Source organism: Modicisalibacter ilicicola DSM 19980 (genome assembly GCF_900128925.1).
Lineage (GTDB): Bacteria > Pseudomonadota > Gammaproteobacteria > Pseudomonadales > Halomonadaceae > Modicisalibacter > Modicisalibacter ilicicola.
Genome location: NZ_FQUJ01000003.1, coordinates 379002 through 428156, shown reverse-complemented (window position 1 = coordinate 428156; position 49155 = coordinate 379002). Strand labels below are relative to the sequence as shown.

General features: G+C 64.9%; 49 protein-coding genes (1 of these 49 cut by a window edge). 33 read left to right on the top strand and 16 right to left on the bottom strand.

The genetic code is table 11. The annotated features are described in order from the left end of the window. Nucleotides 1-461: 461 nt before the first annotated feature. From BUA41_RS04565 to rimI, 5 genes are all read left to right on the top strand, one after another. Entirely contained in the window at nucleotides 462-848 is a 387-nt protein-coding gene (locus tag BUA41_RS04565) for a hypothetical protein (protein WP_072820135.1), read from the top strand. A gap of 51 nt (nucleotides 849-899) precedes the next feature. Next, nucleotides 900-2282 (top strand): MFS transporter, encoded by a 1383-nt coding sequence (locus tag BUA41_RS04560; protein ID WP_072820133.1) that lies wholly within the window; start codon nucleotides 900-902, stop codon nucleotides 2280-2282. A 144-nt stretch (nucleotides 2283-2426) separates the two neighbouring features. Next, nucleotides 2427-2738, top strand: coding sequence for a BolA family protein (locus BUA41_RS04555; RefSeq protein WP_072820130.1), 312 nt, complete (start codon nucleotides 2427-2429; stop codon nucleotides 2736-2738). Next, on the top strand, nucleotides 2735-3574 hold the full coding sequence (locus BUA41_RS04550; RefSeq protein WP_084671138.1) for a hypothetical protein: 840 nt from the start codon (nucleotides 2735-2737) through the stop codon (nucleotides 3572-3574). The genes BUA41_RS04555 and BUA41_RS04550 overlap by 4 nt, the downstream gene beginning before the upstream one ends. Next, nucleotides 3558-4025, top strand: a complete 468-nt coding sequence (gene rimI / locus BUA41_RS04545) for a ribosomal protein S18-alanine N-acetyltransferase (protein ID WP_072820128.1) — start codon at nucleotides 3558-3560, stop codon at nucleotides 4023-4025. The genes BUA41_RS04550 and rimI overlap by 17 nt, the downstream gene beginning before the upstream one ends. A 38-nt stretch (nucleotides 4026-4063) precedes the next feature. Here the strand turns inward: rimI and BUA41_RS04540 are convergent, their stop codons facing one another. Further along, on the bottom strand, nucleotides 4064-4273 hold the full coding sequence (locus tag BUA41_RS04540) for a cell division protein ZapB (protein ID WP_072820126.1): 210 nt from the start codon (nucleotides 4271-4273) through the stop codon (nucleotides 4064-4066). An 89-nt stretch (nucleotides 4274-4362) separates the two neighbouring features. Next, nucleotides 4363-5061, bottom strand: coding sequence for a 16S rRNA (guanine(966)-N(2))-methyltransferase RsmD (gene rsmD / locus BUA41_RS04535; protein WP_371829236.1), 699 nt, complete (start codon nucleotides 5059-5061; stop codon nucleotides 4363-4365). Nucleotides 5062-5091: 30 nt separating this feature from the next. Here rsmD and ftsY point away from each other — a divergent pair, with 30 nt between their 5' ends. The 4 genes from ftsY (at nucleotide 5092) to rpoH (ending at nucleotide 9202) form a co-directional block, all read left to right on the top strand. Further along, entirely contained in the window at nucleotides 5092-6540 is a 1449-nt protein-coding gene (gene ftsY / locus BUA41_RS04530) for a signal recognition particle-docking protein FtsY (RefSeq protein ID WP_072820122.1), read from the top strand. After that, nucleotides 6537-7217 (top strand): cell division ATP-binding protein FtsE, encoded by a 681-nt coding sequence (ftsE, locus tag BUA41_RS04525; protein WP_072820120.1) that lies wholly within the window; start codon nucleotides 6537-6539, stop codon nucleotides 7215-7217. The genes ftsY and ftsE overlap by 4 nt, the downstream gene beginning before the upstream one ends. Beyond that, nucleotides 7214-8212 carry a permease-like cell division protein FtsX gene (ftsX, locus tag BUA41_RS04520; RefSeq protein ID WP_072820118.1) on the top strand — a complete coding sequence of 333 codons (999 nt, stop codon included), beginning with the start codon at nucleotides 7214-7216 and terminating at the stop codon, nucleotides 8210-8212. Before ftsE ends, ftsX begins: the two co-directional genes overlap by 4 nt. Before the next feature lie 123 nt (nucleotides 8213-8335). Beyond that, entirely contained in the window at nucleotides 8336-9202 is an 867-nt protein-coding gene (rpoH, locus tag BUA41_RS04515; RefSeq protein WP_072820116.1) for an RNA polymerase sigma factor RpoH, read from the top strand. Between the two features lie 168 nt (nucleotides 9203-9370). Here rpoH and slmA read toward each other — a convergent pair whose 3' ends face one another. The 6 genes from slmA to BUA41_RS04485 form a co-directional block, all read right to left on the bottom strand. After that, nucleotides 9371-10015: a nucleoid occlusion factor SlmA gene (slmA, locus tag BUA41_RS04510; protein ID WP_072820114.1), complete on the bottom strand. Its 645-nt coding sequence runs from the start codon at nucleotides 10013-10015 to the stop codon at nucleotides 9371-9373. 41 nt (nucleotides 10016-10056) lie between these two features. Beyond that, nucleotides 10057-10971 (bottom strand): acetylglutamate kinase, encoded by a 915-nt coding sequence (gene argB / locus BUA41_RS04505; protein WP_072820112.1) that lies wholly within the window; start codon nucleotides 10969-10971, stop codon nucleotides 10057-10059. A gap of 75 nt (nucleotides 10972-11046) precedes the next feature. Then, nucleotides 11047-12429 carry a phosphomannomutase/phosphoglucomutase gene (locus tag BUA41_RS04500; RefSeq protein WP_072820111.1) on the bottom strand — a complete coding sequence of 461 codons (1383 nt, stop codon included), beginning with the start codon at nucleotides 12427-12429 and terminating at the stop codon, nucleotides 11047-11049. Between the two features lie 46 nt (nucleotides 12430-12475). Continuing rightward, complete coding sequence (dut, locus tag BUA41_RS04495) at nucleotides 12476-12958, bottom strand: dUTP diphosphatase (protein ID WP_072820110.1); 483 nt, start codon at nucleotides 12956-12958, stop codon at nucleotides 12476-12478. Next, a complete protein-coding gene (gene coaBC, locus BUA41_RS04490) occupies nucleotides 12955-14340 on the bottom strand; it encodes a bifunctional phosphopantothenoylcysteine decarboxylase/phosphopantothenate--cysteine ligase CoaBC (protein ID WP_072820109.1) in 1386 nt (461 codons plus the stop codon). Before coaBC ends, dut begins: the two co-directional genes overlap by 4 nt. A 41-nt stretch (nucleotides 14341-14381) precedes the next feature. After that, the gene (locus BUA41_RS04485) at nucleotides 14382-15719 is read right to left on the bottom strand and encodes an outer membrane protein assembly factor BamB family protein (protein WP_072820107.1); all 1338 of its coding nucleotides are present in this window, start codon (nucleotides 15717-15719) and stop codon (nucleotides 14382-14384) included. 159 nt (nucleotides 15720-15878) lie between these two features. Here BUA41_RS04485 and radC point away from each other — a divergent pair, with 159 nt between their 5' ends. The 10 genes from radC (at nucleotide 15879) to BUA41_RS04435 (ending at nucleotide 25343) form a co-directional block, all read left to right on the top strand. After that, nucleotides 15879-16553 (top strand): RadC family protein, encoded by a 675-nt coding sequence (gene radC / locus BUA41_RS04480; protein WP_072820105.1) that lies wholly within the window; start codon nucleotides 15879-15881, stop codon nucleotides 16551-16553. A gap of 203 nt (nucleotides 16554-16756) precedes the next feature. After that, on the top strand, nucleotides 16757-16993 hold the full coding sequence (gene rpmB, locus BUA41_RS04475; protein ID WP_072820104.1) for a 50S ribosomal protein L28: 237 nt from the start codon (nucleotides 16757-16759) through the stop codon (nucleotides 16991-16993). A gap of 29 nt (nucleotides 16994-17022) precedes the next feature. Next, a complete protein-coding gene (gene rpmG, locus BUA41_RS04470) occupies nucleotides 17023-17178 on the top strand; it encodes a 50S ribosomal protein L33 (RefSeq protein ID WP_072820103.1) in 156 nt (51 codons plus the stop codon). A gap of 75 nt (nucleotides 17179-17253) precedes the next feature. Further along, nucleotides 17254-18084 carry a bifunctional DNA-formamidopyrimidine glycosylase/DNA-(apurinic or apyrimidinic site) lyase gene (gene mutM, locus BUA41_RS04465; RefSeq protein ID WP_072820101.1) on the top strand — a complete coding sequence of 277 codons (831 nt, stop codon included), beginning with the start codon at nucleotides 17254-17256 and terminating at the stop codon, nucleotides 18082-18084. Nucleotides 18085-18170: 86 nt separating this feature from the next. Beyond that, the gene (locus BUA41_RS04460) at nucleotides 18171-19361 is read left to right on the top strand and encodes a class I SAM-dependent rRNA methyltransferase (protein ID WP_072820100.1); all 1191 of its coding nucleotides are present in this window, start codon (nucleotides 18171-18173) and stop codon (nucleotides 19359-19361) included. 2 nt (nucleotides 19362-19363) lie between these two features. Then, nucleotides 19364-19681 carry a putative signal transducing protein gene (locus BUA41_RS04455; RefSeq protein ID WP_340641242.1) on the top strand — a complete coding sequence of 106 codons (318 nt, stop codon included), beginning with the start codon at nucleotides 19364-19366 and terminating at the stop codon, nucleotides 19679-19681. A 203-nt stretch (nucleotides 19682-19884) separates the two neighbouring features. Further along, on the top strand, nucleotides 19885-21000 hold the full coding sequence (gene ald, locus BUA41_RS04450) for an alanine dehydrogenase (protein WP_072820098.1): 1116 nt from the start codon (nucleotides 19885-19887) through the stop codon (nucleotides 20998-21000). A 108-nt stretch (nucleotides 21001-21108) separates the two neighbouring features. Beyond that, nucleotides 21109-22122, top strand: a complete 1014-nt coding sequence (locus BUA41_RS04445; protein WP_072820096.1) for a tryptophan--tRNA ligase — start codon at nucleotides 21109-21111, stop codon at nucleotides 22120-22122. 136 nt (nucleotides 22123-22258) lie between these two features. Then, nucleotides 22259-23467, top strand: a complete 1209-nt coding sequence (locus tag BUA41_RS04440) for a YeeE/YedE family protein (protein ID WP_072820095.1) — start codon at nucleotides 22259-22261, stop codon at nucleotides 23465-23467. A gap of 196 nt (nucleotides 23468-23663) precedes the next feature. After that, nucleotides 23664-25343 carry an NAD-dependent malic enzyme gene (locus tag BUA41_RS04435; protein ID WP_072820094.1) on the top strand — a complete coding sequence of 560 codons (1680 nt, stop codon included), beginning with the start codon at nucleotides 23664-23666 and terminating at the stop codon, nucleotides 25341-25343. Between the two features lie 98 nt (nucleotides 25344-25441). Here the strand turns inward: BUA41_RS04435 and acnA are convergent, their stop codons facing one another. Next, on the bottom strand, nucleotides 25442-28195 hold the full coding sequence (gene acnA / locus BUA41_RS04430; RefSeq protein WP_072820093.1) for an aconitate hydratase AcnA: 2754 nt from the start codon (nucleotides 28193-28195) through the stop codon (nucleotides 25442-25444). Nucleotides 28196-28491: 296 nt separating this feature from the next. Here acnA and BUA41_RS04425 point away from each other — a divergent pair, with 296 nt between their 5' ends. From BUA41_RS04425 to trxB, 3 genes are all read left to right on the top strand, one after another. Then, nucleotides 28492-28701 carry a CPXCG motif-containing cysteine-rich protein gene (locus BUA41_RS04425; protein WP_072820091.1) on the top strand — a complete coding sequence of 70 codons (210 nt, stop codon included), beginning with the start codon at nucleotides 28492-28494 and terminating at the stop codon, nucleotides 28699-28701. A 169-nt stretch (nucleotides 28702-28870) separates the two neighbouring features. Then, entirely contained in the window at nucleotides 28871-29473 is a 603-nt protein-coding gene (locus BUA41_RS04420) for a peroxiredoxin (RefSeq protein ID WP_072820089.1), read from the top strand. Nucleotides 29474-29596: 123 nt separating this feature from the next. Then, entirely contained in the window at nucleotides 29597-30550 is a 954-nt protein-coding gene (gene trxB, locus BUA41_RS04415) for a thioredoxin-disulfide reductase (protein WP_072820087.1), read from the top strand. A 9-nt stretch (nucleotides 30551-30559) separates the two neighbouring features. Here trxB and BUA41_RS04410 read toward each other — a convergent pair whose 3' ends face one another. Continuing rightward, on the bottom strand, nucleotides 30560-30811 hold the full coding sequence (locus BUA41_RS04410) for a SlyX family protein (protein WP_072820181.1): 252 nt from the start codon (nucleotides 30809-30811) through the stop codon (nucleotides 30560-30562). Between the two features lie 122 nt (nucleotides 30812-30933). Between BUA41_RS04410 and BUA41_RS19570 the strand changes: the two genes are divergently transcribed. Further along, a complete protein-coding gene (locus BUA41_RS19570; protein WP_072820085.1) occupies nucleotides 30934-31398 on the top strand; it encodes a cold-shock protein in 465 nt (154 codons plus the stop codon). Between the two features lie 236 nt (nucleotides 31399-31634). Here BUA41_RS19570 and BUA41_RS04400 read toward each other — a convergent pair whose 3' ends face one another. The 6 genes from BUA41_RS04400 to map are packed head-to-tail and all read right to left on the bottom strand — an operon-like array spanning nucleotide 31635 to nucleotide 38167. Further along, the gene (locus tag BUA41_RS04400) at nucleotides 31635-32021 is read right to left on the bottom strand and encodes a hypothetical protein (RefSeq protein WP_072820083.1); all 387 of its coding nucleotides are present in this window, start codon (nucleotides 32019-32021) and stop codon (nucleotides 31635-31637) included. Nucleotides 32022-32029: 8 nt separating this feature from the next. After that, nucleotides 32030-33196, bottom strand: coding sequence for a succinyl-diaminopimelate desuccinylase (gene dapE, locus BUA41_RS04395; protein ID WP_072820081.1), 1167 nt, complete (start codon nucleotides 33194-33196; stop codon nucleotides 32030-32032). Nucleotides 33197-33247: 51 nt separating this feature from the next. Next, nucleotides 33248-34273 carry a 2,3,4,5-tetrahydropyridine-2,6-dicarboxylate N-succinyltransferase gene (dapD, locus tag BUA41_RS04390; protein WP_072820079.1) on the bottom strand — a complete coding sequence of 342 codons (1026 nt, stop codon included), beginning with the start codon at nucleotides 34271-34273 and terminating at the stop codon, nucleotides 33248-33250. A 26-nt stretch (nucleotides 34274-34299) separates the two neighbouring features. Continuing rightward, nucleotides 34300-34653 carry a Spx/MgsR family RNA polymerase-binding regulatory protein gene (locus tag BUA41_RS04385; protein WP_340641241.1) on the bottom strand — a complete coding sequence of 118 codons (354 nt, stop codon included), beginning with the start codon at nucleotides 34651-34653 and terminating at the stop codon, nucleotides 34300-34302. A 36-nt stretch (nucleotides 34654-34689) separates the two neighbouring features. Beyond that, a complete protein-coding gene (locus BUA41_RS04380; protein WP_072820074.1) occupies nucleotides 34690-37365 on the bottom strand; it encodes a [protein-PII] uridylyltransferase in 2676 nt (891 codons plus the stop codon). Nucleotides 37366-37375: 10 nt separating this feature from the next. Next, nucleotides 37376-38167, bottom strand: a complete 792-nt coding sequence (map, locus tag BUA41_RS04375) for a type I methionyl aminopeptidase (protein ID WP_072820072.1) — start codon at nucleotides 38165-38167, stop codon at nucleotides 37376-37378. 302 nt (nucleotides 38168-38469) lie between these two features. On the opposite strand from map, the gene rpsB reads away from it, so the two are divergent. The 10 genes from rpsB to lpxD form a co-directional block, all read left to right on the top strand. After that, complete coding sequence (gene rpsB, locus BUA41_RS04370) at nucleotides 38470-39201, top strand: 30S ribosomal protein S2 (RefSeq protein WP_072820070.1); 732 nt, start codon at nucleotides 38470-38472, stop codon at nucleotides 39199-39201. Nucleotides 39202-39337: 136 nt separating this feature from the next. After that, nucleotides 39338-40207 carry a translation elongation factor Ts gene (tsf, locus tag BUA41_RS04365; RefSeq protein ID WP_072820068.1) on the top strand — a complete coding sequence of 290 codons (870 nt, stop codon included), beginning with the start codon at nucleotides 39338-39340 and terminating at the stop codon, nucleotides 40205-40207. Nucleotides 40208-40316: 109 nt separating this feature from the next. Further along, nucleotides 40317-41048 carry a UMP kinase gene (gene pyrH / locus BUA41_RS04360; protein WP_072820066.1) on the top strand — a complete coding sequence of 244 codons (732 nt, stop codon included), beginning with the start codon at nucleotides 40317-40319 and terminating at the stop codon, nucleotides 41046-41048. Between the two features lie 4 nt (nucleotides 41049-41052). Continuing rightward, nucleotides 41053-41610 carry a ribosome recycling factor gene (gene frr, locus BUA41_RS04355; protein ID WP_072820064.1) on the top strand — a complete coding sequence of 186 codons (558 nt, stop codon included), beginning with the start codon at nucleotides 41053-41055 and terminating at the stop codon, nucleotides 41608-41610. Nucleotides 41611-41664: 54 nt separating this feature from the next. Beyond that, on the top strand, nucleotides 41665-42408 hold the full coding sequence (gene uppS, locus BUA41_RS04350; protein ID WP_072820062.1) for a polyprenyl diphosphate synthase: 744 nt from the start codon (nucleotides 41665-41667) through the stop codon (nucleotides 42406-42408). Then, nucleotides 42401-43198 (top strand): phosphatidate cytidylyltransferase, encoded by a 798-nt coding sequence (locus tag BUA41_RS04345; RefSeq protein ID WP_072820060.1) that lies wholly within the window; start codon nucleotides 42401-42403, stop codon nucleotides 43196-43198. The genes uppS and BUA41_RS04345 overlap by 8 nt, the downstream gene beginning before the upstream one ends. 7 nt (nucleotides 43199-43205) lie before the next feature. Beyond that, a complete protein-coding gene (gene ispC, locus BUA41_RS04340) occupies nucleotides 43206-44405 on the top strand; it encodes a 1-deoxy-D-xylulose-5-phosphate reductoisomerase (protein WP_245791842.1) in 1200 nt (399 codons plus the stop codon). A 12-nt stretch (nucleotides 44406-44417) separates the two neighbouring features. Continuing rightward, a complete protein-coding gene (gene rseP / locus BUA41_RS04335; RefSeq protein WP_072820056.1) occupies nucleotides 44418-45770 on the top strand; it encodes a sigma E protease regulator RseP in 1353 nt (450 codons plus the stop codon). Nucleotides 45771-45919: 149 nt separating this feature from the next. Further along, complete coding sequence (bamA, locus tag BUA41_RS04330; RefSeq protein ID WP_139249049.1) at nucleotides 45920-48253, top strand: outer membrane protein assembly factor BamA; 2334 nt, start codon at nucleotides 45920-45922, stop codon at nucleotides 48251-48253. 196 nt (nucleotides 48254-48449) lie between these two features. Further along, a protein-coding gene (lpxD, locus tag BUA41_RS04325) for a UDP-3-O-(3-hydroxymyristoyl)glucosamine N-acyltransferase (RefSeq protein ID WP_072820054.1) crosses the window boundary here: on the top strand, nucleotides 48450-49155 show its 5' portion. 338 nt of this gene lie beyond the right edge of the window; the window shows 706 of its 1044 coding nt (coding positions 1-706); the start codon lies at nucleotides 48450-48452; its stop codon lies beyond the right edge, outside the window.

The following is a 49155-nucleotide window of genomic DNA, read 5'->3' as shown; positions in this document are numbered from 1 at the left end:
GTTGGGGAAAGCCTTGGTCTTGACCTTGCCCTTGTCCAGGTCGCGGACCCACAGGCAGTCGAGTTTCTGCTTGCTGACGTCAATGCCGATATGTGCCATCTCGTTGTCTTGCCTTGTTTCGTACAGCCTCTCTCGTCGATGCGAGGGGCGTTGGATACCGTTCAAACTATTGAGATCAAGGTGCCTGGAGGGGCCTATCTACGGATCAGGGTCTGTGCCCATCAGGAGCTCGACGGGTTACCCTCCAGACCAGTGAGGCGGTGGTAGCTAATCACCCCCTCTCGAGAGACACAAGGAGCTCGCTTTAGCGAGCTCCTACGAAAACCAGCGGTTTTGTCTATTGAAATATATTCTTCTCGTGTGGTCGCTCTGGCGAGGCGGTTAATATTGGTAAGTGATGCGTCTTGCGCCCATAATGAGCGGCGTTTCGATGTCGAGGCGCGCATGTCGAGGAGAGTCCGATGAAACTGCTCAACCGCTCAGCCCTGAGCATCAAGCCGACCCAGGCGTTCGTCGACTGGATCAACTCACTGGAACCCACGGTCGGTGACGATGATCTGACCCTCGACGATATCGATCGCGAAAGCACCGTCTACCTGATTCCCGAGATGGACAGCCCCGAAGCGCTTTCTGCCTTCGTTCGCGAACGCCATACCGAGATCTTCGAGAGCGAGCTGCGGGCCTGGGAAGAAGACGAGCGCCAGTGGCCCGAGACCCACGACTGGTCGCTGTTCCAGCGTTTCCTCAGGGTCGAGTACAGTTTCCTGGCCATCGACCTGGATGATGAAACGCCGCTGGAGATCGCCGAAGTGGACGATGAGCTGTTGCTGGACAACGACCCGGACTAGTTCTCCCCCTGACTCTGCCCGGTGCCCTCAGGTCGCCGGGCTTCTCATGCCATGAGCCGACTCTTCGAAACCCGTCCCGGGGATGATGGCCTGCCTGGCCCGCAGCGCCGCATCGCCGTCATCGTGCTGATCTTCGGCACCCTGATGGCGGTCATCGATGCCACCATGATCAATATCGCCCTGCCATCGATCGCCCGCGATCTCAAGGTCGGCGCGTCCCGGGTGGTATGGATCACCAATCTTTATCAGCTGGTGGGTGCGATGAGCCTGATCGCCTTCGCCGCCCTGAGCGAACTCGTCACCCGCCGTCTGCTCTACATCGCCGGGCTGGCGATGTTCGCCCTGGCCTCCCTGGGGTGTGCCCTGGCCCGGGACCTGGAATGGCTGCTGATGTGGCGTGCCCTGCAGGGGCTAGGCGCCGCGGCGATGCTGAGCATCGGGCCGTCGCTCTACCGTTCGATCTTTCCCTCGCGCCTGCTGGGCAGTGCGCTGGGGATCAGTGCCATGGTCGTGGCCTTCGGCTATGCCTCGGGCCCCTCCCTGGGCGGAGTGGTACTGGCGATCGCCGACTGGCCCTGGCTGTTCGCCCTCAATGTTCCGGTGGGCGTCGTGGTAGGTCTGCTGGCCTGGCGGGCACTTCCTCGGGAGGAGCGCCGCAGCGGCGGTTTCGATCTGCTCGGCGCCTTGTTGTCCGCCGTTGCCCTGGGGGCGCTGGTGGTGGCCATGGATGGCGTGGGACATGGCGCCGGTACCCTGCAGCTATTCGGGCTCTTGCTGCTTGGCGGCGGCAGCGGCTGGGCCTTCGTGCTGCGCCAGCGCCGGGTCACCCACCCCCTGTTGCCGCTGTCGATCTTCGCCGAGGTGCGCTTTTCGATGGCCGCCGTGGTGTCGGGGCTGGCGTTCGTCGCCCAGGGACTGGCCTTCGTCTGTCTCTCCTTCCTCTATCAGAACGTCATGGGCTACACCCCCCTGGAAACGGCCTGGCTGTTCACCCCCTGGCCGCTGGTGATCATGATGGTCGCGCCACTGGCCGGGCGTATCGCCGATCGTGTCGAGCCGGCCATGCTGGCCTCGCTCGGGCTGGGCATTCTGCTGCTGGGGCTCGTGTCGTTGGCGTTGCTCGAGGCCAACGCGGCGGTGATCGATATCCTCTGGCGCACCGCCTTGTGCGGTCTCGGTTTCGGGCTGTTCCAGTCGCCCAACAATCGCGAGTTCATGGCCAGTGTTCCCAGGACGTTCAGCGCCAGCGCCTCGGGCGTGCTCTCCACGGTACGCACCTTCGGTCAGTCCCTGGGAGTGGCGCTGGTCGGGCTGGTGCTCGCCTGGCCTCAGGGCAATGTACAGGCAGCCCTGTGGCTCGGCAGCGCCGCCGGCCTGTCGGCGCTGCTGGTCAGCCTCGGGCGGCTTCGTCTGCGACCGACATCCCAGACATAGGGAAGCCGGGGGTTTCCATCGCCGCAGGGCGTGCTGAAAGGTTACAATCGTCATTTGCCCTGGATGTCGCCGAATGCAGCGCCGCACTTTCGCGGTCAGGCATTCGTCGACCGCAGGAGTCGATCGCACAGGAGAGTGTTTGCCATGAGTATCCAGGCACGTATCGAAGAGAAGTTGCAGGCCCTCGAACCCGACCATCTCGAGGTCGAGAACGAGAGCCACATGCACAATGTGCCGCCCAACTCCGAGACGCACTTCAAGGTGACCCTGGCCTCGTCGCGCTTCGAGGGGCTGATGCCCGTCAAGCGCCATCAGCAGGTCTACGCGCTTCTCGCCGAGGAACTGACGGGGCCGGTGCATGCCCTGGCCTTGCACCTCTATACCCCGCAGGAGTGGACCGCCCGGGAGGGGGGCAGCCCCGATTCGCCTAATTGCCGCGGCGGTGGACGCCAGTGATCGGCGAACCGCAGCGTTCGCAATATCTCGATGCCATGGGCTTGACCGCCTGGGTCAGCCGCTATCGCCTGCCCAATGCGGCACCGACCCGGGAGTGTGAATGGCTCGAGCCGGAGGAGGCGCCGAACCGGCCGCCAGGGGAGCGCCTTCAGGAGTTGCTCGGAGAGCCTCGGGAGCCCCCAGCGTCGCCGGCCACGTCGTCGCCGGCGACACCCTCGCGTCATGCCCGGCGAGCCCGGGCGCTGCTGGGAGACGAGCCCGAGGTCGCGGCTCCCGAGGCGCGGGCACCCGCTGAGGGTGAACCGTCCGGTGTGCCGGTGCCTGCCGAGACGAAGACGACTCCCCGGGACTCCTTGCGCTTCTCGTTGCAGATTGCCGCCCTGGACGGTCGCTGGCTGGTGATGTTGCCGGCGGGACAGGCGCCGACGCCAGAGGCCCGGCGGTTGTTGGCGAACCTGCTGCAGGCAGCCCGCATCGAGCCCGGCGGCGCCCCCGATTTTCAGGCCTTCGACTGGCCGATGATGGAAGGATTGCCTGTCGAGGCCCCGCTGGAGGAGGCGCGGGACGGGCTTCGCGCCTTCGTCGACGGGCGGCGCCGGCGCGGCTGGCGCCCCGAGCGCTTGATGCTCTTCGGCCAGCACGACACCCTGGCCCCCGTGCTCGACCTGCAGGACGGCCACTGCCGCCTGCTGGATATCCCGGGTTGGCAAGGGCCATCGCTCGGGACGCTGGCCCGCTCCGCCGAGGCCAAGCGTGAACTGTGGCCGTGGTTGCTCGAATGGCGACATGCCTGGCACCAGGCTGCAGGGGGCGAGGGGGATGACGCCGAGGCTTGAGCCCTTGACCTCGGAGTGGCTGGCCCGGGTCGTGGCGCTCGAACAGGCCGGCCAGGCGATGCCCTGGTCGGGCGACCAGCTGCAGAACGTGTTCGAGGACGAGCGAGCCCATCCGTGGGGTGCCTGGCAGAGAGACTGCCTGGTCGGTTACGCCGTGCTCTACCGGTTGCCCTTCGAGGCCGAGTTGCAAACCCTTGTCGTGGCTGCCGAGGCACGACGCTGCGGGGTGGCCAGGGCACTGGTCGAGCGGTTGGTCGAGGAAGCGACGCGCTGGGAAAGCGAGCGCCTGCTGCTCGAGGTCGGGGCATCGAACCGGGCAGCCCTGGGGCTCTACGAAAAGCTGGGATTCAGGCGGGATGGAAGGCGGCGCGATTACTACCGCGACCCCAGCGGGCAGTACCAGGATGCGGTGTTGATGTCCCTGTTGCTACCCGCCGGCCGAGTGGCGTGACCACCCGCCGGCGCCCGTGAAGCAACAGGAAGCTCGGCTCAGGAGAAGCTGGTTTCGCTGCTTTCCGCGCTCTCCAGCTCACGGAATTTTTCCAGCAGGCCATTCAGTCGCCGCTCCCACTCCTGGTGCTCCTGCTTGAGGCGGGCATTTTCTTCCCGCAGCTCTTCGCTTTCCATCCTCAGCATCTCGAGCGATTCGACCGCGTCGGTGACCTTCTGCTCCAGCTGGTTGAAGAGTTCGATGCTCATCCTGTTCTCCTGAAATCTTGCTGTTCGCTGACTGTTCTTGGCGTGTCTAGGGGGTATCGTGCCAGCCGTCAGCCTACGCCGCAGCAGTACTATCGGCAAGCGTCTCCTGGCGTCGACGCGGCCCGCCGATACAGGCGGCCGTGACTGTCCCCCGCCGCGACTTCGCGGTGCAGCCTCCAGTTCACCGGAACCTCCAGTGCCAGGCTCGCTTCGGTCTCCACATAGACCCAGGCCTCGGTCTCGAGCCAGCCTCGCTGCTCGAGCAGGGCACAGGCCTTCGTCGTCAGGTCTCGGCGAAAGGGTGGGTCGAGGAAAACGACATCCCAAGGGGTCGGGGGACCGTTCAGGAACGCGAGGGCGTCGAGGGGCAGGACGCGGCCCTCTGCCTGCAGGGTCTCGAGGTTGCGCTCGATGCTGCGTGCCACCGCGCCGTCGGCTTCGACGAAGCAGGCTTCCCGGGCACCTCGGGAGAGTGCTTCCAGTCCCAGGGCGCCGGTACCGGCGAACAGGTCGAGTGCGCGGCGATCGGCCAGCTCGCCTGCCAGCCAGTTGAACAGCGTCTCGCGCACGCGATCGGGGGTCGGGCGCAGCCCCGGGCTGTCGGGTACCGGCAGCAGCCGGCGCCGGAAGCGCCCGCCGATGATGCGCAGCTTGCCGCCTCCCTTGCCGCGGGGCCTGGCGGGAGAACGAGGAACGGAACGGGAAGAAGGATGGCGTCGACTCATGTCCGGCGGATTGTACGGCGGGCTTGTCCACAGTGATAGTGCACAGTGATAGGATATCGCCATCGCTCATCTTTCAACTGACAGAATTTGCCCATGTTCGGTTTTTTCAAGCGCAAGAAGAAGCAGGAATCCGACCAGCAGGACGCGCTGGAATCCCAGACGGTCGAGGCCGAGGGGCAGGAATCCGAGGAAGAGGCCGCTGCCCGGGAGGCAGTGCACGAACACGATCCCGAGACCCAGCAGACCACCACCTACCGCCCCGATGAGGTGGAGCGCGAGGCTGCCCGGGAAGCGCTCGACGACGATGGGCTGATCCCGGGTGATGCGCAGAGCGCCCTGGGTGAGGTGCCCTTGGAAACGCCTCGCGAGACGTTGGCCCATGAGGCGCCGCGCCCCGATGAGATGGAGCCGGCGCCGAGCGCGCCTGCCGCCGAGCCGGGGCAGGAGACAAAGGTCGAGGTGCTGGCCCAGGCAGCCGATGAGGCTCAGGAAGAGGTGCGCGAGCAGGCTGGAAGCGAGACACCTGACGACATGCCTCCTCCCGCCGAGCCGGAGGCCGGCGCGCCCAAGGCGCCGGCCCAGGACAAGCCCCGAGCCGAGAAGAAGGGCTGGTTCGCCCGCATCAGGGCGGGACTGGGCAAGACCCGGGCCAACCTGACAGATGGTCTCGCCGACCTGTTCCTGGGCAAGAAGCAGATCGACGACGAGCTGATGGAGGATCTCGAGACCCAGTTGCTGATGGCCGATGTGGGCGTCGAGGCGACCACCGAGATCATCGACAATCTCTCCGCCCGGGTATCCCGCAAGGAGCTCAAGGACCCTGAGGCGCTGTATCGCGCCTTGCAGGATGAACTGACCGAATTGCTGGCACCGGTGGCCAAGCCCTTGGCGCTGCCGCCGAAGGGGAAGGGGCCCTTCGTGATCCTGGTGGTCGGCGTCAACGGGGTGGGCAAGACCACCACCATCGGCAAGCTGACCAAGCGCTTCCAGGCCGACGGACGCAGCGTGATGCTGGCAGCCGGCGACACCTTCCGGGCCGCGGCGGTGGAGCAGCTGAAGGTGTGGGGCGAACGCAACCAGGTACCGGTGGTGGCTCAGCATACCGGTGCCGATAGTGCCTCGGTGATCTACGACGCCCTGGCTGCGGCCAAGGCGCGCGGGGTCGATGTGCTGATCGCCGACACGGCGGGTCGCCTGCACAACAAGCGTCACCTGATGGAAGAGCTCAAGAAGGTGCGTCGGGTGATGGCGAAGCTGGACGAGACCGCGCCCCAGGAGGTGATGCTGGTGCTCGATGCCGGTACCGGGCAGAATGCGCTGTCCCAGGCCAGCACCTTTGATGAGGCGATCCCGGTGACGGGAATCACCCTGACCAAGCTCGATGGCACGGCCAAGGGCGGCATCATCTTCGCCCTGGCCAAGCAGCGCCAGACGCCGATCCGCTTCATCGGCGTGGGCGAGACCCTGGACGATCTGCGCCCCTTCGCGGCGGACGAATTCGTGGGTGCGCTCTTCTCCCGTGACGGCGAGAGCGCTGGATGATCCGTTTCGAGCATGTCGGCAAGCGCTACGGAGGTCGTTTCGAGGCACTTGCCAACATCGACTTCAGTATCCGGCGCGGCGAGATGGTCTTTCTCACTGGCCATTCCGGGGCCGGCAAGAGCTCGCTGCTGCGTCTGCTCATGCGACTCGAGCGCCCCTCGCGAGGCCGGATACTGGTTGCCGGGCACGATATCGACCGCCTGCACAGCAGCCAGATTCCCTTCTATCGCCGTCAGATCGGTGTGGTCTTCCAGAATCACCAGTTGCTGTTCGATCGCGACGTGTTCGCCAACGTGGCCTTGCCGCTGCAGATCCAGGGGGTCGAACCCCACGAGGCCGCCCGGCGGGTGCGGGCGGCTCTGGACAAGGTCGGCCTGCTGCATCGCGAGAAGGCCTTGCCCATCGAGCTCTCTGGCGGCGAGCAGCAGCGCATCGGCATCGCCCGCGCCGTGGTCAACAAGCCGGCACTACTGCTTGCCGACGAACCTACCGGCAACCTGGACCCGCAGCTTTCCGCCGATATCATGCGTCTGTTCGAGGATTTCAACCGCATCGGCACCACGATCATGATCGCCAGCCATGACCTGGCCCTGATCGCGCGGCTGCATCATCGGGTGCTGAGGCTGCGTGAAGGGCGCCTGATCGGTGACGAGAACAGCGTCGAGGAGATGTCATGAGCGCTGCTGATCCGCATCGGTCGCAGCCCCGCCAGACAGGGTCGCAGCATGGGGCGCGGAGCCGTCGCACGCGGTTCGGCAGCCGCGTCAGGGCTTGGGGACGTCATCATGGCGCCATGGCGCGAGACAGCGCGCATCGGCTGATCCGTCGCCCGCTAGGCAGCCTGGTGACCATGCTGGCGATCGGCATCGCCCTGGTGCTGCCCAGCGCGCTGTGGCTGATCCTGGACAGTGCCCGGCTATTGGAGACGGAGCTCGACGAGAGCGCGAGCCTGACGGTCTATCTCGAGGCCACCGTGGGGGAGCGTGAGGCCATGACGGTGGCAAATACGCTGCGCGAGCATCCCGAGGTGGCCGGTGTGCGGTTGGTGACGGCGGCGGAGGGCATGGCCGAATTCCAGCAGGCCCTGGGCCTCGACGATGCCCTGGCACGGCTGGAGGAGAATCCGTTGCCGGCCAGTGTGGTCGTCTCGCCCCTTGAGACGTCCCCCGAGGCCGTGCGGGATCTCGCCGCGCAACTCGAGGGGGTTGCCGGTATCGACGAGGTTCGTCTCGATCTGGCCTGGCTGGAGCGCTTGAGTCGCCTGGCCGAGCTGGGGCAGCGTCTGACCCTGGCCCTGGGGGTGCTGTTCGGCTTCGGTGTGCTGCTGATCGTCGGCAACACCATTCGCCTGTCCGTCGAGAGTCGCCGCCAGGAGATCGAGGTGATTACCCTGATCGGTGCGACCCATGCCTTCGTGCGGCGACCCTTCCTCTACAGCGGCGCCTGGTATGGTCTGGGCGGTGGACTGCTGGCCTGGTTGTTACTAGGGTTAGGGGGGCAGTGGCTGTCCGTGCCGGTTCAGGCGCTGGCACAGAGCTACGGCGCTCATTTCGCCGTGCCGAGGCTTGGCCTGCAGGGCTCAACAGTGTTGCTGTTTTCGAGTACACTATTGGGCTGGTTGGGTGGCTGGATAGCCGTCAATCGTCATCTGAAGGAAATACGACCTCGCTAGAATGCGCTGGAACTTTCCCTGTACAGCAAGGTCGAAGCCATCGGACAGGGTTGTTAGGGGTCTAACGATCTTTTCGGTAAATCCTGCGGTTTACCCCTTTGAGGCAACATGGAGACATCCTGCATGAGCACCAGTCTTCAGCCTATTGGCCAGCTTTCGCCGGGCCAGGATCTGAACGGCTACATCCAGGCAGTCAACGGCATTGCCGTGCTGACCGCCGAGGAAGAACGCGAGCTGGCCTTTCGCCTGCACGAACACAACGACCTGGAGGCCGCGCGCCGCCTGGTCATGTCGCATCTGCGCTTCGTGGTACATATTGCCCGTAGCTACTCGGGTTACGGTCTGCCCCAGGCCGACCTGATCCAGGAAGGCAACGTCGGGCTCATGAAGGCGGTCAAGCGTTTCGACCCCCACCAGGGCGTACGGCTGGTCTCCTTCGCGGTGCACTGGATCAAGGCCGAGATCCATGAGTTCGTGCTGCGCAACTGGCGCATCGTCAAGATCGCGACCACCAAGGCCCAGCGCAAGCTGTTCTTCAACCTGCGCAGCGCCAAGAAGCGCCTGGCCTGGCTCAACGGCGACGAAGTCGACGCCATCGCCAAGGACCTGAACGTGAAGCCCGAGGTGGTGCGCGAGATGGAGGGCCGGTTATCGGCCTTCGATGCCGGCTTCGATGCCTCCCCGGCCGAGGAAGAGGAACAGGGTTACCAGGCACCGGTGCACTATCTCGACGACGAGCGCTACGATCCGGCGGTGCAACTCGAGGACAACGACTGGGAGGAGGACTCCACCCGGCGCCTGCAGACCGCACTGGCGAGCCTGGACGAGCGTTCTCGGGATATCCTGCGCAGCCGCTGGCTGACCGAGAACAAGGCCACGCTGCACGAGCTGGCCGACGCCTATGGCGTTTCCGCCGAGCGCATTCGCCAGCTCGAGAAGAACGCCATGAAGAAGATTCGCCAGCAACTGGGGGATTCCCTGGTCGCCTGATACGTCATCGCGCTTGCCAACCATCAAAAGCGCCCCCGGTTCCGAACCGACCGGGGGCGCTTTTTTGGTTCATCGCAGATCAGCGTGACACCACGAATCCGCCGGAAAGGTTGTCGCAGGAGCGCAGCCATTCACGGCAATCCATGAAGAACCTCTTTTCTGGTCGGCTCACATGGCCCGAGGCGTGTGCTGGCGCCGGGAGGGCACGGTCGCCACGGGGACCATCAGGTCCCGGGTCATCAGTTGCCACTGCTCATCCCAGTTCAGGGTGGGCAGTCGCTTGAAGTCGCTGCGCACATACTGGCCGATGCGGCCTTCGGCGGCGGCCAGCAGCAGATTGGCGGCGGAGGAGGCGGGAAGTGCGGTGCGCAATCCTTCGCGTATCTCGGCCTCGCGGAGGATCTGCTTGAGCTGGGTTTCCAGGCGCTCGAACAACTGGTTCATGCGTACCCGAAGCCGTGCGGTCTCGCCGGTCAGGGCGTCGCCGCCGAGCAGTCGGCACAGGCCGGGGTTCTTCTCGGCAAAGCCCAGCAGCAGCTTGAGAACATGCTGGCAGCGCGGCAGGGCGTCGGGGGTTTCGTCGAGGATGAGGCGGATACGTTCGAACAGGCTCTCCTCGATGAATTCGATCAGCCCTTCGAACATGCGTGCCTTGCTGGGAAAGTGGCGGTACAGTGCGGCTTCGGAAACGCCGACCTGGCGGGCCAGTGAGGCGGTCGTGATGCGTTTTCCGCTGTCTTCCTCGAGCATCAGCGCCAGCGCCTGGAGAATCTGGTCCCGGCGGCTCTGCTTGGTGGTGGTTGCCTGCGTCATAGTGTTCTTCTAATAATGTCTTGCGGTTTGATGAAGACCGATCATGCGACCGACGGAGTGGCATCGTCGCTGATCAGCGTTCCCACCCCGGCATTGGTGAAGATTTCCAGCAGTGTCGCATGGGGGACTCGGCCATCGATGATGTGCGAGCTGACCACGCCGTGCTTGACGGCCTCCAGGGCGCAGCGAATCTTGGGCAGCATGCCGCCATGGATGGTGCCATCGGCGATCAGACCGTCCACCTGCGCCGTCGACAGGCCGGTGAGGACCTCGCCCTCGGCATTCATCAGGCCGGCGACATTGGTCAGCAGCATCAGCTTTTCGGCGTGCAGCGCCTCGGCGACCTTGCCGGCCACCAGGTCGGCATTGATGTTGTAGCTGCGCCCCCGGTCATCCACGCCGATCGGGGCGATCACCGGGATGAAATCCCGCGCGGTAAGCATCTCGATCAGCTCCGTGGAGACCTGCTCGACCTCGCCGACATGGCCGATGTCGATGATCTCGGGTGCGGTCATTTCCGGACTCTGGTGGCTCACCTTGAGCTGGCGCGCGCGGATCAGGCCGCTGTCCTTGCCGGTCAGGCCGATCGCCTTGCCGCCGCACTGGTTGATCAGGTTGACGATGCTCTTGTTGACCAGGCCGCCCAGCACCATCTCCACCACGTCCATGGTCTCGGCATCGGTCACCCGCATGCCGTTGACGAAACGTGACTCGATCTTGAGCTTGGCCAGCAGGTCGCCGATCTGCGGGCCGCCGCCATGCACCACCACCGGATTGATGCCGACCTCCTTCATCAGCACCATGTCTCGGGCGAAGGAGTCGACCAGCGTCTCCTCGGTCATGGCGTTGCCGCCGTACTTGACCACCACGGTCTTGCCGGAGAAACGCTGGATGTAGGGCAGTGCCTCGGACAGGACCTCGACCACCTGGCGCGGGTCACGCGGATGTGGGCTCATCGATGCACAGTTCTCCTTGGGGGTAAGCATCGCCGGCCCGGCAAGGACCGGCAAGAAGCACATGGGTCAGCGGGCTCAGAAAGGGATATCGGCCTCGGGCGCGACCTGCTTGAGGGCATCCCGGAAGCTGGCCTGGATACGCTCCAGCGCTTCCTGGTTCTTGCCCTCGAAACGCAGCACCAGCATCGGCGTGGTATTGGAGGCGCGACACAGCCCCCAGCCGTCCGGGTAGTCGACGCGGATGCCGTCCAGGGTAGTCTTGACGCCATCGTCGCCGAAGTCACCCTCCTTGGCCAGTCGATCGACGATGGCGAACTTGTTGTCGTCGGTCACCTTGACGTTGAGCTCCGGGGTGCCCAGATCCTGGGGGAAGCGATTGAAGAAGGTATCGGCATCGTCATCCTGCCTGGAGAGGATTTCCAGCAGGCGCGCCGCGCCGTAGATGCCGTCGTCGAAGCCGTACCAGCGCTCCTGGAAGAAGATGTGACCGCTCATCTCCCCGGCCAGCTGGGCGCCGGTCTCCTTCATGCGCGCCTTGATCAGCGAATGGCCGGTGCGCCACATCTCCGGGGTGCCGCCGGCGTTCTCGATCACCTGAGCCAGGTTGCCGGTGCACTTGACGTCGAAGATCACCTTGGCGCCGGGGTTGCGGCTCAGCATGTCCTCGGCGAAGGCCATCATCAGCCGATCGGGATAGATCACCTCGCCCTTCGGTGTGACCACGCCCAGGCGATCGCCGTCCCCGTCGAAGGCCAGGCCGATGTCGGCACCGGTTTCCTCGACGGTGCGAATGACGTCCTCGAGGTTCTCGAGCTTGCCCGGGTCCGGGTGGTGGTTGGGAAAGGTGCCGTCGATCTCGTCGAACAGCCGTACCGTGTCGACGCCGAGGCGCTCGATCAGCTTGGGTGCCAGTTCGCCGGCCACGCCATTGCCGCAATCGACCACTGCCTTGACCGGCCGCTCGAGGGAGATGTCGCCGAGGATGCGCTCGAGATAGTCGTTCCGCACGTCTTCTTCACGGACCGTGCCCTGGCCGCTTTTCAGGTCGTCCTTGTCGATGCGCTCGTAGAGGGCGGTGATGGCATCGCCGGAGAGCGTCACGCCCCCCAGCACGATCTTGAAGCCATTGTAGTCCGGTGGATTGTGACTGCCGGTGACCATGACCCCGGAAGCGGTGCCGTCGAGGACATGGGTGGCGAAGTAGAGCACCGGCGTCGGCACCATGCCGATGTCGATGACGTCGCGTCCGGCGGCGGTGAGCCCCCGGGCCAGGGCATCCTTCAGCTTGGGCCCCGACAGCCGGCCATCCCGGGCCACCACCACCGTGGATTCGCCGCGAGCGGCGGCTTCGCTGCCGATGGCGCGGCCGATCAGCTCGACGCTCTCCTCGGTCAGGGTGTCGTCGACGATGCCGCGAATGTCGTAGGCACGAAAGATGGAAGGGGTTATCTGGGTCATGAAGCTCTCCTTGCTTGGGTGAATGGGGCTCTTTTCAGAGGCGTTCTCAGTGGCGCCCCGAGTGGCCGAACCCTCCGGCGCCGCGTCGGCTGACGGTGAAATCCTCGACCACCTCGAGTTCTGCCTGGACCACGGGAACGAGGACGTACTGGGCCAGGCGTTCGCCGGGCTCGAGGACGAACGGCACCCGCCCGCGGTTCCATACCGAGACCATCAGTTCGCCTTGGTAATCGGAGTCGATCAGCCCGACCAGGTTGCCCAGCACGATGCCGTGCTTGTGCCCCAGCCCCGAGCGCGGCAGGATCATGCCGGCAAGTGTCGGGTCGGCGATGTGCACGGCCAGTCCGGTGCGTACCAGCTCGCAATCCCCCGGTGCGAGCTCCAGCGGGGCATCGAGCAGGGCGCGCAGGTCCATGCCGGCACTGCCCTGAGTGGCGTAATGCGGCAGCGGATAGTCGTGTACGCGTTCGTCGAGGATTCTCACGGCGAGCCGGGGGCCGCGAGCGGGCGAAGGGGCGTGATCGGTCATTGCTTGGCCTGTGGTGGCATGGAGGAGGATGAGGACCCTTGGCGGGCATGAAGGCGTTTCAGTGCCGTCTCGATGATCGTGGCGGCCAGGGCGCCCTTGCTCTGGGGTGGCAACTCGAGCCGACCCGGGGGGGTGCCCTCCGTCTCGCGCCAGAGCACCAGGGCGGCATTGTCCTCGGCGCCGAACCCCAGGCCTGCCTGGCCGACATCGTTGGCCACGACCATGTCGAGGTTCTTGCGGTTCAGCTTGTCCTGAGCGTAGCGTTCGAGCTCCCGGGTCTCGGCGGCAAATCCCACCATGAAGGGACGCGCCTTGCCGGCGGTGTTCTTGGCGATCGTGGCGATGATGTCGGGATTCTTGACCAGTCGCAGGGTCAGGGCGTCGTCGCCGGCGGTCTTCTTGATCTTGTGTTCGGCGACCTGTTCGGCCCGGTAGTCGGCCACCGCCGCACAGCCGATGAAGAGGTCGCTGTCCACGGCGGCTTCTTGGGCGGCCTCGAGCATCCCGACGGCGGACTCGACATCGATGCGCTCGACCCCGGCCGGCGTCTCGAGCGCCACCGGGCCGCTGATCAGCCGCACGCGAGCGCCCCGTTCCGCGGCCGCCTTGGCCAGCGCGAAGCCCATCTTCCCGGAGCTGTGGTTGGAAAGATAGCGCACCGGGTCCAGGGGTTCCCGCGTCGGGCCGGCGGTGATGGTGACGACCATGCCGTGGGCATCGGCGGCATCACTCGTGTGGGTATCCGATACGGGAGCGGTATCGAACGGCACAGCAGGAGCGGTTCCGGGCGACTTGAACCCCAACAGCTCATTCACGATGGTTTCGGGCTCGAGCATACGCCCGGGGCCTACATCGCCGCAGGCCTGGTCGCCGGCGTCCGGGCCCAGCAGGCGCCAGCCATGAGCCTCCAGGCGCCGGGCATTGTCCTGGGTCGCGGGGTGTCGCCACATGGCCTGGTTCATGGCGGGTGCCATCACGCGTTCGGCCTCGCTGGCCAGGCACAGGGTGGTCAGCAGGTCGTCGGCATGGCCATGGGCCAGTCGCGCCATCAGGTCGGCGGTGGCCGGGGCGATCAGGATCAGCTCGGCCCAGCGGGCCAGCTCGATGTGCCCCATGCCGGCTTCCGCCTCGGGGTCGAGCAGCGAGGTGCGTACCGGCTCACCGGTCAGAGCCTGCAGGGTCAACGGCGTGATGAACGCCTGGGCGCCCTCGGTCATGACCACGCGCACCTCGGCGCCGGCCTTCTTCAGAAGCCGGGCCAGATGCGCGCTCTTGTAGGCGGCGATACCGGCGCTGATGCCAAGCAGAATGCGCTTTCCAGTCAAGGGTGATCTTCCCGTGGCGACATGGGTGACTATTCCGAAACAGTGGTCGACCACCATACCATTTCACGCTCGATTTTGCGTAGCACGGGCGTGACCGGTCACTCGCGACACTCCAGCATCTTCAGCGGCACGGCATGGACGAACCGGTCCTGGCTGCCGACGAAGACGGTACGGTTGACGACGACCGGGCCACCGGGGGCGAGGGCGGCGTTCTGGCTGTTGCTGGTCGAGCCACCGACCTTCAGCTTGCCGACGGGGCGGCCGCTGTCGCAGACCGGCACCTGGCCTTTTTCGGCATCCAGCAGATGCAGGAAGCCGGCCGTGTCGCCGAACACCACCTTGCCGTCGATGATGGCGGGGGCGCCCTTGATCTTGGCGCCCACCGGGTACTCCCAGCGACGCTCGCCGCTTTCCAGGTCGTAGGCGAAGAACGACCAGGTGTAGGGGCTGCCCACATAGACGCCGTCCCCGGCGATCGTCGGAGCCCCGGAGGTATTGTTGTCCTGGTGAGGGCCGCTGCCGAGCAGGTCGCTCCACAACAACTCGCCGGAAGCCGCGTCGAGGGCATAGATGAAGTGGAAGTAGCCGCGGTGACTTGCATGACGGCGCTTTTGCGCCTCGTCAAGCAGGCTGGCATTCATCATGCCGGTGATCACCACCACTCCGTCCTCCGATACCGCCGGCGGCACGTCGGTGAAGGTGGCGTCCTCGTCGAAGGTCCAGAGGATCTCCTGGCGTTCCAGGTCCACGGCAACCACCGAGTTGAGCGCGCCCACGTAGAGCACGCCGTCTCGAATCGCCGGAGACGACATGCTCACCCAGCCCGGCAGGTCGAGCGACCAGAGGCGCTCGCCGCTGGCCGGGGCCAGGGCGACGAGCCTGCCGCCCCCGGTCACTATGTAGAGGGCGTCTTTCCAGAGGGCCGGCGTGGGCATGACTTCGCCCCGGGTAGGATGTTTCCAGAGGGTTTCGCCGTTCTCGGGGTTCACGGCCATGACGCCGCTCTCGCCGGTGCCGCGCACCTCGGCACTCTGGAAGGCGCGGTTGCCGTAGCCGACGAAGATACGGCCGTCGGCCTGGATCATGTCCGAGTGAATCCAGTTGGGCGCGTGGCGAAACCAGGGGTGGTCATCATCCCAGGCCACCTTGCCGTCGGGTAGATCGAAACGGAACATGCCGCCGGTGGCGTGATTGCCGATGTAGAGAGCATCGCCGACCACCACCGGCGTGGCCCGCACCTGGTCGCCGGTGCGAAAGGTCATGCGCGGCAACGGAGTGGCGCCATTGTCGAAGACGGCGTTGTTGGTGGCATTCAGACGATATTGCGTCCATCGGGACGGGCCGAAGCCCTCTTTCTCGGCTTTCTCGGTGGCCAGAACCGGCGTCGCCAGTAGGCAGCCCGCAATGAGCAGTGAAAACAAGGAGAGTCGTGTCATGAGCTTGTCTCTAGGGTCGGGTTGACTCCGGCCCCTGCGTAACCCAGCAGTTTAGCCCAAGAATCCGTTTAAAGAGCGAGATACCGCCACGTTGACGAATACCTATAATCGCCGTCGCAATCATCGCTGAACAAGAAGAAGCCAACGTGGGGAGATGGGATGTCGATTCGCCATTGGCCCGAGGGTGAGCGCCCCCGGGAAAAACTGTTGTCCCTGGGCTCGGCGGCATTGTCGGATGCGGAATTGCTGGCGATCTTCCTGCGCGTCGGGGTGAAGGGCCGTTCGGCGGTGGATCTGGCGCGAGACCTGCTGAGCGGTTTCGGTGGCCTGCGGCAGCTGCTGGAAGCCGACAAGGCCCGATTCTGTGCCGAGCATGGCCTGGGCGAGGCCAAGTTCGTGCAGCTCCAGGCGGTGCTCGAGCTGTCACGGCGTCATCTCGCCTGCCAGCTCGAGCGTGGTGGGGCATTGACCTCGCCTGCGCTGGTACGCGCCTTCCTGGTTTCCAAGATGCGCCATCTCGGCCACGAGGAGTTCGCCGCCCTGTTCCTCGATACCCAGCACCGGGTGATTCGCTTCGAATCGCTGTTTCGCGGCACCCTGGACAGCGCCTCGGTCTACCCTCGGGAGGTGGCGCGGCGCGCCCTGGAACTCGGCGCCGGCGCGGTGATTTTCGCCCACAATCACCCTTCCGGCGTGGCGGAACCCAGCGACGCGGATCGGCGCATCACTCGGCGCCTGAGCGAGGCACTTGCGCTGTTCGAGATTCGCGTGCTGGATCATTTCGTCGTCGGTGACGGGGAGGTGGTGTCCTTCGCCGAGCGCAGTTGGTTGTAGGTGATGGACTGGTTGCGCTCGGCCCTAGTATGTTGGTGTGGTGTTCCTGATAGCAGGTTCTTGCCGCTTCGGCGCTGTTCTGGTATAAAGTGCACCCTTTGAATTCTTGGGTTAATTAAGGGGCGGAAGGCGGTCGCTGCCATTCTCTCTTCCGGTTTGCCCGACAGGTTTTGAACAACTCGCCCAGCGGTTGGAGGCTTTCAATGTCCAAAGTATGTCAGGTTACCGGCAAGCGCCCGGTGACTGGTAACAACGTATCTCACTCCCAGCGCAAGACGCGTCGCCGTTTCGTGCCCAATCTGCACACCCACCGTTTCTGGGTGGAGTCCGAGAAGCGCTTCGTCAAGCTGCGCGTCTCCTCCAAGGGTATGCGTATCATCGACAAGAAGGGCATCGAAGAGGTGCTCGGCGATATCCGCAAGCGCGGCGATCGTATCTAGTTCAAGCATCATCCAGGAGGAAGTGAGTCATGCGTGACAAGATCAGAATGGTGTCCAGCGCCGGTACCGGCCACTTCTACACCACCGACAAGAACAAGCGGAACACCCCCGACAAGCTCGAATTCAAGAAATTCGATCCCGTGGTCCGCAAGCACGTGATGTACAAGGAAGCCAAGATCAAGTAATTCGATCCCAAGCTTGCCCGACAAGACCCGGCCACGCCGGGTCTTTGCGTATCTGGCCATCCGCTGGAGCCTTCCATGCCCGAGCTTCCCGAAGTCGAGACGACCCGCCGCGGCATCGCTCCCTACATCGAAGGGCGCGAGATCCGTGAGGTCCTCGTGCGCGAGCGGCGCCTGCGCACGCCGGTGCCCGACGATCTGGCCGACAGCCTGATCGGTCGGCGAATCGGCGAGCTGGGGCGCCGGGCCAAGTACCTGCTGGTGCCCGTCGCCGATGCTCGGGGGCGGGAGCGTTCGCTGATCTGGCATCTCGGCATGTCCGGCAGTCTGCGCATCGCCCGCCTTGGCGACCTGCCGAAGAAGCACGATCATGTCGACGTGGTTGTCGATGACGGCACCATCCTGCGCTATCACGACCCGCGCCGCTTCGGTTTCGTCGATTGGCTGCGAGGTGGTCTCGCCGAGGACCCTCGTCTCAGGCGTCTCGGCCCGGAACCCCTGTCGCCGGAGTTTCATGGTAAGCGTCTTTTCGCGCTTTCCCGGGGGCGCCGACTGGCGGTCAAGCCCTTCCTGATGGACAACGCGGTCGTCGTCGGCGTGGGCAACATCTACGCCAGCGAGGCGCTCTTCCTGGCGGGGATCGATCCGCGCCGGGCGGCAGGGCGCGTTTCCTGGGAGCGCCACGAGCGCCTTGCCCTGGCGGTACGCGAGGTGCTTGCCGCCGCCATCACCCAGGGCGGAACCACGCTGCGGGATTTCGTCAGCGGTGTCGGTGAGCCGGGCTATTTCGCCCAGCGTCTCAATGTCTACGGGCGCGCGGGCCAGTCCTGTCGCCGCTGTGGCGGCGAACTGCGCCTGGTGACCCTTGGCCAGCGGGCCAGCGTGTTCTGTCCGGCCTGCCAACGATAGCCCTGGTAAGCGAAGCCCCTGGCCTCTTATTGTCATCCGGGTGCGCTAGAATGCGTATTCGACCTCATTGTCTGATGGAGCCCTCCGTGTCCGAACGCCTGCGCCTCAAGAAGAATGCCGATCGCCGCCTCAAGGCCGGCCATCTCTGGCTCTATTCCAACGAGATCGACACCGAGGTGACGCCTCTGAAGGGCATCGAGCCCGGCGCCCAGGCCGTGGTTGAAGCAGCCAATGGCAAGCCGATGGGGGTCGCCTACGTCAACCCGCACTCACTGATCTGTGCCCGTATCGTCTCCCGGGACGCCAACCTGCGCCTCGACCGTTCCTTGCTGGTGCACCGCTTCAATCAGGCGCTGGGATTGCGCAATCGCTTGTTCGCCAAGCCGTTCTACCGGCTGGTCTACGGCGAGGGCGATCTGCTGCCGGGCCTGATCGTCGATCGCTTCGACGATGTGCTGGTGGTCCAGCTCAATACTCTGGGCATGGAGCGGCTGGGCGGCGAGGTAATCGCGGCCCTCGACAAGGTGTTCTCCCCCCGGGCGATCGTGTTCAAGAACGACTCCTCGGGGCGTCGCCTGGAACAACTCGAACGCCAGGTGGAGGTGGTTCAGGGCGAGCTGCCGGAGCAGGTGCTGCTGGAAGAGAACGGCGTGCGCTTCGTCGTGCCGGTGATCAAGGGGCAGAAGACCGGCTGGTTCTTCGATCATCGCGCCAATCGGGCCTGGCTCAACAATCTGGTCGCGGGCAAGCGGGTGCTCGATGTGTTCAGCTATGTCGGGGGCTGGGGGGTACAAGCCGCCGCTCACGGGGCCAGCGAAGTGCTTTGCGTGGACAGCTCCGCCGAGGCGCTGGAGCAGGTCGCCGAGAACGCCGCCCTGAATGGCCTTGCCGAGCAGGTGTCGGTGGGCGAGGCAGATGCCTTCGAGGCGCTGGCGGCGCTCAAGGCCGAGGGCGAGCAGTTCGATGTGGTGGTTCTCGATCCGCCGGCGTTCATCAGGAAGCGCAAGGACATCGCCAACGGGGAGCGTGCCTACTCGCGTCTCAACCGGGAGGCGATGCGCCTGCTGGGTCGCGACGGCCTGTTGCTGAGCGCCTCCTGCTCCATGCATCTGGCGCCGGAGCGTCTGGTCGAATGCGTGCGTGGTGCGGTGCGCCATCAGGACCGTCACGGTCAGGTGATCTATCAGGGCGGTCAGGGCCCGGACCACCCGGTACACCCCGCCATTCCCGAGACGGCCTATCTGAAGGCCTTGGGCGTGCGAGTCTTCCGAGATTGACCGTGGCCTACGTGCGAGTCTTTCGGCACAGCAACACCTTGCTGGTCGGCCATGTGCGCAACCTGCTGGAGAGCGCCGGCATCCCCTGCGAACTGCACAACATGACCCTCGGGGGCGGCGCCGGCGAGCTGCCCCTGGGGGAGTGCGAGCCCGAGGTCTGGGTGGCCGTCCACAACCGCGCTCGTGCCGAGGGGCTGATCAATGAAGCCCTCGACGGCCCACGGGAGCCGACCCAGGCATGGTGCTGCCCCCACTGCGGGGAGCGTCTCGAGGGAGTATTCGATACCTGCTGGCGCTGCGCGGCGAATCGACCAGACTGATTCTTGCGTCTGGCATGGCGGCATGGCGGCATGGGGCGATAATATTTATTCCTATGCCCCTCGTAACCGAGTTTTTTGTCGGAAAGCGATGTTTTTGTAGCGCAAGACTCCGTTTTTCTTGCGTGTATTTATCGTGATCCACTCTTTGTGCTGTACTTGCCGGGTCAAAAGCCTTACCAACAATGTTAGAGGCAGGAGGTGCCATGAAGATCGCCGTCCCCAAGGAAATCAAGAATCACGAATATCGCGTCGCTCTGACGCCCACCGGCGTGCGCGAACTGGTCGAGCGTGGCCACCGGGTCATCGTGCAGGCCTCGGCTGGCGAGGGTTCGGGCTTTCCCGATACAGACTACCAGGCGGCGGGTGCCTCCCTCGAAGCGGACGTGGAGAAGGTCTGGAGCGAGGCCGAACTGATCCTCAAGGTCAAGGAGCCGCAAAGCGAGGAGGTCGCGCGTCTCGGTGAAGGCCAGACCCTGTTCACCTACCTGCACCTGGCCGCCGAGGAAAAGCTGACCAAGGGCCTGATGGCCTCCGGCGCCACCTGCATCGCTTACGAGACCATCACCGATGACCACGGCGGCCTGCCGCTGCTGGCGCCGATGAGTCGCGTCGCCGGGCGCATGGCCGTGCAGGCCGGTGCGCACAGCCTGGAGAAGGCCCAGGGCGGTGCCGGTGTCCTGCTGCCCGGGGTGCCCGGGGTGGCGCCGGCCAAGGTGACCGTGATCGGCGGTGGCGTGGTCGGCGAGAATGCCGCCCGCATGGCGCTGGGTCTGGGGGCCGAGGTGACGGTGCTGGACAAGTCCCTGCCGCGCCTGGAAGCGCTCGATCATCGCTATCAGGGCCGCCTGCGCACCGTCTATTCCACCGCCGATGCGCTGGACGAAGCGATTCGCGACTCCGACCTGATCATCGGCGCGGTGCTGGTGCCGGGTGCCGCGGCTCCCAAGCTGATCACCCGCAAGCAGCTCTCCGACATGCGTCCCGGCAGCGTGCTGGTGGACGTAGCCATCGACCAGGGCGGCTGTTTCGAGACCAGCAAGGCCACCACCCATGCCGAACCCACCTATGTGGTGGACGACGTGGTGCACTACTGCGTGGCCAACATGCCCGGCGCGGTGGCACGCACCTCGACCCAGGCATTGACCAACGCCACCATGCCGTTCGTCATCGCCCTGGCCGACAAGGGGTGGCAGCAGGCGCTGGCCGAGGACAAGCACTTCCTGGGGGGGCTCAACGTGCATGCCGGCCAGGTGACCCATCCCGCCGTCGCCGAGGCGTTCGGACTCGAGAGCGTCGACCCGAGCACACTCGCCGGCTGAATGAAGAGGGCGTGTGCCGCCGCCTCGGCGAGGCGGCGGTCGCGCTGAAAACGCTTCACGTTGTACACTGGTCGCATTTGCCATCGACCACGCAGATACGCCATTCCCATGCAAAAGACCCGTGTTCTTACCGGTATCACCACCAGCGGCACCCCGCATCTCGGCAACTATGTCGGCGCCATCAAGCCGGCCATCGAGGCCAGTCAGGACGCCAACGTCCAGTCCTATTACTTTCTTGCCGACCTGCACTCCCTGATCAAGTGCCAGGATCCCAGGCGCGTTCGAGAGTCGCGCCTCGAGATCGCCGCCACCTGGCTGGCCCTGGGCCTGGATACCGACAATGCCATCTTCTATCGCCAGTCGGACATTCCCGAGATCCCCGAACTGACCTGGCTGCTCTCCTGCGTCTGCGCCAAGGGGCTGATGAATCGGGCCCACGCCTACAAGGCGGCGGTGGCGGAGAACGAGGCGACCGGTCAGCAGGACCCGGACAAGGGCGTGACCATGGGCCTGTTCGGCTACCCGGTGCTGATGGCCGCCGACATCCTGATGTTCAATGCCAACAAGGTGCCGGTGGGGCGCGATCAGATCCAGCACATCGAGATGGCCCGGGACATGGCCGGGCGCTTCAACCATCTCTTCAAGGGCCAGTACTTCACGCTGCCCGAGGCGGTGGTCGACGAGAGGGTCGAAGTGCTGGGCGGGCTCGACGGGCGCAAGATGTCGAAGAGCTACAACAACACCATCCCGCTGTTCGCCGCCGAGAAGAAGCTCCTGAAGCTGGTGCGCAAGATCAAGACCAACTCCCTGGAACCGGGCGAACCCAAGGACCCGGAGGGTTGCACGCTGTTCCAGATCTACGCGGCCTTCGCCACCCCGGGAGAGACCGCGGATATGCGTCGTCGCTATCTCGAGGGCATCGGCTGGGGCGAGGCCAAGGACGAACTCTTCGACTACCTGAACACCCATCTTCGCGAGCCGCGGGAGCGTTACATGGCGCTGATGGAGGACCCGGGCCACATCGAGGCCGTGCTGCAGAAAGGCGCCGAGCGTGCCCGGGCCGAAGCGGCACCGCTGATGGACAGGTTGCGGCATGCCGTGGGTCTGGGGCGTTTCATCTGAGGCGCTTCACAACCTGTCCGCCAGGTTTTTATTCATTTATGGAATAGATGTACTGTTTTAAATAATTTTTGCAAATGGCAGCGTCCCGTTATCCTGTGACCCATAGCCTTAATGGCCTGATGTCACAGGAGGCGTCATGCGCGAATTGACACTGACGGAAAAGCATCCTCACCAACTCTCCCTGCCTGCACTTACCGCCATCGCTCTGCTGGTGGCCATCCTGGTGATAGGCGCTACCTTCGGCACGCGTCTCGGTGCCTTGATGCTGGTCGGTGGCGCCTTCGGGGCAGTGCTCTATCACGCCGCCTTCGGTTTCACCGGGGCCTGGCGAGTATTCATCAGCGAGCGTCGCGGACGTGGCCTGCGTGCCCAGATGGTCATGCTGGCCGTCGCGGTGGTGCTGTTCTTTCCTCCCTTGGCGGCGGGCACGCTGTTCGGCATGCCGGTGTCCGGCTATGTGGCGCCCATCGGCGTCTCGGTGCTGGTCGGGGCCTTCCTGTTCGGCATCGGCATGCAGCTCGGCGGCGGCTGCGCCTCCGGCACGCTGTTCACCGTGGGTGGTGGCAACGCGCGCATGCTGATCACCCTGGCGTTCTTCATCGTCGGCTCGCTGATCGGCACGGCGCACTTCAGCTGGTGGACGAGCCTGCCGGCATTCCAGCCGGTGTCCCTGGCGACGACCTTCGGCGCCGGCGGTGGCATCGCGATCAGCCTGGTGCTGTTCGCGGCGATCGCCGCCATCAGCGTGGTGATGGAGAAGCGCCGCCACGGTCAGCTCGGGCAGGCGCCCAGAGTCGACCAGGGTCAGCCACGTTGGCTGCGCGGCCCCTGGCCGCTGCTGTTCGGTGCCGTGGCGCTGGCACTGCTCAACTTCATCACCCTGGCGCTGGCGGGGCGTCCCTGGGGGATCACCTCGGCCTTTGCCCTATGGGGCGCCAAGGGGTTCGAGGCGCTGGGCGGCGACGTCAGCGGCTGGGGGTATTGGCAGGCCCCGGGCAATGCCGCGGCGCTCAAGGCCAGCGTCTGGTCCGACGTCACCACGGTGATGAACATCGGCATCATCCTCGGGGCCATGGCGGCAGCCTCGCTGGCCGGCAAGTTCGCCCCCAGGTTCCATATCCCGCTGCGCTCCATTGTCGCCGCGGCCATCGGTGGCGTGCTGCTCGGTTACGGGGCCCGGCTGGCCTTCGGTTGCAACATCGGCGCCTACTTCGGTGGCATCGCGTCCGGCAGCCTGCATGGCTGGCTGTGGCTGGTGGCAGCCTTTGCCGGCAACATGCTGGGGGTGAAACTGCGCCCGCTGTTCTTCTCGACGCCGGCTCGCCCCTGGGTGCGCAGCAACTGACCCTCCTTGCTAATCACGACGCCCTGGTCTTTTTGGCCGGGGCGTCGTCGTTGGGGCCCCGGGAAGCAGGCCGGGGCGAACGGGTCGAAACGGGCCGGGCATGTTATCTTTAGTGCAAAGACAACGCTCAACCGCCGGGCCCGGGTAACCCCGGTGGCCATCGATCTGTACCTCCACTCAAAAAAAGAGCCGAGCCATGAGCGAGCACGCCAAACGCCCCCTCTACATCCCCTACGCCGGTCCATCGCTGCTGGAGATGCCCCTGCTCAACAAGGGCAGTGCCTTCACCCCCAAGGAACGTATCGACTTCAACCTGGTCGGGCTGCTACCCCATAATGTCGAATCCATCGAGGAGCAGGCCGAGCGTGCCTATCGCCAGTACCGGCAGTGCCAGAGCGACCTCGATCGGCACATCTATCTGCGCGCCATCCAGGACGACAACGAGACGCTGTTCTTCCGGCTGCTCGAGTCGCATCTCGAGGAGATGCTGCCGATCATCTACACCCCGACCGTGGGGGAGGCCTGCGAGGAATTCTCCAATATCTACCGCAATCACCGTGGCATCTTCGTCTCCTACCCCGACCGGGACAAGATGGACGATATCCTGCGCAGCGCCACCAAGGACAAGGTCAAGGTCATCGTGGTAACCGATGGCGAGCGTATCCTGGGGCTGGGCGACCAGGGGATTGGGGGAATGGGCATTCCCATCGGCAAGCTGGCGTTGTACACCGCCTGCGGCGGCATCAGTCCGGCCTACACGCTGCCGGTGATGCTCGACGTGGGGACCAACAACCAGACCTTGCTGGACGACCCCATGTACATGGGCTGGCGACACCCGCGCATCGGCAAGCACGAATACGCCGAGTTCATCGAGCTGTTCATCGCGGCGGTCAAGCGTCGCTGGCCGAACGTGCTGCTGCAGTTCGAGGACTTCGCCCAGACCAACGCCATGCCACTGCTCGAGCACTATCGCGACGAGCTGTGCTGCTTCAACGACGACATCCAGGGTACCGCATCGGTCTGCGTGGGCACGCTGCTGGCCGCCTGCAAGGCGCGCGGCGCCAAGGTCAGCGATCAGCGCATCGCCTTCGTGGGGGCCGGCTCGGCGGGCTGCGGCATCGCCGAACAGATCGTCGTGGCCATGACCGAGGAGGGAATCAGCGATGCCGAGGCACGCAAGCGCATCTACATGATCGACCGCCACGGCCTGCTGACCGACGACATGCAGGGCCTGTACGGGTTCCAGCGGCGCCTGGTCCACGCCCCCGGGGAGGTGGCGGACTGGCCCGGCTCCGGGCTGCTCGATGTGGTGGAAAACGCCGGGCTGACGGTACTGATCGGTGTCTCGGGGCAGAAGGGGTTGTTCACCGAAAAGGTCATCCGCGGCCTGCACGAGAATTGTCCCAATCCCCTGGTGATGCCCCTGTCGAACCCCACCTCCCGGGTGGAGGCGACCCCCCAGGACATCCTCGACTGGACCAACGGCGAGGCGCTGGTGGCCACCGGCAGCCCCTTCCCGCCGGCACGGGTGGGGGACCGGCGGGTCGCCATCGCGCAATGCAACAACGCCTATATCTTTCCCGGCGTGGGGCTGGGCGTGGTCTCAGCCAAGGCAACCCGGGTGACCGATACCATGCTGATGGCGGCCTCCAACGCCCTGGCCAACAATGCGCCCATCGTCTTGCACGGCGAAGGTGCGCTATTGCCTGCCCTGGGCAATATCCGGGAGATCAGCAAGGCGATCGCCTTCGACGTGGCCAAGCAGGCCCAGGAAGAGGGCGTGGCGCTGCGATCCAGCGACGAGGCGCTGCGTGAGATGATCGAGCGCAACTTCTGGTACCCGCGCTACCGTCATTACCGGCGAAGCGCGTTCTGAGCCTCGAGTGCCCCAAGGTGCCAACGAGATCGCCCCGCCGAGATTCGGCGGGGCGATTCGTTTCGGACGAGCGGGCGCCGATGACGCCCGAATCGCCTCTACAGCATGTTGCGCAGCACGTAGTGCAGGATGCCGCCGTGACGGTAGTAGGCCATCTCGTTGGCCGTGTCGATGCGGCACCTGGCCTCCAGGGTCTGCTCGCCCTTGTCGCCCTTGACCGTCACCTTGACGCTGCCGCCGGGCTCGAGTTCGTTGAGGCCCTCGATGGAGAAGGTCTCGTCCCCGGTCAGCCCCAGGGACTTGCGATCCTCGCCCTCGGGGAACTGCAGCGGCAGCACACCCATGCCGATTAGGTTGGAGCGGTGGATGCGTTCGTAGGACTCGGCGATGACCGCGCGCACCCCGAGCAGCCGCGTGCCCTTGGCCGCCCAGTCCCGGGAGGAGCCGGTGCCGTACTCCTTGCCGGCCACCACCACTAGCGGGGTGTCGTCCTCGGCGTATTTCATTGCCGCATCGTAGATCGCCATCTGCTCGCCGGAGGGGACGTGCCGTGTGTAGCCGCCCTCGACATCGTCGAGCATCTCGTTGCGGATGCGCACGTTGGCGAAGGTGCCGCGCATCATCACCTCGTGATTGCCGCGCCGCGAGCCGTAGGAGTTGAAGTCCTTGGGCTCGACGCCGTGCTCCTGCAGATAGCGTCCCGCGGGGCTGTCCGGCTTGATCGAGCCGGCCGGCGAGATGTGGTCGGTGGTCACCGAGTCGCCGAGCATGGCCAGCACCCGCGCGTTCTTGACGTCCTCGACGGGCTCGGGCTCCTTGCCCATGCCCTCGAAGAACGGCGGATGCTGGATGTAGGTGGAGTCCTTGGACCAGGCGTAGACCTTGCTTTCCGGCACCTTGATGGACTTCCAGGTCTCGTCGCCGTCGAACACCTCGGCGTACTCCTTGCGGAACATGTCGGTCTTGACCTGCTCCACCGCCTCGGCGATCTCGGCCTGGGAGGGCCAGATGTCCTTCAGATAGACCGGCTCGCCATCCTTGCCCTTGCCCAGCGGCTCCTGGGTGAGGTCAAGGCGCACGTTGCCGGCCAGGGCGTAGGCAACCACCAGGGGCGGCGAGGCCAGCCAGTTGGTCTTGACCAGCGGATGCACGCGACCCTCGAAGTTGCGGTTGCCCGAGAGCACCGAAGCCACGGTCAGATCGCCGTCGTTGACCGCCTTCTCGATCGCCTCGGGCAGCGGGCCGGAGTTGCCGATGCAGGTGGTGCAGCCGTAGCCCACCAGGTTGAAGCCCAGTGCGTTCAGGTCGTCCTGCACGCCGCCGGCGGCCAGGTAGTCGGTGACCACCTTGGAGCCCGGGGCCAGGGAGGTCTTGACCCAGGGCTTGGTGGTCAGGCCTTTCTCGATAGCCTTGCGAGCCAGCAGCCCCGCGGCCAGCATCACGCTGGGGTTGGAGGTGTTGGTGCAGGAGGTGATGGCGGCGATCACGACCGCGCCGGGGTGAAGCTTGAACTTCTCGCCGTCGATTTCGCACACCTGGCTGTCATTGTGCTCGTAATGGCCATGGCCGTAATCCGTCACGGCCTCGGACTTGGGTTGGCCACCCCCTTCGGACTGCCATTTTTCCTGCTCTTCCTCGGGGGCATCAGGCGCGTCGTCCTTCATCAGCTTTTCGAAGGTCGCCTTCATGTCCGACAGCGCGACGCGATCCTGCGGCCGCTTGGGACCCGCCAGGCTGGCCTCCACGTCCCCCATGTCGAGTGCGAGGGTGTCGGTGTAGATCGGCTCGTGACCCGGCTCGCGCCACAGCCCCTGCTCCTTGGCATAGGCCTCGACCAGGGCGATCTGGGCATCGTCGCGACCGGTCAGGCGCATGTAGTCCAGGGTCTGGTCGTCCACCGGGAAGAAGCCGCAGGTGGCGCCGTATTCCGGGGCCATGTTGGCGATGGTGGCACGGTCCGCCACCGGCATGTCCTTGAGGCCGTCGCCGTAGAACTCCACGAACTTGCCGACCACGCCCTTCTTGCGCAGCATCTGGGTCACGGTCAGCACCAGATCCGTGGCGGTGATGCCTTCCCTGAGCTTGCCGGTGATCTTGAAGCCGATGACCTCGGGGATCAGCATCGAGACCGGCTGGCCGAGCATGGCGGCCTCGGCCTCGATGCCGCCGACGCCCCAGCCGAGGATGCCCAGGCCGTTGATCATGGTGGTGTGGGAGTCGGTGCCCACGAGGGTGTCGGGATAGGCGAAGGTCTTGCCGTCCTCCTCCTTGGTCCACACCGTCTTGCCCAGATACTCCAGGTTGACCTGGTGGCAGATGCCGGTGCCCGGCGGGACCACGCGGAAGTTGTCGAAGGCCTGCTGGCCCCAGCGCAGGAACTCGTAGCGCTCGTGGTTGCGCTCCATCTCGATGGCGACGTTGTCCTTGAACGCCGACGGATCGCCGAAGTGATCGACCATCACCGAGTGGTCGATGACCAGATCGACGGGAGAGAGCGGGTTGATGCGCGCCGGGTCATCGCCCAGACGCTCGACGGCATCGCGCATGGAGGCCAGGTCGACGACTCCAGGGACGCCGGTGAAGTCCTGCATCAACACGCGCGCCGGGCGGTAGCCGATCTCCCGGGTAGAGCGGGCGTCCTTCTGCCAGTCGACCAGCGCCTGGATGTCGTCGCCGGAAACGCTTTCGTCATCGGCATAACGCAGCTGATTTTCCATCAGCACCTTGAGCGTGAAGGGCAATCGCTGGATGTCGCCGAACGCCTCGGCAGCCTTGGGCAGGCTATAGTAGTGGTAGGTTGACCCCCCCGCCTCGAGGGTACTCAGGGTGTTCGGGGTTTTATCCGTGCTCATGGAACTCCTCCTTAGTTTTCCTCGATCGCCGTCGAGCTATCGCGGCTTCGGGCCTGTCTGCGAGGGTGACGGGTCACGTTGGCTTGTCGAATGTCAGCCTGCATAGATGGCAGCATACACCCTTCAGCGCGGTATTCGGTGCCACCTTTGGTCTCGTTCTACATGGTCATGATAGGCGGTGAATTCAAGCACCTGCCACTGCCGTGGCCTCGATGCCACCCTATGAAATTCACCGGGATGGCTTGAAAGTGGGGTGCCGAGGCACCACATTCAGTCCCGTCGTCGGAGAGTCCGTCATGCAGGAAGAGATGCTCGATGCGCGGGCCGTCAACTGTCCCTATTGCGGCACCGGTTTCGAACTGCTGATCGATTCCAGCCAGGGCAGTCACACGACCTGGGAAGATTGCCCACGCTGCTGCGCGCCGATACAGATCGTGGTCGTGGTGTCCGAGTCTTCCGGAGAGCTGGAAGGCGTGACCCTTGGTCGCGACGACGATGTGGTATGAGCCTTCTGCTTCAGGAATGCCGGTGTTCTGCCACGCTTACCCGACATGTCGATAGGCTGCTGCTATGCGATCCATTAGGGTAATCAAATTGGCAAATATCGGGGTCAGGCTATAGCCTCTGTCACCGAATTCATTCAAAGCGATCGACTCGATCAACAAGGAGATTTGCATGAGCGTATTGGTTGGACGTCAAGCACCGGACTTTGAAGCCGCCGCCGTTCTCGGCAACGGTGAGATCGTCGAAAACTTCAAGCTGTCCGACAGCAACGGCAAGTTGCGCGTGCTGTTCTTCTGGCCGCTGGACTTCACCTTCGTCTGCCCCTCCGAGATCATTGCCCACGACAACCGTCTGGCGCAATTCAAGGAGCTCGGTGTCGAGGTGATCGGTGCTTCCATCGACTCCCAGTTCTCCCACTACGCCTGGCGCAAGACCTCGCCGGATGCTGGTGGCATCGGTGAAGTCGGCTTCCCGATCGTCGCCGACGTCAAGCACGAGATCGTTCAGGCCTACGGTATCGAGCATCCGGAAGCGGGTGTCGCACTGCGCGCCTCATTCCTGATCGACGAGGACGGCGTCGTTCAGCACCAGACCGTCAACAACCTGCCCCTGGGCCGCAACGTCGACGAGATGCTGCGCATGGTCAAGGCGCTGCAGCATCACCAGAAGCATGGTGAAGTCTGCCCGGCAGGCTGGGACGAAGGCCAGGAAGGCATGAAGGACAACGCGGAAGGTGTCGCCAAGTACCTGGGCACCCACTCCAAGGAACTGTAAGTTCCTCGATGTCACAGGGCGGCCTTCGGGCCGCCTTTTTTCGTTAGAATGGCCCCGAATTGTCCAACATGAGCGTCTGCCAGCCGTGTGTAGCGGCCTTCGGCCAGACAGGAGAGGTCCTGCATGAGCGAAACCCGTCACGAACGTCTGATCATCCTCGGTTCCGGTCCTGCCGGCTATTCGGCTGCCGTCTATGCCGCCCGGGCCAACCTCAAGCCCTTGCTGATCACCGGCCTGCAGGCCGGCGGGCAATTGACCACCACCACCGACGTGGACAACTGGCCCGGCGACGATGTCGGGGTACAGGGACCCGAGCTGATGGAGCGCATGCGTCGGCATGCCGAGCGCTTCGACACCGAGGTGCTGTTCGATCATATCCACGAGGTCGAGCTGCGCCAGCGGCCCTTCACCCTCAAGGGTGACAGCGCCACCTACACCTGCGATGCCCTGATCATCGCCACTGGGGCCACCGCGCGCTACCTGGGGCTGCCCTCGGAGCAGCAGTTCATGGGGCAGGGCGTGTCGGCCTGCGCGACCTGCGACGGCTTCTTCTATCGCAACCAGGAGGTGGTCGTGATCGGTGGCGGCAACACCGCCGTGGAAGAGGCGCTCTACCTGTCGAACATTGCCTCCCAGGTCACCCTGGTGCATCGCCGGGACAGCCTGCGCGCCGAGAAGATCCTGCAGGACAAGCTGTTCGAGCGTGTCGACGACGGCAATATCCGCGTCGAATGGAATCACACCCTCGACGAGGTGCTCGGCGATGCTTCCGGCGTGACCGGGGTGCGTCTCAAGTCCACCCAGGATGGCAGCACCAAGGAGCTGTCGGTACCCGGTGTGTTCATCGCCATCGGCCATGTGCCGAACACCGGCATCTTCGAGGGCCAGCTGGAGATGGCGAACGGCTACATCCGGGTCAAGTCGGGCCTCGAGGGCAATGCCACCGCGACCAGCGTGCCCGGGGTGTTCGCCGCCGGCGACGTCATGGACCACGTCTACCGCCAGGCGATCACCTCCGCAGGCAGCGGATGCATGGCGGCACTGGACGTGGAGCGTTACCTGGACGGCATCGACTGACCCGCGCCCTCAGTAATGAGGCGGCTTTTCGTCTTCCGGGGCGTAGCCGCCTCCCTCTGGGTCCATTCCCTTGAGCCATTGATGCTGCTCGCGCAGTCGCTGGCGCATCAGGTCGCTGAGTCTCTCCAGCTGCGCCAGTCGTTGTTCCTGGGCCGCGATTGCCTGGTCGAGGGTATCCAGCCAGTGTTCCTGGTAGCCAAGGCGGCTTTCCAGGGCTTCGAACCGCCGTTCAAGGCGGGCAAGCGTCGTCTCGTCGGTCATGCTAGAATCCTTGCGCTGCGTGTCGCCGGTCATCGCGACACCTTCGCATCTTTGCCCCGAATGCGCATCCTGGCGCGGCCCGGGGCGGTCATCGTTTATCACAACAAGAGAACCCGAGGTCCATGAATCGCAAGGTTGTAATCCGTTGTAGTCTCATCAGTCTCCTGCTTGCCGCCGTCGCCCCTTTGCTGATTGCCTTGTTCATCGCACTGTTCGGTGGCCCCGTGGCCGACCTGCTCTCGGAGGCCCGCGCGACGGACGGCGTGGTGCTGGCCTATATTGCCACCGCCCTGGCGGTATTCGTCGTGCTGCTGGTCGCGACGCTGCTACTGAACCGACTGACGCCGAAACTGGCCAACCTGGCGGAGGTCGAGAACGACGATCGCGAGATCGGCGAGGTCAAGTGGTTCAATGTCAACAAGGGCTATGGCTTCATCACCCGCGAAGACGGGGAAGATGTCTTCGTGCACTTTCGCGCCATCCGTGGCAAGGGGCATCGCACCCTCGCCGAGGGGCAGAAGGTGCGCTATCACGTGGTGCAGAATGAGCGGGGGTTGCAGGCCGATGACGTCACGGTCATTACTTGATCTGAAAATGGCCGATGCTCGATCACGCGTTGTTGAAAGGGCGCTTCAGGTGCTCATTTACATTAGTAAACTCCGCTCCTTCAGCGCCCTTTCGCTTAGTGACCCACAGGGATGTGGGAAATGCGTTGGTCCGACGGGAGCGGGCCTAGCCCTGATCATCGCTCGCCGTATTTTCTCGTGACATCAGCTCGAACACGACAGCGCCTCGCCTCAGGATGAGGCGTTGTCGTTTCTGGTTAGCGCCCCGAGTCCGGCCAGTCGATGACGCCTTCGCTGCCGTCGGGGAGCACCTGCCAGAAGCGGTCGGGGTCGTCGCCGGGCTGCCAGCCGCCCAGGGAGCAGCGCACCTCGCACGAGAGCGCCCTGGCAGCGTCGCGGGCACAGTCGGCGTCACGCTGCCAGGGGGTGGCCGGGCTGTCGAACCACAGGCTCGAGTAGCCGTCGGCGGCATTCTCGACCAACAAGATGGGCACGGTCTCGCCGACGTGGTGGCCGCGACTGCGCCACTTGCGCTTGCCGGATGGCTTCAGGGGTTGCGCGTCCAGCGTTTCTGCCAACCAGGCACCGAGGCGCTCGAGATCGATCTCGGCCAGGTAGATTTCGATATCCGGGTAGCGCTCCATGACGGTCCTCAAATGAACAGCCGCTTGATCACCGCTTCGTAGACACGGCTGAGGGTGTCCAGGTCGGCGGCTCGTACACGCTCGTCGATCTTGTGAATGGTCGCATTGAGCGGCCCCAGTTCGACCACCTGGCATCCCAGGGTGGCAATGAAGCGTCCGTCCGAGGTGCCGCCGGAGGTCGACAGTGTCGGTCGCTCTCCGGTGATCTCCTCGACGCCGCCGACGGCGGCGTCGATCAACGCGCCCTCGCTGGTCAGGAAGGGCTCGCCGTTGAGGGTCCAGTCGAGACGGTAATCGAGGCCGTGAGCGTCGAGAATCGACTCGGTACGCTCGCGCAGCGCCTGCTGGGTGACCTCGGTGGAGTAGCGGAAATTGAATACCACCTCCAGCTCCCCGGGGATCACGTTGGTGGCCCCGGTCCCGGAGCGAACGTTGGAGATCTGGAAGCTGGTGGCGGGAAAGAAGTCGTTGCCACCATCCCAGTGTTCGCGACACAGGGCGTCGAGGGCGGGGGCGGCTTCATGGATGGGGTTGCGGGCCAGATGCGGGTAGGCGACATGCCCCTGGACGCCATGCACGTGCAGCACACCGCCCAGGGAACCGCGGCGGCCGTTCTTGATCACGTCTCCCAGCCGCTCGCTGGAGGACGGTTCGCCGACGATGCAGTAGTCGAGGCGTTCATGCGTCTCGCGCAGGTGCTCGACCACTGCGCGAGTGCCGTCCCGGGCCGGGCCTTCCTCGTCGGAGGTGATCAAGAAGGCGATCCTGCCATGGTGGTCGGGATGAGCGTTCACGAAGCGTTCCACGGCTGTGATCATGGCCGCCAGGCTGCCCTTCATGTCCGCGGCGCCACGCCCGCAGAGCATGCCCGTCTCGTCGATGCGCGGTTCGAAGGGCGGGTATTGCCAGCGAATCCCCGGACCGCTGGGTACCACGTCGGTATGGCCGGCAAAGGCCAGTACCGGCCCGTGATGGCCATGCTCCGCCCAGAAGTTGTCGACATCGCCGAAGGGCAGGCGCTCGATGCGAAAGCCGAGACGCGCCAGGCGCTCGATCATCACGTCCTGGCAGCCGGCATCGTCGGGGGTGATCGAGGGGCGGCGCATCAGGTCGATGGCAAGCTCGAGGGTCGGGGAAAGCGACGCGGAGGTCAGGGCGGTATCGGACGAGGGCATGAAGGGTCCCGAGTGGCGAATAAAAGACGCCCGCGCCGCGGGCGTCGGCGATCAGTTGTGCGCGTGCAGCGCCTCGTTCAAGGCGATGGCGCTCTTGTTGGTCAGGCATTCGATGCGACCGCTGACCGAGTTGCGACGCAACAACATATCATCCTGGCCGGCCAGCTCGCGAGCGGTGACGGTCTTCACCTCCCGGCCCTGATCGTCGAGCACTGCCACCTTGGCGCCGGAGGTGATGTAGAGCCCCGCCTCGACGGTGCAGCGATTCCCCAGGGGGATGCCGATGCCGGCATTGGCGCCGATCAGGCAGCCCTCGCCGACCTTGATGACGATATTGCCGCCCCCCGAGAGGGTGCCCATGGTCGAGCAGCCACCGCCCAGGTCCGATCCCTTGCCGACCACCACCCCGGCGGAGATCCGCCCTTCGACCATGCCCGGCCCTTCGGCGCCGGCATTGAAGTTGACGAAGCCCTCGTGCATGACCGTGGTGCCTTCGCCGAGATAGGCGCCGAGGCGAACCCGGGCGGTATCGGCGATGCGCACGCCCTTGGGAACCACGTAATCGGTCATCTTGGGAAACTTGTCGACGCAGTCCACCGACAGCGGACGCCCCGCCAGGCGTGCCCGCAGGCGCCGTGCCGACAGCTCCTCGACATCGATGGGGCCTTCGCTGGTCCAGGCGATGTTGCGCAGCACGCCGAACATGCCGCTGAGGTCGATGTCGTGAGGCTTGACCAGGCGATGGGAGAGCAGGTGCAGCTTGAGATACACCTCGGGCACGCTCTCCGGGGGGCGATCGGACTCGAGGAAGACGGCGACCAGCGGGCGTTGGCTCGCGGCGAGGGCTTCGGCCAGCTCCGCCTGGCTGGCGTTACCGGCAGCCTCGAGGGCCTGGGCCAGGCCGGCGCAATGCTCGGGCAGGAAGCTGACCACGGCGGTGTCGGCCGGTGCCTCGAGGGCCTGGCGCGCGGCATCGGTCAAGGCGGTGTCCGGTTCGAACAAGGGCGCCGGGTAGTAGACGTCTAGCCAGTCGCCTTGGGTGTTCTGGTGGCCGATTCCGAGAGCGAAGCTCAGCATGGGTCTCTCCTGATGATTGAAAGCGGTCAGCGGGATAATGCCGCGTAGGCGTCTTTTTGGAAACCGACGATCAATCGATCACCGGTATCGAGCAGCGGACGCTTGAGCAGGGTAGGCCGGGCAAGCATTACCCGGCGCGCGTAGGTCTCGTCGTCCTTGGCGCGTTGCCGCTCGTCGGCGTCCAGGGCGCGCCAGGTCGTGCTGCGGGTGTTGAGCAGTGCGTCCAGCCCGGCCAGGTCGATGAGATGGGAGAGCAGGGTCTCTTCGAGGCCCTGCTCGCGCAGATCGTGATAGCGGTAGGGTGTCCCCTGGGCATCGAGGGTCTTGCGTGCCTTGCGGCAGCTGTCGCAGGTCGTTATGCCGTACAGCGTGATGATCATCTTGCCGTTCCTTGCTTGCTCCATCTGCTTGTGGGCTCACACATCCAGCGCCTCGCACAGGCGTTCGCGCAGGCGTGTCTGACGGGCGCGATCCGTCAGCGGGGCGCCATTCCGATCGGTGATGAAGAAGACGTCCTCCACCCGCTCGCCGAGGGTGGCGATCTTGGCCGCCGAGAGGGCGATCTCCTGCTCCATGAAGATGCGGCCGACCCGGGCCAGCAGGCCAGGGCGATCCGGGGCGATGAGTTCGAGCACGGTGCGCTCGTTGGCCGGGTCCTGCTCGATCAGCACCCGGGTCGGCACCCGGAAGTGCTTGAGCTGACGCGGGGTATGGCGATTGACGATCTGCGGATAGTCGTCGGGATCGTCGAGTTCCTCGACCAGGTGATGGCGAATGTGCTCGAGCTTGGAGGCTTCGCGGATCGGCTCGTTGTGGTTGTCGAGCACGATGAAGGTGTTGAGCGTCCAGTCGTTGCTCGAGGTGGCGATGCGGGCGTCGTGGATCGACAGGTCGAGCTGGTCCATGGCCGCGACGCTGGCGGCGAACAGGTCGTCCGCCGAGCGGGTGTGGATGAACACCTTGGTGCCACCCTCGCTGGTGCCTTCCGCCGGCGCGCTGATCAGCACCAGCGGCAGCGGAGAATCGCCGTGGGCGAGGATGCCCTGGGTCTGCCAGACCACCTCGCTGGACTGGTACTGCACGAAGTAGTCGTCGCCCAGGGTGTTCCAGAGCCGCTCGACGCGCTCAGGATCGGCGCCCATGGTGCGTAGCAGGGCCAGTGCCTCGGCCCGCGTCTCGGCGATCCAGTCGTCGCGGTCGATGGGGTTTTCCAGGCCTCGGCGCAGGGCGCGCTTGGTCTCGCCGTGAAGTTGGCGCAGCAGCGCGGCGCGCCAGCCGTTCCAGAGCGTGGGGTTGGTGGCGTTGATGTCGGCCACGGTGAGTACGTAGAGATAGTCGAGCCGCACCTCGTCGCCGATCTGCTCGGCGAATTCGCGGATCACGTCCGGGTCGCTGATGTCGCGCTTCTGGGCGGTCTTGGACATCAGCAGGTGTTGCTCGACCAGCCAGGTCACCAGGCGAGTGTCCCGGGGCGTCAGGCCGTGACGTTCGCAGAACTCGGCGGCGTCCCGGGCGCCGAGCAGCGAATGATTGCCGCCGCGTCCCTTGCCGATGTCGTGATAGAGCCCGGCGATCCACAAGAGCTCCAGCTTGGGGAGCTGGTGCACCAGGGTGGCTGCCACGGGAAACGCCTCGCGGCTGTCGGGTTCGCGAAAGTGCTGAATGAACTTCAGAAGGCGCAGGGTGTGGGCGTCGACGGTATAGATATGGAACAGGTCGTGCTGCATCAGCCCCACGGCCTGCCCGAACTCGGGCAGGTACTTGCCGAGCACGCCGTAGCGGTTCATGCGCCGCAACTGACGGGAGACATTGCCGCCGCTGCGCAAGAGTTCCATGAACAGGCTCTGGTGACGCACATCGTCCCGGAAGGCATCGTCGATCTGGTGACGATGATCGCGAATCAGGCGGATGGTCTCGGCACGCACCCCCTCGATCCGGGGATGCTGGGCCATCAGCAGGAAGAGTTCGAGCAGGGCGGCAGGGCGGTGACGAAACACCCGCTCGTCACGAACCTGGATATAGCCGCCCTTGATCTCGAAGCGGGCATTGAGCGGCTGGGTCTCGAGCACCTCGTCGCCGCGCAGGATGACTTCGTCGAAATGCTGCAGCAGCATGTCGTTGAGCCCCGCCAGGGCCGTGACATGACGATAGTAGCGCTTCATGAACTGTTCGACGGCCAGGCGCTCGGGCGTGTCGCGGAAGCCGAACAGCTCGGCGATGGCGCGCTGATGGTCGAACAGCAGGCGATCCTCGGCACGGCCGGTGAGCATGTGCAGGGCATAGCGCACCTGCCACAGGAACGCCTGTCCCTGGCTGAGGATGCGCAGCTCGGCATCGTTCATGAAGCCCTGGGCGACGATGTCCTCGTAGCGCAGCAGGCCGAAGTGGCGCTTGGCGACCCAGCCGATCATCTGGATGTCACGCAATCCCCCGGGGGAACTCTTGATGTTGGGCTCAAGGTGGTATTCGGAGTTGTTGTGCCGGTAGTGACGGGCGATCTGTTCCTGCCACTTGGCCTCGAAGAAGCGATCCGAGGGCCACATGCGTCGGGTCGACAGGCGTTCCTGCATGATGTCGCGAAGCCGGTCGGGGCCGGCCAGGGTGCGGGTCTCGATCAGGTTGGTGATGACCGTGACGTCGGCCTCGGCCTCGCGCTCGCAATCCGTCAGGGAGCGCACGCTGTGACCGATCTCGAGGCCGATGTCCCACAGGAAGGTGATGAACTCGCTCAGTGATTCGCGGTAGGGCGTGTCGTCCTCCTGCTCGAGCAGCACCATCAGGTCGATGTCCGAATGCGGGTGCAGCTCGCCCCGCCCATAGCCACCGACGGCGAGCAGGGCGATGCCCTCGTCGGGCCAGGCGTGGCGTGCCCAGGCCGTCTCGAGCAACCGGTCGAGGCACCAGGCCCTGCCGTGCACCAGGTCGCGGATATCGGCCCCGGCATGGAAGCGGTCATCGAGACGGCTCTGGATGGCCTTCAATGCCTGCTTGAAGAGGGTCGCCGCCGAGGGGCTGAACTCGAGTTCGCGACGAAAGTCGGCGGCGTCGAACAGTGCCTCGTCCGGCGCGAAGCGATAATGGTGCAGAAGCATCGCTGGCGGCTCAGGCGTCGAGGAAGCTGAGGTCTTCCTCGCCCCGGGGCGTCAGCACCTCGACCCCCGTGGCGGTGACCAGCAGGGTATGCTCCCACTGGGCGGAAAGACTCTTGTCCCGGGTCACTGCGGTCCAGCCGTCACGCAGCACCTTGGTGCGGTAACCGCCGGCGTTGATCATCGGTTCGATGGTGAAGCACATGCCCTCGGCAAGCGTGATGTCCGCCTCCGGCGCGTAGCCGTCGTAGTGCAGTATCTGGGGGTCTTCATGGAACACCGCGCCGATGCCGTGACCGCAGAAATCGCGCACCACCGAATAGCCGTTGGCCTCGGCGTGCAGCTGGATCGCCTTGCCGAGCTCCGACAGCCGGGCGCCCGGGCGTACCGCGGCGATGCTCTTGTAGAGGCATTCCTGGGTAACGCGGCAGAGTCGCTCGCCCTGGGTGTTCTCGCCGATGACGAACATCTTGCTGGTATCGCCATGGTAGCCGTCGGCGGTCTTGACGGTGATGTCGATGTTCATGATGTCGCCCTTCTTCAGCTTCTTGCCGTCGTCGGGGATGCCATGACAGACCACGTGGTTGATCGAGGTGCAGATCGACTTGGGGAAACCGTGATAGTTGAGCGGGGCCGGGACCGAGCCGAGCTCGTCGACGATGTATTCGTGGCACCGGCGATCGAGTTCGCCGGTGCTCACGCCGGCCTGGACATGAGGAGTGATCATCTCGAGCACGGAGGCAGCCTGGCGGCCGGCCTCGCGCATCCTGTCGATCTCAACGGGCGTCTTGATGGGAACGTTCATGGGGTCTCGATTCGGGAAATGGCGAGCCGGCCACCAGGGGCTGGGCATGGCGATTCAAGGTGGCGACGGCTTCATCTTGGCACCGTTGTATGGTATAAAGCCGCGCGCTTTCCTGCAATCCGCAGCACTGCCTCGATCCCGGCGGGCTGCCCTGCGAAAAGCGTCGACGAGCTTAAATGCCTTGAAAACACACATGCACCGTCACATGGTCCCGGGTGCCGCGGGAAGGCCTTGCGAGGCCCAATCAGCGGTCGGATCCATGGGGTGCGTGGAGGCCTAACCCGATATACCAGGAGTCATCCATGGCACAAGTCAATATGCGCGACCTGCTCAAGGCAGGCGCCCACTTCGGTCACCAGACCAAGTACTGGAACCCGAAGATGAGCAAGTACATCTTCGGCGCCCGCAACAAGATCCATATCATCAACCTCGAGCACACCCTGCCGGCATTGAACGATGCCATCGGCGTGGTCGAGAAGATGGCTGCCGCCAACAACAAGATCCTGTTCGTCGGCACCAAGCGTTCCGCCAGCAAGGTCATCAAGGAAGAGGCCAGCCGTGCCGGCCAGCCCTTCGTCAATCATCGCTGGTTGGGCGGCATGCTGACCAACTACAAGACCATCCGTCAGTCGATCAAGCGTCTGCGTGATCTCGAGACCATGCACGAGGATGGCACCTTCGAGAAGCTGACCAAGAAAGAGGTGCTGATGGCGACCCGCGAGCAGGACAAGCTCGAGCGTTCCATCGGCGGCATCAAGAACATGGGCGGGCTGCCGGATGCCCTGTTCGTGGTCGACGTCGATCACGAGCGCATCGCCATCAACGAGGCCAACAAGCTGGGCATCCCGGTCATCGGCGTGGTAGACACCAACTCCGATCCGGATGGCGTCGACTACGTCATCCCGGGCAACGATGACTCCATCCGTGCGATCCAGATCTATGTCCAGGCCATCGCCGATGCGTGCGCCAAGGCGAAGGAAGGCCGCCCCGACGAGTTCGTCGAGGTGACCGAGAACGACGCCGTCGCCGAGTAAAGGATGTCGCGCCAGTCCGCCGGGCTGGCGTCGCGATCGATCCGCAAGCGGCAGGAGGCTCTCGCCTCCTGCAGTGCTTACATCGAACAGCGATGTTCGACTATACCGATATCGAACTATTCAGAGGTTAACTACCATGGCAGCTATCAGCGCATCTCTGGTCAAGGAACTGCGTGAGCGTACCGGCCTCGGCATGATGGAGTGCAAGAAGGCACTCACCGAAGCCGACGGCGACATCGAGAGGGCCATCGAGGATCTGCGCAAGAATTCGGGCCTCAAGGCCGCCAAGAAGGCCGGTCGCACCGCCGCCGAGGGCGCCGTCGTGACTCGCGTGGCCGAGGACGGAAGCTATGGCGTGATGGTCGAGATCAACTCCGAGACCGATTTCGTCGCCCGGGACGACAACTTCAAGGGGTTCGCCGAGAAGGTGCTGGCGCGAGTCTTCGAGTCCAGGTCCGACGATGTCGCCGCCCTCATGGACGGCGAGATGGAAGACACCCGGCAGCAGCTGGTGCAAAAGATCGGCGAGAACATCTCCGTGCGTCGTGCCACGGTCCTCGAGGCGCCGGCCGGTGGCGTGGTCGGCGAATACGTCCACGGCGGGCGTATCGGCGTGCTGACCCTGCTCGAGGGGGGCAATGCCGAGGTGGCCAAGGATGTCGCCATGCACGTTGCGGCGATCAACCCGGCGGTGGCGCGCCCCGAGCAGATGCCTCAGGAGCAGCTCGACAAGGAAAAGAGCATCATCCTGGCGCAGCCCGACATGGCCGGCAAGCCCGAGCAGATCGCCGAGAAGATGGTCCAGGGCCGTCTCAAGAAGTACCTGGCCGAGAACAGCCTGACCGAGCAACCCTTCGTCAAGGACCCCAACAGCTCCGTGGCCGACTACGTCAAGGCCAACGGTGGCGAGGTGGTCGACTTCACCCGTTTCGAGGTGGGCGAAGGCATCGAGAAGGAAGAAGTCGACTTTGCCAAGGAAGTCATGGAACAGGCTCGCCGTAGCTGAGGTCCGGCTCCCGGTCGTCGAGATGGCGTGCGCGAGAGCGCACGCCATCGCGTATCCGGCCGCCGAGCCGTCGCCATCCTTTTAGTCCACCGCCTTCAGGAGATTTCGCATGCCCGCTGCCAACGCCAAGTCGAAGTACAAGCGCATCCTGCTCAAGCTGTCCGGTGAGGCCCTGATGGGGGATGGCGAGTTCGGCATCGATCCCAAGGTGCTGGATCGCATGGCGCTGGAAATCGGCCAGCTGGTCGGCATCGGCGTCCAGGTCGGCATCGTCATCGGCGGCGGCAACCTGTTTCGTGGCGCGGCCCTGCACGCGGCCGGCATGGAGCGGGTCACCGGCGATCACATGGGCATGCTGGCCACGGTGATGAATGCCCTGGCGATGCGCGATGCGCTCGAGCGTTCGAACATCCGCTCGCGGGTCATGTCGGCCATTCCCATGAGCGGGGTGGTCGAGCACTATGACCGGCGTACCGGTATCCGCTATCTTACCTCTGGCGACGTGGTCATCTTCTCCGCCGGCACCGGCAATCCATTCTTCACCACCGATTCCGCCGCCTGTCTGCGCGGCATCGAGATCGATGCCGACGTGGTGATCAAGGCCACCAAGGTCGATGGCGTCTACGACCGGGACCCGGTCAAACATCCGGATGCCGTCAAGTACGAGCGTCTGGGCTACGATGAAGTGCTCGATCAGAAGCTGGGGGTCATGGATTTGACCGCCATCTGCCTGGTGCGGGACCATGACATGCCAGTGCGTGTGTTCGACATGACCAAGCCCGGGGCGCTGCTGAACCTGGTCGTGGGCGGCAAGGAAGGCACGCTGATAGACAGAGGTTGAAACCGTGATCAACGACATCAAGAAAGACGCTGAAAAGCGTATGCAGAAGAGTCTGGAGTCGCTGCAGGGCAATTTCCACAAGATCCGTACCGGACGCGCCCATCCCAGCATCCTGGATGCGGTGACCGTGGAGTATTATGGCGCGCAGATGCCGCTCAACCAGGTGGCCAGCGTCAACGTCGAGGATGCTCGCACCCTGGCCGTCTCGCCCTGGGAGAAGTCCATGGTGCCCAAGGTCGAGAAGGCGATCCTGACCTCCGACCTGGGGCTCAACCCGGCGACGGCGGGCAGCGTGATCCGGGTGCCGATGCCGCCACTGACCGAGGAAACGCGCAGGAACTACATCAAGCAGGCGCGTGCCGAGGCAGAAGGAGCACGGGTCGCCGTGCGCAACGTGCGTCGCGATGCGAACAGCGACATCAAGGCCCTGCTTAAGGAGAAGGAAATCACCGAGGACGACGAGCACCGCGCCGAGGACGCCATCCAGAAGCTGACCGACAAGTATGTCGCCGAGATCGACAAGCTTCTGGAGTCCAAGGAACACGACCTGCTGCAGGTATGAGCGGTGGCGAGCGGCGGTCTTGCCGTTCGTGCTCATTCCTCCGTACGAGCTAACATGACGTCACCGCAACCTTCTCAAGTGCCATGTCACGTGGCCATCATCATGGACGGCAACAATCGCTGGGCCAGGGCCCAGGGGTATTCCGGCGTACGTGGTCATCGTGCCGGCGTCGAATCGGTGCGTGCCGTCATCCGCCGTGCCGCGCAGCGAGGGGTCAGGACCCTGACGCTGTTCGCCTTCTCCAGCGAGAACTGGAAGCGGCCGGCGGGGGAGGTCAACGCGCTGATGGAGCTGTTCCTGATGGCGCTCAAGCGCGAGGTCAAGAAGCTTCACGACAACGATATTCGCCTCACCATCATCGGCGAGCGCGAGGCCTTCTCCCGGACGATCCAGCAGCATATCCAGCGCGCCGAGTCCTTGACCCGCCACAACCGTGGACTGCACCTGATCGTTGCCGCCAATTACGGCGGGCGCTGGGATATCGCCGACGCGGCCAGGCGACTGGCACAACGTGTCGAGGCCGGGGAGTTGAAGGCCGCCGACATCGACGAACAGCGTCTGGAGGGGGAGATCGGCGAGAACGGCGCGCCGCCGGTGGACCTGTGCATCCGCACCAGCGGCGAACAGCGTCTTTCCAACTTCCTGCTCTGGCAACTGGCCTATTCCGAGCTCTACTTCTCGCCGCTGCTCTGGCCGGATTTCGGCGCGGAGGCCTTCGACGAGGCACTGGACGACTTCCTCAGTCGCCAGCGTCGCTTCGGCATGACCCAGGAACAGATCGAGGCCCAGGGTGCTTAGGCAGCGTATCTTGACCGCCCTGGTGCTCATCCCTCTGGCCCTGCTGGGACTGTTCGGCCTCACCGGCGGTGCCTTCGCCTCGTTCACCGGCGCCATCGTGCTGCTGGCTGCCTGGGAGTGGGCCAACCTTTCCGGCTTCGAGCGGTTCGGGCCGCGTCTCGCCTATGTGCTGATCCTGGTGATCGCCATGCTGGTCGGGTGGCACACCCAGCTGGTAATGGCGACCTGGCCCTTGTGGATCGCGCTGCTCGGCTGGCTGGTGAGCCTCTACTGGATCGCCACCTATCCCGAGAGCGTCAAGCAATGGTCCCGTCCTTCGCTGCGTCTGCTGGCCGGCCTCTGGGTGCTGCTTCCCTGCTGGGTCGGGTTCGTTCAGCTGCGGGCCAGCGGTGCCGAGTGGTTGCTCTACGTGCTGTTGATGGTCTGGCTGGCGGATATCGGGGCCTATTTTGCCGGCCGCCGCTTCGGCCGTCGCAAGCTGGCCCCGCGGGTGAGTCCTGGCAAGTCCTGGGAAGGCGTCTACGGTGGCATGGTCGCCACCGCCCTTCTGGCTATCGGCTTCGCCGTCGCCCTCGAGTTGAGCCTCGGCCGAGGCCTGGGGCTGATGGTCACCACCCTGGTGGTCACCCTGGCGTCGGTGCTCGGGGACCTGCTCGAGAGCATGTTCAAGCGCCTGCGCGGCATCAAGGATTCCGGCGGTCTCCTGCCCGGCCATGGTGGCGTGCTCGATCGTATCGACAGCCTCACCGCGGCAGTGCCGCTGTTTGCCCTGTTCCGGCTATGGGGATGAAAAGCCCGTGACGCGCGAATCGACTCCAGCAGTGCAGACGGTCACGGTACTTGGTGCGACCGGATCGATAGGCAAGAGTACCCTCGACGTGCTGGCCCGCCATCCCGAGCGCTATCGGGTGCATGCCCTCACGGCGTCCACCAGCAGCGCATCGTTGCGCGAGCAATGCCTGATCCATCGTCCGGCAGTGGCGGTGCTGACGGATGAACGCGAGGCGGCCTGGTTGCGGGAAGAGCTGCGCACCGCCGGGTTGTCTACCGAAGTGCAGGCGGGTGCGACGGCGCTGGTCGAGGTGTCCGAGGCCCCGGAGGTCGACGTGGTGATGGCGGCCATCGTGGGCGCCGCCGGACTGCTGCCGACCCTGGCAGCGGTGCGCGCCGGTAAGCGCGTGCTGCTGGCCAACAAGGAAGCCCTGGTGATGTCCGGGGCGCTGTTCATGCAGGAAGTGGTGCGTCACGACGCCGTGCTTCTGCCCATCGATTCCGAACATAACGCCATCTATCAGTGTCTACCGTCAGACCGTCGCGATGGCCTGGCCGGCATGGGCGTCACCCAGCTGCTGCTGACAGCCTCGGGAGGGCCGTTTCGCGGCTGGAACGCGGCTCGATTGGGCGCGGTGACCCCGGAGCAGGCCTGCGCTCATCCCAATTGGTCGATGGGCCGCAAGATCTCGGTGGACAGTGCCACCCTGATGAACAAGGGGCTCGAGTTGATCGAGGCCTGCTGGCTGTTCGATGCCCGTCCCGATCAGATCGAGGTGGTCGTGCACCCCCAGAGCGTGATTCACTCGATGGCCGCCTACAGCGACGGCTCGGTGATCGCCCAGCTGGGCAATCCGGACATGCGCACACCGATCGCCTTTGGCCTGGCCTGGCCCGACCGCATTGCCGCGGGGGTCGAGCGGCTCGATCTGTTCCGGGTGGCACGTCTCGACTTCGAGCCGGCGGACGAGACGGCTTTCCCCTGCCTGCGCCTGGCCCGCGACGCCATGCTGGCCGGGGGGACGGCACCGGCAGTGCTCAATGCCGCCAACGAGGTGGCGGTGGCGGCCTTCCTGGAGCGGCGCCTCGGGTTCACCGGCATCAGTGAGGTCGTCGAGGCGGTACTCGAGCGCTGCGAGGTGCGTACTGCCGATGAACTGGATGTGATTCTTGCCGAGGATGCCCGGGCGCGCCGTGTCGCCGAGCACTATCTGGCACGTGGATAGAGGTAACGGGTTATGGGCGTGATACAGAACGTGCTGGCGGTCATCGTGGTGTTGGGGCTGCTGATCACCTTTCACGAGTTCGGCCACTTCTGGGTCGCGCGCCGCTGCGGCGTGAAGGTGCTGCGTTTCTCGGTGGGGTTCGGCAAGCCGTTGTGGTCCCGTTTCGACCGGCACGGCACCGAGTTTGCCGTCGCCGCCATCCCCCTGGGCGGCTACGTCAAGATGCTCGACGAGCGCGAGGCCCCGGTGGCGCCGGAAGAGCAGCACCTGGCCTTCAACCGCAAGAATGTCTGGGCGCGCATCGCCATCGTCGTGGCCGGGCCGCTGGCCAACTTCCTGCTGGCGGTGGTGGCCTACTGGCTGCTGTTCGTGGTCGGCACCACGTCGGTCGCACCGGTGATCGGCGAGGTCGCCCCGGATTCCCCGGCGGCCCGGGCCGGCCTGAGTTCAGGGCAGGAAATCACGGCGATCCAGGGCGATCGCACCCGTACCTGGGAAGACGTCAATCTCGAGCTGATCTCGCGGATCGGCCTCGATGGCACGCTCGAGGTGGCGGCCCGGGAGGGCGAGGCGAGCGAGGCGCGAACCTATCGGGTCCAGGTCTCCGACTGGCTGGCACGTCAGGATCCACCCCAGCCCCTGGAGACGCTGGGGGTCATTCCCTGGCGTCCCGACATTCCCCCGGTGCTGGGTCAGGTGCTGGAGGGTGAAGCGGCAGCCCAGGCCGGGCTCGAGCCCGGCGATCGCATCGTCGCCGTGGACGGCCAGTCGCTGGACACCTGGACGGCCTTCGTCGAGGTCGTGCGCGAGCGCCCCGGAGAGCGTCTCTCCCTGCGTATCGAGCGTGACGGGGAGGTGCGCGAACTGGACCTCACTCCGGGCCGGCGCGAGGCCCAGGGGGACCCCATCGGCTATATCGGTGCCGGGGTCGAGACGGTCTCCTGGCCCGAGGAGTATCGGCGCGAGATCCGGTACGGCGCACTGGCCTCGGTGGGACGCTCCCTGGCGCGCACGGCGGACATGACCGTGTTGACCCTGGACTCGATCCGCAAGATGTTCGTCGGCCTGATCTCGCCCTCCAACCTCTCCGGGCCGATCACCATCGCGCGTATCGCCGGCGACACCGCGCGCAGTGGTCTGGAGAGCTTCATCGGCTTCATGGCCTATCTGTCGATCAGTCTCGGCGTGCTCAACCTGTTGCCGATCCCGGTGCTGGACGGCGGCCATCTGCTCTATTATCTGATCGAGGCCGCTCGCGGACGTCCGGTCTCCGAAGCGGCCCAGGCGGTCGGGTTCCGTATCGGCCTGGCACTGGTCGGCACCCTGATGCTGATGGCGCTGTATTTCGACCTGATGCGTCTGTAACCTGCGTAGCCATTCCTGTGACGCTACCAGCGTCTTTCGTCCCGGGGTGATGAGCCGGCAAGCGCCATGGCTGATCTTGCCAGTCACCCCGGTGAGTGTATAAGGTGCCTGTTCAGCGAGCCGGCGGACAACTCAAGCGAAGCGATTGCATGAAATTCAAGACCATCGGATTGGCGGTACTACTGACGTTTACCACCCAGACGGCCCTGGCGGTCGAATTCACCGTCTCCGACATCCGTGTCGAGGGCCTGCAGCGCGTCTCGGCGGCGTCGGTGTTCAACGCCTTCCCGGTGAGCGCCAACGAAAGCGTGGACGATCGTGAACTGGCCGCCGCGGCCAAGGAGCTCTTCGCCACCGGGCTCTTCGATGATGTCCAGCTGGCTCGCGACGGCGACGTGCTGATCATCCGGGTGGTCGAGCGTCCCTCGATCTCGCGCATCGAGATCGAGGGCAACTCGCAGGTCAATGATGAAGATCTGCGCAAGGGCATGGCCGACGCCGGCCTGGCCGAAGGCCAGGTGCTGCAGCGCGCCTCCCTGGATGAAGTGCAGCGCCAGCTGGAACAGCTCTACCACTCCCAGGGCCGCTACAGCGCCAGCATCGACACCTCCATCGAGCCGGTCGATCGCAACCGGGTCCAGGTCAACATCGAGGTCGACGAAGGTGCGGTGGCCAAGATCCGCCAGATCAACATCGTCGGCAATCAGGCCTACAGTGACGAGACGCTGCGCGATCTGATCGAGCTCGAGGACCGCCCGGGGTGGTTCTTCGGCTGGTTCTCCGACGACGAGTATTCCCGGGAGAAGCTCTCCGGCGACCTGGAAACCCTGCGTTCCTATTACCTGGATCGCGGTTACGTCAACTTCGCGATCACCTCGACCCAGGTGGCCATCAGTCCCGACAAGTCGCGGATCTTCGTCACCGTCAACGTCGACGAGGGGCAGCGCTATCGTATCGGCGAGATCAATTTCGCCGGCGACCTGATCCTTGCCGAGCGCCAGGCACGTTCTCTGGTCACCACCGAGGCCGGCGACGTCTACTCTCGCAGTGCCCTGACCCAGTCCGCCGAGGCGTTGCGCCAGAAGCTCGGCGCGGAAGGGTACGCCTTTGCCAATGTCGAGAGCGTTCCGGAGGTCGCCGAGGACGGCGATACCGTCGACGTGACCTTCCTGGTGGAGCCCGGACGGCGCGCCTACGTGCGGCGTATCAATTTCGAGGGCAACACCACCACCCAGGACGAGGTGCTGCGGCGGGAAATGACCCAGATGGAGGGGGCGCCGGCCTCCACCGATCGCATCAGCCAGTCCAAGCGACGCCTGGAGCGCCTGGGCTTCTTCCGCCAGGTCGATGTCGAGACGCGCCCGGTCTCCGGTGAATCGGACCAGGTCGATGTCACCTACAATGTCGAGGAACAGCCGTCGGGGTCGATCTCGGCGAGTGTCGGTTTCTCCCAGAGTGCCGGGTTCATCTACGGGGCTTCCCTGGCACAGAAGAACTTCCTGGGCACCGGCAACCAGGTCAACGTCGGTGCCCAGAAGAGCGATACCTTCACCAGCGTGAACTTCGGTTTCACCGATCCCTACTGGACCCTGGACGGCATTTCCCGAGGCTACAATCTCTTTTATCGGGAGACCGATTACGAGGATTCCGACGTCTCCACCTACTCCACCGACTCCTACGGCGGCAGCATCGACTTCGGTTATCCGATCAACGAGTTCAGCCGCCTCAACTTCGGGGTCGGCCTCGAGGACCTGTCGATCGAGACCTATCGCGACACGCCGCTCGAGATCGTCGAGTACACCAATACCCAGGGCGAGGACGCGACCAGCTACAAGCTCACCGCCAGTTGGACGCGCAACAAGCTCAATCGCGGCATCATGCCCACCGACGGCAGCTACCAGCGGGTCTCCCTGGAGACCGCGGTACCGGGGTCGGATGCCGAATACTACAAGGTGCGTTATCGTGGCCAGAAGCTCTTCGAGCTGAACCCCGACTGGTCGCTCAAGTTCGGCACCGAACTGGGCTACGCCGACACCATCGGCAACGATCCTTACCCCTTCTACGAGAACTTCTACTCTGGTGGCCTGGGTTCCGTGCGCGGCTTCACCGGCAACACCCTGGGGCCCAAGACCACCGCGAACAACTTCGGCGATGACGACACCCTGGGCGGTAACGTGCTGGTCGAAGGCACGGTCGAGCTGATCTATCCCTTCCCTTGGGTGGAAGACCGGCGGTCGCTGCAGACCAGCGTCTTCTTCGATGCCGGCAATACCTACCTGACCGATTGCTATGATGTCCCGGAAGGGGAGACCTCGACCTGCGAAAGCGGCGTGGATCTCGGAGAATTGCGCTACAGCGTCGGCCTGGGCCTGACCTGGTTGACCCCGGTGGGGCCCCTGACCTTCAGCGTGGCCAACCCCCTCAACGACGAAGATGGAGACGATACCCAGACCTTCCAGTTCTCGCTAGGTCAGACCTTCTAGATTCCGTGCAAAAGTTCTGGCCCGGCGAGGCTGATCAAGGAGAGGGGGCATGCGCAACTCGACCGGAACGGTACATCCAGGAACAGGCTGCGCCAGCGCCGCGTCGAGCACTCGTCTCGCCAGGACTCGGGGGGCCGTCCAGGGCCCCAACGTCAATTAACCTCGGGTGCCCCGCTGGGGCCTGTTCGCTACCGCCATGAACAAGACCAACAGCCTTTCCTTCCCCCTGGCCGAACTGGCCGAACGTCTCGGGGCGACCCTCGTCGGTGATGGCGAGCAGCGCGTCACGGGCCTCGCGACCCTGAGCGATGCCGGTCCCGAGGAGATCAGCTTTCTGGCCAACAAGGCCTACCTCAAGCATCTCGCTACCACCCGCGCCGCCGCGGTGTTGCTGCATCCTGCCCATGCCGGCGAGAGCCCCGTCGGCACGGCACGTCTCGAGCTGGACAACCCCTACCTGGCCTATGCGCAACTCTCGCGACTGTTCGATCCGTTGGCGGCGCGTGACTCCATCGGAATCCACGCGTCGGCCGTCGTCGCCGACGGCACGACCCTTGGACGCAACGTGGAGGTCGGCCCCCAGGCGGTCATCGAGGAAGGCGTCACCCTGGGGGACGACGTCGTCGTGGGCCCCGGCAGCGTGGTGGGGGCCCATTCCGTCATCGGCGCCGGCTCGCGCCTGCATGCCAACGTGACGGTCTACCACGGCGTCGTGATCGGCGAGCGGGCGATCCTGCACAGCGGTTGCGCCATCGGTGGCGACGGCTTTGGCTTCGCCCACGATGGGAACGGTTGGCACAAGATCGCCCAGCTCGGCGGCGTGATCCTGGGAAATGACGTCGAAGTCGGCAGTTGTTCGAGCATCGACCGAGGCGCCCTGGGTGATACGGTGATCGGTGACG

What these genes read in the sequence shown, in the direction of transcription:
- BUA41_RS04565 (WP_072820135.1), top strand. Translation starts at nt 462, where the DNA reads ATGAAACTGCTCAACCGCTCAGCCCTGAGCATCAAGCCGACCCAGGCG.
- BUA41_RS04560 (WP_072820133.1), top strand. Translation starts at nt 900, where the DNA reads ATGAGCCGACTCTTCGAAACCCGTCCCGGGGATGATGGCCTGCCTGGC.
- BUA41_RS04555 (WP_072820130.1), top strand. Translation starts at nt 2,427, where the DNA reads ATGAGTATCCAGGCACGTATCGAAGAGAAGTTGCAGGCCCTCGAACCC.
- rimI (WP_072820128.1), top strand. Translation starts at nt 3,558, where the DNA reads ATGACGCCGAGGCTTGAGCCCTTGACCTCGGAGTGGCTGGCCCGGGTC.
- BUA41_RS04540 (WP_072820126.1), bottom strand. Translation starts at nt 4,273, where the DNA reads ATGAGCATCGAACTCTTCAACCAGCTGGAGCAGAAGGTCACCGACGCG.
- rsmD (WP_371829236.1), bottom strand. Translation starts at nt 5,061, where the DNA reads ATGGCGATATCCTATCACTGTGCACTATCACTGTGGACAAGCCCGCCG.
- ftsY (WP_072820122.1), top strand. Translation starts at nt 5,092, where the DNA reads ATGTTCGGTTTTTTCAAGCGCAAGAAGAAGCAGGAATCCGACCAGCAG.
- ftsE (WP_072820120.1), top strand. Translation starts at nt 6,537, where the DNA reads ATGATCCGTTTCGAGCATGTCGGCAAGCGCTACGGAGGTCGTTTCGAG.
- ftsX (WP_072820118.1), top strand. Translation starts at nt 7,214, where the DNA reads ATGAGCGCTGCTGATCCGCATCGGTCGCAGCCCCGCCAGACAGGGTCG.
- rpoH (WP_072820116.1), top strand. Translation starts at nt 8,336, where the DNA reads ATGAGCACCAGTCTTCAGCCTATTGGCCAGCTTTCGCCGGGCCAGGAT.
- slmA (WP_072820114.1), bottom strand. Translation starts at nt 10,015, where the DNA reads ATGACGCAGGCAACCACCACCAAGCAGAGCCGCCGGGACCAGATTCTC.
- argB (WP_072820112.1), bottom strand. Translation starts at nt 10,971, where the DNA reads ATGAGCCCACATCCGCGTGACCCGCGCCAGGTGGTCGAGGTCCTGTCC.
- BUA41_RS04500 (WP_072820111.1), bottom strand. Translation starts at nt 12,429, where the DNA reads ATGACCCAGATAACCCCTTCCATCTTTCGTGCCTACGACATTCGCGGC.
- dut (WP_072820110.1), bottom strand. Translation starts at nt 12,958, where the DNA reads ATGACCGATCACGCCCCTTCGCCCGCTCGCGGCCCCCGGCTCGCCGTG.
- coaBC (WP_072820109.1), bottom strand. Translation starts at nt 14,340, where the DNA reads ATGGTGGTCGACCACTGTTTCGGAATAGTCACCCATGTCGCCACGGGA.
- BUA41_RS04485 (WP_072820107.1), bottom strand. Translation starts at nt 15,719, where the DNA reads ATGACACGACTCTCCTTGTTTTCACTGCTCATTGCGGGCTGCCTACTG.
- radC (WP_072820105.1), top strand. Translation starts at nt 15,879, where the DNA reads ATGTCGATTCGCCATTGGCCCGAGGGTGAGCGCCCCCGGGAAAAACTG.
- rpmB (WP_072820104.1), top strand. Translation starts at nt 16,757, where the DNA reads ATGTCCAAAGTATGTCAGGTTACCGGCAAGCGCCCGGTGACTGGTAAC.
- rpmG (WP_072820103.1), top strand. Translation starts at nt 17,023, where the DNA reads ATGCGTGACAAGATCAGAATGGTGTCCAGCGCCGGTACCGGCCACTTC.
- mutM (WP_072820101.1), top strand. Translation starts at nt 17,254, where the DNA reads ATGCCCGAGCTTCCCGAAGTCGAGACGACCCGCCGCGGCATCGCTCCC.
- ald (WP_072820098.1), top strand. Translation starts at nt 19,885, where the DNA reads ATGAAGATCGCCGTCCCCAAGGAAATCAAGAATCACGAATATCGCGTC.
- BUA41_RS04445 (WP_072820096.1), top strand. Translation starts at nt 21,109, where the DNA reads ATGCAAAAGACCCGTGTTCTTACCGGTATCACCACCAGCGGCACCCCG.
- BUA41_RS04440 (WP_072820095.1), top strand. Translation starts at nt 22,259, where the DNA reads ATGCGCGAATTGACACTGACGGAAAAGCATCCTCACCAACTCTCCCTG.
- BUA41_RS04435 (WP_072820094.1), top strand. Translation starts at nt 23,664, where the DNA reads ATGAGCGAGCACGCCAAACGCCCCCTCTACATCCCCTACGCCGGTCCA.
- acnA (WP_072820093.1), bottom strand. Translation starts at nt 28,195, where the DNA reads ATGAGCACGGATAAAACCCCGAACACCCTGAGTACCCTCGAGGCGGGG.
- BUA41_RS04425 (WP_072820091.1), top strand. Translation starts at nt 28,492, where the DNA reads ATGCAGGAAGAGATGCTCGATGCGCGGGCCGTCAACTGTCCCTATTGC.
- BUA41_RS04420 (WP_072820089.1), top strand. Translation starts at nt 28,871, where the DNA reads ATGAGCGTATTGGTTGGACGTCAAGCACCGGACTTTGAAGCCGCCGCC.
- trxB (WP_072820087.1), top strand. Translation starts at nt 29,597, where the DNA reads ATGAGCGAAACCCGTCACGAACGTCTGATCATCCTCGGTTCCGGTCCT.
- BUA41_RS04410 (WP_072820181.1), bottom strand. Translation starts at nt 30,811, where the DNA reads ATGACCGACGAGACGACGCTTGCCCGCCTTGAACGGCGGTTCGAAGCC.
- BUA41_RS19570 (WP_072820085.1), top strand. Translation starts at nt 30,934, where the DNA reads ATGAATCGCAAGGTTGTAATCCGTTGTAGTCTCATCAGTCTCCTGCTT.
- BUA41_RS04400 (WP_072820083.1), bottom strand. Translation starts at nt 32,021, where the DNA reads ATGGAGCGCTACCCGGATATCGAAATCTACCTGGCCGAGATCGATCTC.
- dapE (WP_072820081.1), bottom strand. Translation starts at nt 33,196, where the DNA reads ATGCCCTCGTCCGATACCGCCCTGACCTCCGCGTCGCTTTCCCCGACC.
- dapD (WP_072820079.1), bottom strand. Translation starts at nt 34,273, where the DNA reads ATGCTGAGCTTCGCTCTCGGAATCGGCCACCAGAACACCCAAGGCGAC.
- BUA41_RS04385 (WP_340641241.1), bottom strand. Translation starts at nt 34,653, where the DNA reads ATGATCATCACGCTGTACGGCATAACGACCTGCGACAGCTGCCGCAAG.
- BUA41_RS04380 (WP_072820074.1), bottom strand. Translation starts at nt 37,365, where the DNA reads ATGCTTCTGCACCATTATCGCTTCGCGCCGGACGAGGCACTGTTCGAC.
- map (WP_072820072.1), bottom strand. Translation starts at nt 38,167, where the DNA reads ATGAACGTTCCCATCAAGACGCCCGTTGAGATCGACAGGATGCGCGAG.
- rpsB (WP_072820070.1), top strand. Translation starts at nt 38,470, where the DNA reads ATGGCACAAGTCAATATGCGCGACCTGCTCAAGGCAGGCGCCCACTTC.
- tsf (WP_072820068.1), top strand. Translation starts at nt 39,338, where the DNA reads ATGGCAGCTATCAGCGCATCTCTGGTCAAGGAACTGCGTGAGCGTACC.
- pyrH (WP_072820066.1), top strand. Translation starts at nt 40,317, where the DNA reads ATGCCCGCTGCCAACGCCAAGTCGAAGTACAAGCGCATCCTGCTCAAG.
- uppS (WP_072820062.1), top strand. Translation starts at nt 41,665, where the DNA reads ATGACGTCACCGCAACCTTCTCAAGTGCCATGTCACGTGGCCATCATC.
- rseP (WP_072820056.1), top strand. Translation starts at nt 44,418, where the DNA reads ATGGGCGTGATACAGAACGTGCTGGCGGTCATCGTGGTGTTGGGGCTG.
- bamA (WP_139249049.1), top strand. Translation starts at nt 45,920, where the DNA reads ATGAAATTCAAGACCATCGGATTGGCGGTACTACTGACGTTTACCACC.